Origin of the sequence: uncultured Clostridium sp., assembly GCF_910588715.1 — a bacterium.
Taxonomy (GTDB): domain Bacteria; phylum Bacillota; class Clostridia; order Clostridiales; family Clostridiaceae; genus Clostridium.
Genome location: NZ_CAJURG010000001.1, coordinates 115344 through 173014 on the forward strand (window position 1 = coordinate 115344; position 57671 = coordinate 173014).

At 27.2% G+C, this 57671-nt stretch carries 54 protein-coding genes (2 of these 54 cut by a window edge); 47 read left to right on the forward strand and 7 right to left on the reverse strand.

What is annotated here, in order from left to right; all coding sequences use genetic code 11:
- Positions 1 to 517 carry the end of a PolC-type DNA polymerase III gene (locus QZ321_RS00560; protein WP_291749675.1) on the forward strand. The gene continues 3830 nt to the left of window position 1, outside the view, so the window shows 517 of its 4347 coding nt (coding positions 3831-4347); its start codon lies beyond the left edge, outside the window; the stop codon is at positions 515 to 517.
- A 135-nt stretch (positions 518 to 652) separates the two neighbouring features.
- Positions 653 to 1456 (forward strand): class I SAM-dependent methyltransferase, encoded by an 804-nt coding sequence (locus QZ321_RS00565; RefSeq protein WP_291742585.1) that lies wholly within the window; start codon positions 653 to 655, stop codon positions 1454 to 1456.
- A 74-nt stretch (positions 1457 to 1530) separates the two neighbouring features.
- Here the strand turns inward: QZ321_RS00565 and QZ321_RS00570 are convergent, their stop codons facing one another.
- The gene (locus tag QZ321_RS00570; RefSeq protein ID WP_291742587.1) at positions 1531 to 1953 is read right to left on the reverse strand and encodes a hypothetical protein; all 423 of its coding nucleotides are present in this window, start codon (positions 1951 to 1953) and stop codon (positions 1531 to 1533) included.
- A 205-nt stretch (positions 1954 to 2158) separates the two neighbouring features.
- Here QZ321_RS00570 and QZ321_RS00575 point away from each other — a divergent pair, with 205 nt between their 5' ends.
- On the forward strand, positions 2159 to 2434 hold the full coding sequence (locus QZ321_RS00575; RefSeq protein ID WP_291749679.1) for a hypothetical protein: 276 nt from the start codon (positions 2159 to 2161) through the stop codon (positions 2432 to 2434).
- A 61-nt stretch (positions 2435 to 2495) separates the two neighbouring features.
- Here the strand turns inward: QZ321_RS00575 and plsY are convergent, their stop codons facing one another.
- A complete protein-coding gene (gene plsY, locus QZ321_RS00580; RefSeq protein WP_291742591.1) occupies positions 2496 to 3086 on the reverse strand; it encodes a glycerol-3-phosphate 1-O-acyltransferase PlsY in 591 nt (196 codons plus the stop codon).
- 599 nt (positions 3087 to 3685) lie between these two features.
- Here plsY and QZ321_RS00585 point away from each other — a divergent pair.
- The 26 genes from QZ321_RS00585 to QZ321_RS00710 all read left to right on the forward strand — a co-directional run bounded on the left by QZ321_RS00585 (position 3686) and on the right by QZ321_RS00710 (position 29228).
- Positions 3686 to 4729, forward strand: a complete 1044-nt coding sequence (locus QZ321_RS00585; protein ID WP_291749688.1) for an ABC transporter ATP-binding protein — start codon at positions 3686 to 3688, stop codon at positions 4727 to 4729.
- Complete coding sequence (locus QZ321_RS00590) at positions 4723 to 5595, forward strand: sugar ABC transporter permease (protein ID WP_291742597.1); 873 nt, start codon at positions 4723 to 4725, stop codon at positions 5593 to 5595. The genes QZ321_RS00585 and QZ321_RS00590 overlap by 7 nt, the downstream gene beginning before the upstream one ends.
- A gap of 12 nt (positions 5596 to 5607) precedes the next feature.
- Complete coding sequence (locus tag QZ321_RS00595) at positions 5608 to 6435, forward strand: carbohydrate ABC transporter permease (protein ID WP_291742599.1); 828 nt, start codon at positions 5608 to 5610, stop codon at positions 6433 to 6435.
- A 154-nt stretch (positions 6436 to 6589) separates the two neighbouring features.
- Positions 6590 to 7918, forward strand: coding sequence for an extracellular solute-binding protein (locus tag QZ321_RS00600; protein ID WP_291742601.1), 1329 nt, complete (start codon positions 6590 to 6592; stop codon positions 7916 to 7918).
- Positions 7919 to 8000: 82 nt separating this feature from the next.
- Complete coding sequence (locus tag QZ321_RS00605) at positions 8001 to 8960, forward strand: bifunctional oligoribonuclease/PAP phosphatase NrnA (RefSeq protein ID WP_291749691.1); 960 nt, start codon at positions 8001 to 8003, stop codon at positions 8958 to 8960.
- A 170-nt stretch (positions 8961 to 9130) separates the two neighbouring features.
- On the forward strand, positions 9131 to 10297 hold the full coding sequence (locus QZ321_RS00610; RefSeq protein WP_291749286.1) for an iron-containing alcohol dehydrogenase: 1167 nt from the start codon (positions 9131 to 9133) through the stop codon (positions 10295 to 10297).
- 122 nt (positions 10298 to 10419) lie between these two features.
- On the forward strand, positions 10420 to 11310 hold the full coding sequence (locus QZ321_RS00615; protein WP_291749289.1) for a sulfide/dihydroorotate dehydrogenase-like FAD/NAD-binding protein: 891 nt from the start codon (positions 10420 to 10422) through the stop codon (positions 11308 to 11310).
- On the forward strand, positions 11310 to 12707 hold the full coding sequence (gene gltA, locus QZ321_RS00620) for an NADPH-dependent glutamate synthase (protein ID WP_291749291.1): 1398 nt from the start codon (positions 11310 to 11312) through the stop codon (positions 12705 to 12707). The genes QZ321_RS00615 and gltA overlap by 1 nt, the downstream gene beginning before the upstream one ends.
- A 109-nt stretch (positions 12708 to 12816) precedes the next feature.
- A complete protein-coding gene (locus tag QZ321_RS00625) occupies positions 12817 to 14001 on the forward strand; it encodes a pyridoxal phosphate-dependent aminotransferase (protein ID WP_291749293.1) in 1185 nt (394 codons plus the stop codon).
- 260 nt (positions 14002 to 14261) lie between these two features.
- Positions 14262 to 14720 carry a ribosome maturation factor RimP gene (gene rimP, locus QZ321_RS00630; RefSeq protein WP_291749296.1) on the forward strand — a complete coding sequence of 153 codons (459 nt, stop codon included), beginning with the start codon at positions 14262 to 14264 and terminating at the stop codon, positions 14718 to 14720.
- Between the two features lie 17 nt (positions 14721 to 14737).
- On the forward strand, positions 14738 to 15796 hold the full coding sequence (gene nusA, locus QZ321_RS00635) for a transcription termination factor NusA (protein WP_291749299.1): 1059 nt from the start codon (positions 14738 to 14740) through the stop codon (positions 15794 to 15796).
- Between the two features lie 13 nt (positions 15797 to 15809).
- Positions 15810 to 16076, forward strand: a complete 267-nt coding sequence (locus QZ321_RS00640) for a YlxR family protein (RefSeq protein ID WP_291749302.1) — start codon at positions 15810 to 15812, stop codon at positions 16074 to 16076.
- Complete coding sequence (locus QZ321_RS00645; protein ID WP_291749305.1) at positions 16069 to 16383, forward strand: ribosomal L7Ae/L30e/S12e/Gadd45 family protein; 315 nt, start codon at positions 16069 to 16071, stop codon at positions 16381 to 16383. The genes QZ321_RS00640 and QZ321_RS00645 overlap by 8 nt, the downstream gene beginning before the upstream one ends.
- Positions 16384 to 16398: 15 nt before the next feature.
- On the forward strand, positions 16399 to 18459 hold the full coding sequence (gene infB / locus QZ321_RS00650) for a translation initiation factor IF-2 (RefSeq protein ID WP_291749307.1): 2061 nt from the start codon (positions 16399 to 16401) through the stop codon (positions 18457 to 18459).
- Between the two features lie 12 nt (positions 18460 to 18471).
- Positions 18472 to 18822 carry a 30S ribosome-binding factor RbfA gene (rbfA, locus tag QZ321_RS00655; protein ID WP_291749309.1) on the forward strand — a complete coding sequence of 117 codons (351 nt, stop codon included), beginning with the start codon at positions 18472 to 18474 and terminating at the stop codon, positions 18820 to 18822.
- Position 18823: 1 nt separating this feature from the next.
- Entirely contained in the window at positions 18824 to 19795 is a 972-nt protein-coding gene (locus QZ321_RS00660) for a bifunctional oligoribonuclease/PAP phosphatase NrnA (protein ID WP_291749311.1), read from the forward strand.
- A 3-nt stretch (positions 19796 to 19798) separates the two neighbouring features.
- Positions 19799 to 20677 (forward strand): tRNA pseudouridine(55) synthase TruB, encoded by an 879-nt coding sequence (gene truB / locus QZ321_RS00665; protein ID WP_291749313.1) that lies wholly within the window; start codon positions 19799 to 19801, stop codon positions 20675 to 20677.
- 10 nt (positions 20678 to 20687) lie between these two features.
- Positions 20688 to 21614, forward strand: coding sequence for a bifunctional riboflavin kinase/FAD synthetase (locus QZ321_RS00670; RefSeq protein ID WP_291749317.1), 927 nt, complete (start codon positions 20688 to 20690; stop codon positions 21612 to 21614).
- Between the two features lie 279 nt (positions 21615 to 21893).
- Positions 21894 to 22157, forward strand: coding sequence for a 30S ribosomal protein S15 (gene rpsO, locus QZ321_RS00675; protein ID WP_133014141.1), 264 nt, complete (start codon positions 21894 to 21896; stop codon positions 22155 to 22157).
- An 85-nt stretch (positions 22158 to 22242) separates the two neighbouring features.
- Positions 22243 to 24342, forward strand: coding sequence for a polyribonucleotide nucleotidyltransferase (locus QZ321_RS00680; protein ID WP_291749321.1), 2100 nt, complete (start codon positions 22243 to 22245; stop codon positions 24340 to 24342).
- Between the two features lie 109 nt (positions 24343 to 24451).
- On the forward strand, positions 24452 to 25756 hold the full coding sequence (locus tag QZ321_RS00685) for a pitrilysin family protein (RefSeq protein ID WP_291749324.1): 1305 nt from the start codon (positions 24452 to 24454) through the stop codon (positions 25754 to 25756).
- A gap of 125 nt (positions 25757 to 25881) precedes the next feature.
- Positions 25882 to 26187, forward strand: a complete 306-nt coding sequence (locus QZ321_RS00690; RefSeq protein WP_291749327.1) for a YlmC/YmxH family sporulation protein — start codon at positions 25882 to 25884, stop codon at positions 26185 to 26187.
- 21 nt (positions 26188 to 26208) lie between these two features.
- Positions 26209 to 27411 carry an aspartate kinase gene (dapG, locus tag QZ321_RS00695; protein WP_291749330.1) on the forward strand — a complete coding sequence of 401 codons (1203 nt, stop codon included), beginning with the start codon at positions 26209 to 26211 and terminating at the stop codon, positions 27409 to 27411.
- Positions 27412 to 27547: 136 nt separating this feature from the next.
- On the forward strand, positions 27548 to 27823 hold the full coding sequence (locus QZ321_RS00700) for a hypothetical protein (protein WP_291749333.1): 276 nt from the start codon (positions 27548 to 27550) through the stop codon (positions 27821 to 27823).
- 102 nt (positions 27824 to 27925) lie between these two features.
- Positions 27926 to 28375 (forward strand): DUF2383 domain-containing protein, encoded by a 450-nt coding sequence (locus QZ321_RS00705; RefSeq protein WP_291743939.1) that lies wholly within the window; start codon positions 27926 to 27928, stop codon positions 28373 to 28375.
- A 61-nt stretch (positions 28376 to 28436) separates the two neighbouring features.
- Entirely contained in the window at positions 28437 to 29228 is a 792-nt protein-coding gene (locus QZ321_RS00710; RefSeq protein ID WP_291749337.1) for a hypothetical protein, read from the forward strand.
- Positions 29229 to 29246: 18 nt separating this feature from the next.
- Here QZ321_RS00710 and QZ321_RS00715 read toward each other — a convergent pair whose 3' ends face one another.
- The 3 genes from QZ321_RS00715 to QZ321_RS00725 form a co-directional block, all read right to left on the reverse strand.
- A complete protein-coding gene (locus QZ321_RS00715) occupies positions 29247 to 30155 on the reverse strand; it encodes a DUF5685 family protein (RefSeq protein WP_291743943.1) in 909 nt (302 codons plus the stop codon).
- A gap of 40 nt (positions 30156 to 30195) precedes the next feature.
- Entirely contained in the window at positions 30196 to 31026 is an 831-nt protein-coding gene (locus tag QZ321_RS00720; RefSeq protein ID WP_291749340.1) for a J domain-containing protein, read from the reverse strand.
- A gap of 91 nt (positions 31027 to 31117) precedes the next feature.
- Positions 31118 to 31549, reverse strand: coding sequence for a molecular chaperone DnaJ (locus QZ321_RS00725; RefSeq protein ID WP_291743947.1), 432 nt, complete (start codon positions 31547 to 31549; stop codon positions 31118 to 31120).
- Between the two features lie 171 nt (positions 31550 to 31720).
- Here QZ321_RS00725 and QZ321_RS00730 point away from each other — a divergent pair, with 171 nt between their 5' ends.
- Complete coding sequence (locus tag QZ321_RS00730) at positions 31721 to 32074, forward strand: Spx/MgsR family RNA polymerase-binding regulatory protein (protein ID WP_291743949.1); 354 nt, start codon at positions 31721 to 31723, stop codon at positions 32072 to 32074.
- Between the two features lie 128 nt (positions 32075 to 32202).
- Positions 32203 to 35439: a DEAD/DEAH box helicase gene (locus QZ321_RS00735; RefSeq protein ID WP_291749344.1), complete on the forward strand. Its 3237-nt coding sequence runs from the start codon at positions 32203 to 32205 to the stop codon at positions 35437 to 35439.
- Between the two features lie 34 nt (positions 35440 to 35473).
- Here QZ321_RS00735 and glmS read toward each other — a convergent pair whose 3' ends face one another.
- Positions 35474 to 37297, reverse strand: a complete 1824-nt coding sequence (gene glmS / locus QZ321_RS00740; RefSeq protein ID WP_291749347.1) for a glutamine--fructose-6-phosphate transaminase (isomerizing) — start codon at positions 37295 to 37297, stop codon at positions 35474 to 35476.
- A 700-nt stretch (positions 37298 to 37997) separates the two neighbouring features.
- Here glmS and QZ321_RS00745 point away from each other — a divergent pair.
- The 8 genes from QZ321_RS00745 to QZ321_RS00780 all read left to right on the forward strand — a co-directional run bounded on the left by QZ321_RS00745 (position 37998) and on the right by QZ321_RS00780 (position 47044).
- Positions 37998 to 38603 carry a 50S ribosomal protein L25 gene (locus QZ321_RS00745; protein WP_291743238.1) on the forward strand — a complete coding sequence of 202 codons (606 nt, stop codon included), beginning with the start codon at positions 37998 to 38000 and terminating at the stop codon, positions 38601 to 38603.
- 131 nt (positions 38604 to 38734) lie between these two features.
- Positions 38735 to 40462 carry a phospho-sugar mutase gene (locus QZ321_RS00750; protein WP_291749351.1) on the forward strand — a complete coding sequence of 576 codons (1728 nt, stop codon included), beginning with the start codon at positions 38735 to 38737 and terminating at the stop codon, positions 40460 to 40462.
- A gap of 116 nt (positions 40463 to 40578) precedes the next feature.
- Complete coding sequence (locus tag QZ321_RS00755) at positions 40579 to 41667, forward strand: hypothetical protein (RefSeq protein ID WP_291749355.1); 1089 nt, start codon at positions 40579 to 40581, stop codon at positions 41665 to 41667.
- Between the two features lie 19 nt (positions 41668 to 41686).
- On the forward strand, positions 41687 to 42424 hold the full coding sequence (locus QZ321_RS00760) for a WecB/TagA/CpsF family glycosyltransferase (protein ID WP_291742938.1): 738 nt from the start codon (positions 41687 to 41689) through the stop codon (positions 42422 to 42424).
- Positions 42424 to 43959: a murein biosynthesis integral membrane protein MurJ gene (murJ, locus tag QZ321_RS00765; protein ID WP_291749357.1), complete on the forward strand. Its 1536-nt coding sequence runs from the start codon at positions 42424 to 42426 to the stop codon at positions 43957 to 43959. The genes QZ321_RS00760 and murJ overlap by 1 nt, the downstream gene beginning before the upstream one ends.
- A gap of 8 nt (positions 43960 to 43967) precedes the next feature.
- Positions 43968 to 45248 (forward strand): glycosyltransferase, encoded by a 1281-nt coding sequence (locus QZ321_RS00770; protein ID WP_291749360.1) that lies wholly within the window; start codon positions 43968 to 43970, stop codon positions 45246 to 45248.
- A gap of 5 nt (positions 45249 to 45253) precedes the next feature.
- On the forward strand, positions 45254 to 46399 hold the full coding sequence (locus QZ321_RS00775; protein ID WP_291749363.1) for a glycosyltransferase: 1146 nt from the start codon (positions 45254 to 45256) through the stop codon (positions 46397 to 46399).
- 12 nt (positions 46400 to 46411) lie between these two features.
- Entirely contained in the window at positions 46412 to 47044 is a 633-nt protein-coding gene (locus QZ321_RS00780) for a cyclodeaminase/cyclohydrolase family protein (RefSeq protein WP_291749367.1), read from the forward strand.
- 81 nt (positions 47045 to 47125) lie between these two features.
- Here QZ321_RS00780 and pdaA read toward each other — a convergent pair whose 3' ends face one another.
- Positions 47126 to 47926 carry a delta-lactam-biosynthetic de-N-acetylase gene (gene pdaA / locus QZ321_RS00785; RefSeq protein WP_294195954.1) on the reverse strand — a complete coding sequence of 267 codons (801 nt, stop codon included), beginning with the start codon at positions 47924 to 47926 and terminating at the stop codon, positions 47126 to 47128.
- A 118-nt stretch (positions 47927 to 48044) separates the two neighbouring features.
- On the opposite strand from pdaA, the gene QZ321_RS00790 reads away from it, so the two are divergent.
- The 8 genes from QZ321_RS00790 to spoVE all read left to right on the forward strand — a co-directional run.
- The gene (locus QZ321_RS00790) at positions 48045 to 48830 is read left to right on the forward strand and encodes an APH(3') family aminoglycoside O-phosphotransferase (protein ID WP_291748882.1); all 786 of its coding nucleotides are present in this window, start codon (positions 48045 to 48047) and stop codon (positions 48828 to 48830) included.
- Positions 48831 to 48952: 122 nt separating this feature from the next.
- Positions 48953 to 50050 (forward strand): redox-regulated ATPase YchF, encoded by a 1098-nt coding sequence (gene ychF, locus QZ321_RS00795; RefSeq protein WP_291748885.1) that lies wholly within the window; start codon positions 48953 to 48955, stop codon positions 50048 to 50050.
- A 425-nt stretch (positions 50051 to 50475) separates the two neighbouring features.
- On the forward strand, positions 50476 to 51408 hold the full coding sequence (gene rsmH / locus QZ321_RS00800) for a 16S rRNA (cytosine(1402)-N(4))-methyltransferase RsmH (protein WP_291748888.1): 933 nt from the start codon (positions 50476 to 50478) through the stop codon (positions 51406 to 51408).
- A gap of 39 nt (positions 51409 to 51447) precedes the next feature.
- Positions 51448 to 51924, forward strand: a complete 477-nt coding sequence (locus tag QZ321_RS00805; RefSeq protein WP_291748889.1) for a hypothetical protein — start codon at positions 51448 to 51450, stop codon at positions 51922 to 51924.
- A gap of 99 nt (positions 51925 to 52023) precedes the next feature.
- Entirely contained in the window at positions 52024 to 54222 is a 2199-nt protein-coding gene (locus tag QZ321_RS00810) for a stage V sporulation protein D (RefSeq protein ID WP_291748891.1), read from the forward strand.
- A gap of 158 nt (positions 54223 to 54380) precedes the next feature.
- A complete protein-coding gene (murF, locus tag QZ321_RS00815; protein WP_291748893.1) occupies positions 54381 to 55739 on the forward strand; it encodes a UDP-N-acetylmuramoyl-tripeptide--D-alanyl-D-alanine ligase in 1359 nt (452 codons plus the stop codon).
- Between the two features lie 61 nt (positions 55740 to 55800).
- Positions 55801 to 56766, forward strand: a complete 966-nt coding sequence (gene mraY, locus QZ321_RS00820) for a phospho-N-acetylmuramoyl-pentapeptide-transferase (RefSeq protein ID WP_291744216.1) — start codon at positions 55801 to 55803, stop codon at positions 56764 to 56766.
- Positions 56767 to 56788: 22 nt separating this feature from the next.
- Positions 56789 to 57671 carry the 5' portion of a stage V sporulation protein E gene (gene spoVE, locus QZ321_RS00825; RefSeq protein ID WP_291744212.1) on the forward strand. Its footprint extends 242 nt past the window's final position, so 883 of the gene's 1125 nt are visible here — the first part of the coding sequence; its start codon is at positions 56789 to 56791; the stop codon falls past the right edge of the window.

A 57671-nucleotide genomic window follows, 5' to 3' on the forward strand; every position in this document is an offset into this window, starting at 1 on the left:
TCATGCTGTTGCTTATGTTATGATGGCTGTTAGAGTTGCATATTATAAGGTATATTATCCTCTTGCATATTATGCAACATATTTTACAGTAAGAGGTGCTGATGATTTTGATGCAGATTTAATTTGCAAGGGAGAAATTGCAGTTCATGCAAAGCTTCAAGAATTATATGCACTAGGTAATCAAGCAACTGTAAAAGATAAGGGATTAATAACTGTTTTAGAACTTGCATTTGAAATGTACAAAAGAGGATTTAAAATGCTTAAAGTAGATTTATATAAATCGGATGCAACTAAATTTTTAATAGTAGATAATGCTCTAAGACCGCCTTTAAGTTCATTACAAGGGGTAGGAGTAAATGCAGCTAAATCCATTGAAGAGGCTAGAAAAGATGGTGAATTTATATCAAAAGAAGATTTAAGATTAAGATCAAAGGTATCTAAAACTGTAATTGAAACTTTAAGTAATCATGGTTGTTTAGAAGGAATGTCTGAAACTAATCAATTATCATTATTTTAAAATAATTAATGAAAATGGCTAATATTTAATGATTAGTCATTTTTATTAATCAAATTTTAAAAATATTTAAATATACGAACAATTATTATATAAATAACATAGGATATACATAAGTAAGTTTCAAAGGAGATTAATGTGAGTTATAATTCGATTTATAATATTGTTGGATTAAATAATGAAGTAAATAGACTTGAAACTCAAGCTAAGTTAGGATGGGAAAAGGAGTTTAGAACACTTAAATGGTTAGGCCTTAAAAATGGAATGAGAATATTAGATGTAGGTTCAGGGACAGGAGTATATACTGAACTATTATTAGAGAATTTACCAAATAGCTCTATAACTGCTTTAGAAGTTGATAAAAGATTATTTGATATATCTAAAGAACGTTTAAATAAATATGAAGGAAAAAGGTTAGATTTTAAATTTGGTTCAATAAAAGATAGTGGGCTTAAAGAAAATAGTTATGATTTTGTAGTTTGTAGATTTGTATTTCAACACTTAGAAAATCCTATTGAAGCAGCAAAAGAAATATATAGATTATTAAAACCAGGAGGTATAGTTGCAATTATAGATTCAGATAGGGGAATGCATGGGGTAAGTGATCCTGATATGCTATTTAAAAGTGGAAAGGGAGTTATTACACAAATAGAAAAAAGAGCAAGTTGGAATAGGGAAATTGGACGTAAACTTATAAAAATATTAAAGTATACTGGATTTGAAAGGTTAGACTTTGAAGCAGTAACTATTCATAGTGATTTAGTTGGAATAAAAAATATTCTTGGAAATAATAAGGTACCTCCAGAGATAATTAGAATGATTGGCAGAACAAATCCAAGATTAGCTAAAATTATGAGAATTTGTAGTGATAATACTGAAAGAGAAAAGTGTACAATAATATTTTTAAATGTAATAGCAAAGGGACAAAAACCTATTAATTAACATATAAAATAAAAGGGACATTAGAGTCCCTTTTATTTTTGTATAGTTTAAATTAGGTTTATATTTATTAATTACTATGTTCTAAAATCAAATTTAGTTAAACATTTTTTGCAAGTAACAACAATTTTTCCTTTACCTCTTGGAAGTCTAAGCTTTTGATTACAATTAGGACATTTAGTAATTTTGTAGTTACGATATTGATTATATTTAAATTTTATTTTTTCAAATATGTAAGATAAATTATTTAAATCATATATTGGTAGATTATAAGGTATAGATTTACCAAACTTATTTAAAAATTTATTTATATAAGTGTAGAAAATATTATATTCATTTTTTCTTTTATATATTTTTTTTGAAAATGCTCTATATATAGCATAAATTAAAATAAGTGTACCTAAAATTCTAGTGTAATCAAAGATATTAAGTATACAAGAAATTAAAACTAATATTATTGATAATAAATCAAAGCCATAGGTACCATTTAAAAAGTTCATTTAATTACCTCCTCAGTAAAAAAATATTAATATATTTAGTTTTTAGGATAATTATAATATAAATTAATAGGTTGTACAATATAGTTATATAATTCAATATAGAGTAATTTTTATCATTTTAAATTAATTTTTTAAAATAATTCATAAAAAAATAAATGTAGTGTTATACTGAGTTTATAAAAAGGAGTTAAAGGAGTAAAAGGATTTGATACCAATAGAAAATTTTATAGAAGATGTATTTAAAAAGTTGAAAAAGATGAAACCTTTAAATTGTCTTGATATAAGAACCTATAAAAGAGATAGAAGTATTATTATTGAAAAACTTGAAAATGGATATAATTTATATGAAGATGGATTTGAAAAGAAAGAGTTTAAAAACTTATCTCAAATAGAGCTTAAAAAACTTTTAAAGGTGCTTCAAAAAAAGGAATTTCCAAGAAGTAATATAGTTAGATTTTATGTTCTTGATAAAAGACAATAGTTATTAAAATAATTAAATAAAAAAACACTGAATTAAATCTTTTATCAGTGTTTGTTTAAAATTATTTCTCTTGACCTTTAATTAATCTAGCAATATTACTTTTGTGTCTCCAGAATACTAAAAGACAAGCAAAAAGTGTTGCATATACATAATACTTATTATAGCCTAGAAAAAGTGTAGATAAAAAAAGTGTAGTACCTGCAGCTAAAGAACGTATTGAAACAATTTTTGTTACTAATTTTAATCCAAAGAACACTACAGCTGTAATTAAAAATGATTTAGGAACAACTATCATGAAAGCAGCTGCAGAAGTAGCTACTCCTTTACCACCCTTAAATTTTAAAAATATAGTATAATTATGACCTAATATTGCTGCAATAGCAACTAAGGATAAGCTTAAATATGGATTACTTTTTAAAATATCATTCCAAATTAATATACGTGTTAGAAGTACTGGAATAATTGCTTTTAACATATCACAAAGGGCTGTTATTTTTGAAAGTTTTTCTCCTGCTACTCTCTTAACATTTGTAGCACCAATATTTCCACTCCCATATTCTCTGACATCTTTATTTAGTTTCTTCTTTACTAAGATATATCCAGTAGGGATTGAACCCATAAGATATGAAAAAATAATTAATAATGGTAACATATATACCTCCTTATATAACTTTACATAAATATAATATTTAAGAAAATTAAAATATGCAAGGAGTATTTATAAATAAACCTTAATTAAATATAAGGTTAATAACAATACTATTAATCTTAGCATATAATATAACATTAATTAAATTGAAAGGAAAATTTATATGGATAGCTGGGATAAGTTTGCCATTATAACTTTTATTACTTGTGATGTTATATTAGAAAATATTTATGAAATAAGAAATTTTTATAATTATTATTATAAAAATATAAAGAAAAGACTAAAAATTAAAGACTAAACTTTATATACTTGATTAAGAAAATATTAAAAATATCTTCAGATATAAAATGGTAAACATAAAAAAAATAATTTAGGAAAATATAAATAATATAGAGTATATAGAAATTTTAATTAATTATATATTCAAAAAAATATAAAAAAATTAAATATTTTAATTAAAAAATTTAAAATGTAAAAATGGAAAGAACGGAAAAATATTGACAAGTACAAATAAATTGTCGTATTCTGTAATAGCGCGAAAATTTAGAGATTTTTGTATTTACATAGTAGATGTATTAAAAAAAGCATGAGGTGAATTATCAATGGGAATAAGACTAGACAAACTAGTTGTAAAATTTGGAGATTTTAAGGCACTTAATGAAGTAACATTACAAATTCCAAAAGGAAAGTTAGTTTCATTATTAGGTCCTTCAGGATCAGGAAAATCAACAACATTATTTACTATCTCAGGAATTCATAAGCCACATAGTGGAAAAATTTATTTTGGAGATAGAGATGTAACTGGACTAGAGCCAGAAGAATTAGGAATCGGATTAGTATTCCAAAACTATGCATTATATCCACACATGACAGTAAAAGAAAATATATTATTTCCTTTAAAAAATTTAAAGTGGGATAAGGTTGAAGCTGAAAAAAGAGCTATAGAGGTTGCTAAAATTGTAAAAATTGAAAGTCAACTAGACAAAAAGCCATCTCAATTATCAGGGGGTCAACAACAAAGAGTTGCTATTGCAAGAGCATTGGCAAAAAAACCTGATATTTTACTTCTTGATGAGCCGTTATCAAACTTAGATACAAAGCTAAGAGTGGAAACAAGGCAAGAAATTAGAAGAATACAAAAAGAAACAGGGGTTACAGCTATATTTGTAACTCACGATCAAGAAGAAGCTATGTGTATCTCAGATGAAATTGTTCTAATGAAAGATGGAGCAATTCAACAAGTTTCATCACCTAGTGATATATACATGAATCCAGTAAACAAATTTGTTGCATCTTTTATAGGAAGTCCAGAAATGAACTTTATAAATTTAGATTGCAAAGATGGAGTTTCAAGTGTTGACTCACTAGTGATAGAAAATTTACCTAAAAATAAATCAAAAGTTATCTTAGGGGTAAGAGCAGAAGATTTTGAAGTAGCAGACAAGGGATTAAAAACTAAAGTTGTTACAGTAGAAATATTAGGTAGAGAAAGACTGTTAACTTTAGATCATAATGGTTCTATATATAAAATGTTAGTTGATAAAGAGTTTTTTATTGATGAAGGTGCTGAATTAATAATTAAGCCAAAGACAGGTAAGAGTTATGTATTTGATGCTGAAAGTGAGGAGTTCATAACAAAATGCTAAAGAGTAAAAATAAATTTAAGGGATATATATATTTATTGCCAGCACTTATAATACTTGCTGTTTTTGTATTTTATCCTATAATAAATACGATAATTTTTAGTTTTGATGAGACTAAGGCTAGTGGATTTGTTTTTGGATTTGGATCGTATAAATATCTTTTCCAAGATAAAAGATTTATACAATCTTTAATTAATACTGTAATTTATGCTGCTATAGTTCCAGCATTATCAGTATTTATATCTTTATTAATAGCTAATGCTTTAGCTAATATAAAAAATGAAAAGGTAAGGGGAATATTCCAAAGTATATACTTTTTACCTTATGTAACTTCATTAGTTGCTATAGGAATTGTATGGTCATGGCTATTTAATTCTGAATATGGAATTATTAATTTCTTATTAGGTAAAATTGGAATAAGCCCAATAAATTGGCTCAATGATCCTAAATTTGCAATGATAGCATTGATAATATTTGCAGTTTGGAAGAGTTTAGCTTTTAATACTTTAATATTAACTACAGGTATTGCATCAATAAATCCGCAATATTATCAAGCAGCTAAAATTGACCAAGCGACAAGTGGAACTATCTTTAGAAAGATAACTGTAAAATTAGTTTCTCCTATGATTGCTTATACATATGTTATTAGTTTAATAGCTTCATTTAAAGTTTACACAGAAGTTTATGTTCTGTTTGGAGGACGTACATTAGATGGTGCAGTTTCAACTGTTGTTAGATATATAATTGATAGATTTTATGGAGATCAAGACTTTCCACTAGCATTTGCAGCTTCTGTTGTTCTATTAATTATAATATTAACTGTTACTTTAGTACAAAAAACAGTTGCTCGTAATAAGATTCATTACTAAGAGGTGTAAGTTATGAAAAATAAAAATAATTTTAAAGCATTCATTAAATACTTCTTATTAGTAGTCTTTGCTATTATAACGCTTTTCCCTTTTTATTGGATGATAGCGTCTTCTTTAAAATCAAGTTTTGAAGTTATTCAAACGCCACCAACACTTGTTCCAGAAAAGTTTATGTGGGGTAACTTTAGCACTGCATTAGCAATGGCTCCTTTTGGAAGATATTTTATAAATACATTAATAGTTACTGCTTTAAGTATTGTTAGTACAGTTGTAATTTCAATATTATCAGCATTTGCTTTTTCTCATCTTGAATTCAAAGGAAGAGATTTAATATTTGCTATTTTCTTAGCATCTATGATGATTCCAGGAGAAGTATTAATAGTAACTAATTTTAAAACAATTTCAGCATTAAACTTAATTGATACATATACATCATTATTTGTACCTTATATGGCAAATGTATTATATATTTATATGCTTAGAGAGTTTTTCTTAAAGATTCCAAAGCAATTATATTATGCTGCAAAAGTAGATGGTGCAAGTGATTGGAAATTCTTATGGAAAATAGTTGTACCTATGGCTAAACCATCAATTATTACAATTTGTATATTAGTTGGAATAAACTCATGGAATGCATTCTTATGGCCATTACTTGTTACAAATAGTGATAACATGAGATTACTTGCAAATGGATTAACTGCATTCCAATCAGATGTAGGAAATAGATATGAATTATTAATGGCAGCATCTACAATAATTACAATGCCAATAGTTGTAATTTATATGTTCTTACACAAAAAGATAATGAATGGTATATCAATGGGTGGAATAAAGGGATAATATAAATTAAAGATATATAGGAAAAGTATGAATTAAAAGATTAATGCTTAATAATTATAATAAGTTATTATAACTACTTTGATTTTTAAATTAATATTTATCTTTTAATCATCTTTTCTTAAATATATAAAATTAGGTTTTAGAGGTGAAATGAATGAAAAGAAGATTATTAGCATCTTTAATGACTGCAATACTTGCAGTTACAGCCTTAACAGGTTGTTCAAAAGATAATTCATCAAACGATAATATCGTTACAGAATTAAAAGAGCCAGTTACAATTGAAATGTGGCATTACATGAATGGAAAGCAAGCCGAAGTGTTACAAAGCATAGTTGATGACTTTAATAACTCAAACACTCAAGGAATAACAGTTAAAGCTTTAGCACAAGGTAGTATTCCAGACTTAAACAAAAAGGTTATAGCTGCTTCTCAATCAAATACATTACCAGCTATAGTTAATGTTTATCCAGATGCTGCAACAGGACTTATTAACGACAATAAAGTAGCAGATTTAACACCATATGTTAATAATGAAACAGTTGGTATGAAAGATGCTATCAAAGATGATTTTATTCCAGATTTTATTAAAGAATTATCACAATGGGGAGAAAATAAAATTTATGGTCTTCCAATGACTAAATCTACAGAAGTTTTATATGTAAATAAAAACTTATTAGAACAATTAGGATATACAGTTGAAGATTTAAAGGATTTAGACTTTAAAAAGTTAGCAGAAATATCAGAAAAGTGTCAATCTCAATTAGGAATACCGGGATTTGGATTTGATTCTCCTTCAAATGCTTTTATTTCTAGCTTAAAAGAAGACGGAAAAGATTTTGTTCAATTAGATGGAAAAATTAATGTTGTGAATGATTGGTCTAAAGAATTTATGCAATTCTTTAGAAATGAAACTCAAAAGGGTGCATTTAGAGTACCAGGTGAAGATAAATTCTTATCAGGACCATTTTCAAATCAAAAGCTTTTAGCTTATCAAGGTTCTTCAGCTGGATTTGCACATATAAACACTAATGGTGCTTTTGAAGTTGCAATAGTAGAAGTTCCTCATTTTGAAGGAAAAAGTAAAGCAGTTATTCAACAAGGTGCATCTTTATTTGTAACAAAAGATGTTCCAGCAGAAGCTCAATATGCAGCTTATGAATTTATTAAATTTGCAACTAATACTGAAAATACAGCTAAGTTCTCAACAGCTACTGGATATTTACCAGTTAGAAAATCAGCACAAGATTCTACTTTAGTTCAAGAATTAGTATCTGATAGTAATTCTTTATATGGAAAAATCTATGAAGTAGCTAAAGATTCATTAAGCTTTGCTTACTTTACTCCAGCAGTAAATAATGCTCAATCAGCAAGAACTGTTGCAGATGAAAAGTTTTCAGCTTATGTTACTGGAAACTCAGATGATGTTGACGCTATGTTAGAAGAAATGAAAGTACAAGTTGAAACTTCAATAAGCCGTCAATAAAAAATACATATCTTTATTTATGCCCCGCTTAGTTTATACTAAGTAGGGGATTTTTTTATTAAATTTTTAGGAGTGATAATTAATGAAAGAATTAATGAAAGATATAATAAATAAAATTGAGGAATATGATACTATAGCTATATATCGTCATGTATTTCCAGATCCTGATTCTTATAGCTCACAAACAGCTTTAAAAAGTATAATAGAAAATACCTATCCAAACAAAAAAGTAGTATTATTAGGTGAACATTCAAAAAAATTAGAATATATAAATACTATGGATAAAGAAATTAAATTAGATAAAAATTGCTTAGCATTTATTTTAGATGTAGCTAATAAGGAAAGAGTAGATAATCAAACGTTTAATAATTGTGGATATATAATAAAAATTGACCATCATAAACCTTTTGATGAACCTTTTGAAGATTTAACATGGGTAGATACTAATTATTCTTCATGTAGTGAAATGATTTTAGATTTATATTTAGCTTATGAAAATAAGCTTAAAATAGATAAAGAAGGAAGGAGAGCTTTATTTACAGGAATAATAGGGGATACAGGTAGATTTTTATATGTAGACAATCCAACGAATTTATTTGAAAAGCTATCTAAAATAACTTTTGATTTAGAAACAAAAGAAATTTATGCAAATATGTATAAAAGAGAAGAGAGTGAATTAAAATTTTTAGGTTATATTTATAGTAATTATGTAACTACGGAAAATGGAGTAGCTTATTTAAAAGTAAAAAATGAAATAGCTAAAAAATATGGATTACAACCAATTAATGCTGCAAGAATGGTAAATGCTCTTCAAGATACAGAAGGAATAAATAACTGGAATTTTTTTGTTGAAAAAGAAGATGGTTCAATTTTCTGTGAATTTAGATCTAATGGTCCTATAGTTAATAATATAGCATCTGAATTTGGTGGGGGTGGCCATATGTTAGCAGCTGGTGCATCACTTGAGAGCTGGGAAAAGGTTGATAAAATAATAAAAGCTTTTGATGAAAATTCTAAAAAATATAAAGAATTAAATAAATAATATATTAAAAATACTCAAATCCTAACTTTTATAAAAGTTAGGATTTGGGTATTTTTTCTTATAAAGGATATTTTAATTTAAAGATTTTATGATATAATTTAGATGTATCACTACTTGGGAATATATGTAAATTAAGTGATGTAGAATAATTTATTTTGGGAGGAGAAAATATGGCAAGATTTACATTACCACGAGATATTTATCATGGTAAAGGTTCATTAGAGGTATTAAAAACTTTAAAAGGAAAAAAAGCCGTAGTAGTTGTTGGTGGCGGTTCAATGAAAAGGTTTGGATTTTTAGATAAAGTAGAAAGTTATTTAAAAGAAGCTGGTTTAGAAGTTAAATTAATAGAAGGAGTAGAACCTGATCCATCAGTTGAAACAGTTATGAATGGTGCTGCTGTAATGAGAGATTTTGAACCAGATTGGATAATAGCGATGGGTGGAGGATCACCAATAGATGCAGCAAAAGCAATGTGGATTTTCTATGAATATCCTGATTTTACTTTTGAAGAAGCAGTTGTGCCTTTTGCTTTACCTGAATTAAGACAGAAGGCTAAGTTTGTTGCAATACCATCTACTTCAGGAACAGCTACAGAAGTAACTGCATTTTCTGTAATTACTGATTATAAAGCTAAAATTAAATATCCTTTAGCTGATTTTAATATAACTCCAGATATTGCAATAGTTGATCCAGAACTAGCACAAACAATGCCTCCTAAGCTTGTTGCTCATACAGGAATGGATGCATTAACACATGCAATAGAAGCATATACAGCTTCATTAAGATCAAATTTTTCAGATCCGTTAGCTTTAAAGGCTATTGAAATGGTTAATGAATACTTAGTTAATTCTTTTAATGGTGATGTAGAATCAAGAAACTTAATGCATGAGGCACAATGTTTAGCTGGTATGGCATTTAGTAATGCTTTATTAGGTATAGTACACTCAATGGCTCATAAGGTTGGAGCTGTATTCCATATTCCACATGGATGTGCTAATGCAATATTTTTACCATATGTAATTCAATATAATAGGTCAAAATGTGAAGATAGATATGCTGATATAGCAAGATTATTAAAACTAGATGGAAATACAGATTCGGAATTAACAGATTCGTTAATTAAAAAAATAAATGAATTTAATGTAGCTTTAAATATTCCATCATCAATGAAAGAATATGGAGTAACAGAAGAGGATTTCTTAAATAATGTTAAACACATAGCTCATAATGCTGTTTTAGATGCATGTACAGGCTCTAATCCAAGAACAATTGATGATGAGACTATGGAAAAACTTCTTTCATGTACATTCTATGGAAATAAGGTTAACTTTTAGAAAATAGTTTATTAATTTTAAAATGCATTTTTAAGTAGAAATTTAAAAGTGCATTTTTAATTACAAAAGGCAGTATTGATTAGTTAAATTTAACATAAGAAAATTATGGGGGGAAGATTAAGATGTATAAGATAGTAGATAAAAGATTATTAACAGAAAATATATATTTAATGGATATTGAAGTTGAAAGAGTTGCTAAATCAGCTCAGCCTGGGCAATTTATTATTATAAAAAATGATGATAAGGGAGAGAGAATTCCATTAACTATTGCAGATTACAATAGAAAAAAAGGAACAGTTACAATAGTTTTTCAAACTGTTGGATATAGTACAAAGAAGTTAGCTGAGTTTGAAGTTGGTGATTATGTACAAGATTTTGTTGGACCTTTAGGAAGAGCAAGTGAATTTGTTTATGAGGATTTAAGTGAACTAAGAAACAAAAATATTTTATTTGTAGCTGGAGGAGTAGGAGCTGCACCAGTTTATCCGCAGGTAAAATGGTTCTTTGATAATAATATTGATGTTGATGTTATTATTGGAGCAAGAAATAAAGAGTTAATAATATTAGAAGATGAAATGAGAAAAGTAGCAAAAAACTTATATATATGTACTGATGATGGTTCTTATGGATTTAATGGTAGAGTCACAGACTGTTTACTTGACTTAGTAAATAATCAAGGGGAAAAATATGATCATGCTGTTGTTATAGGGCCTATGATAATGATGAAGTTTATGTCTATGCTTACTAAAGAGCTTGGAATAAAAACTACTGTAAGTTTAAATCCTATTATGGTTGATGGAACAGGAATGTGTGGTGCTTGTAGAGTTACGGTAGGAAATGAAGTTAAGTTTGCTTGTGTTGATGGACCAGAATTTGATGGTCATCTTGTAAATTTTGATGAAAGTATGAGAAGGCAATCACTTTATAAAACCGAAGAGGGAAGAGCTATGCTTAAATTAGAAGAGGGCGAAACTCATCATAGAAAAGGTTGTGGATGTGGAGGACATAAATAATGAGTAAAGTTGTAGATAGAATGAAACGAACACCTGTAATGGAACAAGAGGCTAGTGTAAGAGCTAAAAATTTTGATGAAGTTTGTTTAGGATATGATGATGAAAGAGCGTTAAGTGAGGCTAGTAGATGTTTAGGATGTAAAAATCCTAAGTGTGTAAGTGGATGTCCAGTATCAATAAATATTCCAGAATTTATATCACATATTAAAATTGGAGATTTTGAAGGCGCTGCAAAGGAAATTGCAAAATATAGTGCATTACCAGCAGTATGTGGAAGAGTATGTCCACAAGAATCTCAATGTGAGGGAAAATGTGTATTAGGAATAAAAGGTGAAGCAGTTGCTATTGGTAAATTAGAGAAGTTTACAGCAGATTGGGCGAGAAATAATAATATTGATCTTTCTTTTAAAGAAGAATCAAAAGGCAAGAGGATTGCTGTAATAGGTTCAGGTCCAGCAGGTCTTACTTGTGCAGGAGATTTAGCTAAGAAAGGATATGATGTTACTATATTTGAAGCTTTACATGAAGCAGGAGGGGTTTTGGTTTATGGTATACCAGAATTTAGATTACCTAAGGAAGAAGTAGTAAAAGCTGAAATTGATAATATTAGAAAATTAGGTGTTAAAATTGAAACTAACGTAGTAATAGGAAGAACAGTTACAATAGATTCATTAATTGAAGAAGGTTTTGATGCTGTGTTTATAGGATCAGGTGCAGGGCTTCCTAAGTTTATGGGGATACCTGGTGAAAATTCTAATGGGGTATTTTCTGCCAATGAGTTTTTAACAAGGGTAAACTTAATGAAGGCTTTTAAGGAAGAATATCATACACCAGTTAAAATTGGAAGAAAAGTAGCTGTAGTTGGTGGAGGAAATGTTGCTATGGATGCAGCTAGAACAGCTCTAAGACTTGGTGCACAAACTCATATTGTATATAGAAGAAGTGAATCTGAACTTCCAGCAAGACTTGAGGAAGTTCATCATGCAAAAGAGGAAGGCGTAATATTTGATGTATTAACTAATCCTATAGAAATTCTAACAGATGAAAATGGATGGGTTACAGGAATGAAATGTGTAAAAATGGAGCTTGGTGAGCCAGATTCATCTGGAAGAAGAAGACCAATAGTTAAAGAAGATTCAGAGTTTATTATGGATGTAGATACTGTAATAATGTCTCTTGGAACATCTCCAAATCCATTAATTTCTTCAACAACAAGTGGTTTAGATATTAATAAATGGAAATGCATAGTTGCTGACGAAGAAACAGGACTTACAACAAAAGAAGGAGTTTATGCAGGTGGGGATGCAGTTACAGGTGCTGCTACTGTTATTTTAGCAATGGGAGCAGGTAAAAAGGCAGCTGCTGCAATAGATGAATATTTAAAAAGTAAAAAATAATTAATGTATAACCCCAAAGTTAACTGTTTCTTTGGGGTTTTTATTTAAAGGAAAAATTAATGATTTTAATTAAATAAATTTAAATATTATTTTCATTAGGAGGCTTAACATGATTTCGAGTAAAATGAGAACCATGATATTAAATAATTCTACCATTAGGGAAATGTTTGAAGAGGGTAAAAGATTAGCTAGTATATATGGAGAAGAAAATGTTTTTGATTTTAGTATAGGAAATCCTAATGTAGAACCACCAGAAGAAATTAAAGCTATAATAAAAAGAATTGTTGATGAAGAAAGACCAAATCTTATTCATGGATATATGAATAATTCTGGATATGAAGATGTTAGGGAAGCTATAGCACATAATTTATCTAAAGAGTACAAACTTAAATTAAAATATGAAAATATAATTATGACTTGTGGTGCTGCTGGAGGTTTAAATATAATTTTAAAAAGTATTTTAGAGCCAGAAGATGAGGTTATTGTTTTTGCGCCTTTTTTTGGTGAATATATTAATTATGTTAATAATTTTAATGGTATAGTAAAAGTTATTTCAGCAAATACAACTAATTTTCAATTAAATTTAGAAGAATTAAAAAATCAAATATCTAAAAAAACTAAGGCTGTGATTATTAATTCTCCTAATAATCCTAGTGGAGTTATATATAGTGAAGAAACTATAAAAAAATTATCAAAGATATTGAGAGAAAAACAATTAGAATTTAATAAAGATATTTATATAATTTCAGACGAACCTTATAGAGAAATTATATACGATAAAAATAAAGTACCTTGCATATTAAATTATTATGAGAATTCTTTTATAGTATACTCCTATAGTAAATCATTATCCTTGCCTGGTGAAAGAATAGGATATGTTGTAGTTAATAAGAATATGAATACTTTTAAAGATGTAATAGCTAGTTTAAATATAGCAAATAGAATTTTAGGTTTTGTTAATGCACCTTCACTTTTTCAAAGAGTAATAAAAGAAAGTTTAAATTTAGAAGTTGATACTAATATTTATAAAAAAAATAGAGATTTATTATACAACCATTTAATTTCTATAGGATTTAAGTGCTTAAAACCGGATGGAGCGTTTTATCTTTTTCCAAAATCTCCAATAGAAGATGATGTTAAGTTTTGTGAAGATGCTAAAAGGTTTAATATATTAGCAGTACCAGGAAAAACATTTGGGTGCAAGGGATATTTTAGATTATCTTATTGTATATCTTATGATAAAATAAAAAAATCATTAAAAGCTTTTGATGAACTTATAAGCTTATATAAATAATATATAAAAGTATTTTATATTAAATAAAAAATATAAATTAGGGCAAACTTTAAATGAGGAACTTAAATGTTGCTATAGCCCCTTGTATTTATTAGTAAAGTATGATAAAATATATAATAAGTAATTTACTAATAGCTAGGAAATGAAGAGTGGGGCTTGTTCCCGCTCTTTCTATTTGAACGCAACTACTTTTTAGTTGCGTTTTTACATATCTATTTTTTAAATTACCTAAAAACTGAATATTGAAAAGGAGGATAATTATGAAAAATGATGCCTTAGTAACTCAAATTTATGAAATGGTTAAACCCATAGCAGATGAACTTAACTATGAAATATATCATATTGAATATGTTAAGGAAAATGGAGAATATTATTTAAGAATATATATAGAAAAAGAAGGCGGAATCACTTTAAATGATTGTGAGGCTCTTTCAAGAAGAGTAAGTGATATTATGGATGAAAAAGATCCAATAGAAGAAGCTTATTTCTTAGAAGTTTCATCGCCAGGTTTAAATAGAAATTTATTTACTGAATCTCATTATAAGAGATTTGTAGGTAGAGAAATAATGGTTAAACTTACAAAAGCTATTGATGGAAAGAAAAATATTAAAGGTATTTTAAAAGAAGTTAATGAAGAAAATATAATAGTTGAAGCAGACACTTTAATAAGCATACCAAAAGAAAAGATTAAAGGTGCAAATATTGAAGGGGAAATATAGTAAGGAGGGTATTTAAGATGAACCAAGAGTTTATAGGTGCTCTTAAAGAAATAGTAAAAGATAAAGGTATTAGTGAAGATTTATTATTTACAACAATTGAAGATGCTTTAGTTGCGGCATATAAAAAAAATTATGCAGGACCAACATCTTCAGCACATAATGTAAAAGTAACAATTGATAGAGAAACTGGAGAAATACATGTTTATTCTCAAAAGACAGTTGTTGAAGAAGTTTTTGATAATATTACTGAAATAGGATTAGAAGAAGCACAAGAGATAAAACCTACATATGATTTAGATGATGTGGTAGACTTTGAAGTTACTCCAAAGGATTTTGGTAGAGTTGCAGCTCAACTTGCAAAAGGTGTTGTTACTCAAAGAATTAGAGAAGCTGAAAGAAGTATCATATACAATGAATATAAAGAAAAAGAATATGATATTATAACAGGAACAGTTTTAAGAGAAGATAAAGGAAATGTTTTTGTAAATATCGGAAAATTAGAAACAGCTATTGGGCCAAATGAACAAATCCCAAGAGAAAGATATAAATTTAATGAAAAAATTAAGTTATATGTTGTAGAAGTTAAAAATACTTCTAAAGGTGCTCAAATAATTGTATCTAGAACACATCCAGGCTTAGTTAAAAGATTATTTGAATTAGAAGTGCCAGAAATATATGAAGGTGTAGTTGAAATAAAGAGTATTTCAAGAGAAGCAGGATCAAGAAGTAAAATTGCCGTAGTATCTCATGATGAAAATGTTGATCCTATGGGAGCTTGTGTTGGTCCTAAGGGTGCAAGAGTACAAAATATTGTAAATGAGCTTAAAGGTGAAAAGATTGATATAATTAAATGGAGTAAAAACCCAGAAGAATTTATAGCAAGTTCTTTAAGCCCTGCTAAAGTTTTAAGTGTAACAGTTGATGAAGAATTAAAATCAGCTAAAGTTGTTGTTGATGATAATCAATTATCACTTGCAATTGGTAAAGAAGGTCAAAATGTAAGATTAGCAGCTAAGTTAACTAATTGGAAGATTGACATAAAGAGTAAATCACAAGCTGAAGCAATAGAGGAATAAGGGGGATTTTTTTATGAAAGTAAAGAAAATACCTTTAAGAATGTGCACAGGTTGTATGGAAATGAAGCCTAAAAAAGAACTTATTAGAGTTGTAAAAAGTCAAGAAGGTGAAGTTTCTGTGGATTTAACAGGCAAAAAAGCAGGAAGAGGCGCTTATATTTGTAAGAGTATTGAGTGCTTAGAAAAAGCATTTAAAGCAAAAAGATTAAGTAGAAACCTTGATGTTGCAATAAATGAAGAAATATACAACAGATTAAGGGAAGAGATAGTTAATGAATAAGTTTTTTAATTTTTTAGGTCTTGCTAAAAGATCAGGGAATTTAATAGAAGGATATAGCAAATGTGATGAACAACGTAATAGACGTAGTTTTTATCTTGTAATTTTAAGTAATGATGCATCTAATAGTACAAAAAAGAAGTTTAAAAATCATTGCACTGAAAAAGGAATTCCTATTATAGAAGACTTTTCAAAAGAACAACTAGGATGCCCGATTGGAAGAGAGGAATTAAAAGTTTTAGCTGTAGTAGATAAAAATATGGCTGAAAAGTTAATATCCTTGTATGAAAATGAAAATTTTAAAAATTAACCGGGGGTGATTTTATTGTCAAAGATTAGAGTGTATGAATTGGCAAAAGAGCTTAATGTTAGCTCAAAGGATTTAATAAATTTATTAATGGAAGAGTTTGGTGTTGAAGTAAAAAATCATATGAGCGTAATAGAAGATGAAGATGCAACACTAATTAAGGAATTATTAGGTGATAATAGCGATAATGAAGGTAAAAAGAGTTTAGTGGAAGAATATGAAGATGAACTTGCTGAATCACTTAATAAGGGTGTAAGAAAAAAGAAAAAAACTAAAAAAGAATTAGAACAAGAAGAAACAGAAAAAAATGCTGAAGCTGCTTGTGGAGTAATTGAAATTGGTGAAACAATAACAGTTAAAGAATTATGTGAAAAGTTAGGAAAGCCAACAAATGATGTTATTAAGAATTTAATATTTTTAGGTGTTATGGCTGGTGTTAACCAAGAAATAGATTTTTCTACAGCTGAAAAACTTTGTGAAAAATATGAAGTTTTAGTTGAAAAGAAAGAAGAAGAAACAGAATTAGAAGCTTTTGAAGAAGAAACTGATATAGTTGAAGAAAATTTAGTAAAAAGACCTCCAATAGTAACAATTATGGGGCATGTTGACCATGGTAAAACATCACTTTTAGATGCTATAAGACATGCAAAGGTTACTGCAAGTGAAGCTGGTGGAATAACTCAACATATTGGTGCTTATACAGTTTCTTTGAATGGAGAAAAAATTACATTCTTAGATACTCCAGGACATGAAGCCTTTACAGCAATGAGAGCTAGAGGAGCACAAGTTACTGATATAGTTATATTAGTTGTTGCTGCAGATGATGGTATAATGCCACAAACAAAAGAAGCTATAAATCACTGTAAGGCAGCAGAAGTTCCTATGATTGTTGCAATAAATAAAATTGACAGACCAGGTGCAAATGTTGATAGAGTTAAGCAAGAATTAACTGAACATGGATTAGTTTCAGAAGACTGGGGTGGAGATACTATTTGTGTTCCGGTTTCAGCTAAAACTGGTGAAAACTTAGAAAGCTTATTGGAAATGGTATTATTAACTGCTGAAATGCAAGAATTACAAGCAGATCCAAATAGAAAAGCTAAGGGTACTGTAATTGAAGCTAAGTTAGATAAAGGTAGAGGTTCAGTTGCATCATTACTTATTCAAAATGGTACTTTAAATGTTGGTGATTCTATTTTAGTTGGTTCTACTTATGGTAGAATAAGAGCTATGTTTGATGATAGAGGAAAGAAAATAAAGAGTGCTGGACCATCTATTCCAGTTGAAATCTTAGGCCTTTCTGAAGTTCCTGCTGCAGGAGATAGATTTATAGTTTGCAAAGATGAAAAGACTGCAAGAAATATGGCTGATATTAGAAAGCAAAAAATTAAGGCTGATAGTCATCAAGCATCAAATAGAGTATCTTTAGAAGATTTATATAGCCAAATTAAAGAAGGAAAAGTTAAGGAATTATCTATAGTTGTTAAAGCTGATGTTCAAGGTTCTGTAGAAGCAATAAGACAATCTTTAGAAAAATTATCTACTGATGATGTTAAAGTTAGAGTAATACATGGTGCTGTTGGTGCAATTACAGAAACAGACGTTACACTTGCAGCAGCTTCAAATGCTTTAGTTATTGGATTTAACGTAAGACCAGATTCCAATGCAACAGTTCAATCAGAAAAAGAAAATATTGAAATAAAAACATATAGAATAATATATGATGCAATTGAAGATGTTAAATCTGCTATGATTGGTATGCTTGAACCAGAATATAAAGAAGTTATAAATGGTAAGGCAGAAGTAAGAATGACATATAAAATTTCAAATGTAGGAACTATAGCAGGGTGTTATGTTATTGATGGTAAGATTGTAAGAAATTCTGAAGTTAGAGTAATTAGAGATGGTATAGTAATATTTGAATCAACTTTAGCATCTTTAAAGAGATTTAAAGATGATGCTAAAGAAGTAGCTAAGGGATATGAATGTGGTTTAAGCGTTGAAAAATTCAACGATCTTAAAGAAGGCGATATTATAGAATCATTTACAATGGAAGCTATTAAGAGAAAAGAGCTTTAAGAGGTGTTTTAAATGGCTAACTATAGAGGCGGAAGAATAAACGAAGAAGTAAAAAGAGAAATTAGTACTATTATAAGAAGTGAAATAAAAGACCCAAGACTTACTGCAATGGTATCAGTTACAGATGTAAAAGTAACTAAAGATTTAAGATATGCAAAAGTATTTGTAAGTATATTTGGTAAAGATGATGAAGAAAAGAACAATACATTTGTTGCTTTAAAAAATGCTAGTGGATATATTAGAAAAGAAATAGGTCAAAGAATTAATTTAAGATATAATCCTCAAATAATATTTGAACTTGATGATTCAATTAATTATGGAATGCATATTGAAGAATTAATTCAAAAGGTAAAAGAAAAGTAATATGACTTTAAGTCAAATTGCAAAGTTTATATTAGATAGCAAGAAAATAGGCATTACCTACCATGTATCACCTGATGGTGATGCAGTAGGTAGTGTTCTTGCACTTTTTAATGCTCTTCAAAGTTTAAATAAGGATTGTTATATAATATCAAAGGATACTTTATCAGAAAACTTAAAGTTTTTAAAAGGATCATCTGAAATCACTGGAGAAATTATAGAACCTTTAGATGAAACAGATATTGTAGTAGTAATTGATTGTGGAAACTTAGATAGAGTAAGTGCAAATTTAGAGGAATTCACTGGCACAATAATAAATATTGATCATCATCTTTCAAATGATAAATATGGTGATATAAACTATATAGATTCAAATGCAGCTGCAACAGCAGAAATAATATTTGAATTATTAAATTTAATGGGTATAAGCTTTGAAGAGGAAAATAGTACTATAAAGGATATAGGCACTTGTATGTATACTTCAATAGTAACAGATACAGGGGGATATAGACATTCTAACGTAACAGAAAGAACACATAAAATATCATCAGTATTAAAAAAAATAGGTGTAGATAATACTTCGATTTATCAAAATCTTTTTGATAATAAGGATTTTAGTAGAATAAAGTTAATTGGAAAAGCATTAACTAATATGCAACTTATTTTAAATGGTAAAGTTGCTTTATTAGAATTAGATAAAAATTTTACATCAGATTTAGGAATTGATATAGGAGATACATCAGATATAATTTCTTACGGACTTCAAATTAAAGGTGTTGAAGTAACTTTATTATTAAAAGAAGTTGAAGATGGTGTTAAAGCAAGTCTTAGAGCTAAGAGTTATGTTGATGTAAGAAAAATAGCAGAAGTTTTTGGTGGTGGTGGCCATATAAGAGCTTCAGGTATAAAAATTAAAAATATATCAATGGAAGAAGCTAAATATGAAATATTAAATGAAATACAGAAAGAGTTGTAAGATATGAATGGAATTTTAAATATCTTTAAACCAATGGGAATGTCATCTTTTGATGTTGTTAGAGTTGTTAAAAAAGTAGCTAAGACAGGAAAGGTTGGACATACTGGAACATTAGATCCAGAAGCAACAGGGGTGTTACCTATATGTATTGGTAGAGCAACTAAAATAATAGATTATATTATGGATTCTGAAAAAGTATATGAAGTTACTTTTAAGCTAGGAATTAGGACAACTACTTATGATTTAGAAGGTGAAGTTTTAGAAGAAAGAGATACTTCTAATTTAAGTGATAATGATATACTAAATGTAATTAAGGAGTTTATAGGAGAATATACTCAAGTTCCACCTATGTATTCTGCTTTAAAGCAAAATGGAGTTAGACTTTATGAGTTAGCTAGAAAAGGAATAGAAGTGGAAAGAGAAGGTAGATTAATAAATATCTATAATATTGAAGATATTAATATAGATAATCCTTATGTTTCTATGAAGGTTACATGTTCTAAGGGTACTTATATAAGAAGTTTATGTTATGATATAGGAGAAAAATTAGGAGTTTTTGCAACTATGACAAAATTAAATAGATCAAAAACTTCTGTATTTTCACAAGAAAATTCAATTAATATTAATGATTTAACAGAAGAAAATATAGAAAACTATGTTATAACTATGGAAGAAGCTTTAAATAAATATGAATCAATTACTGTATATGGAAAATATACAAAACTTCTTATAAATGGAGTAAGAGTTGCTGATAATAGATTTACTAAAGACAAAGTTATAAATAGTGTATTATATAGAGTTTATGATGAAAATAAAAACTTTATAGGATTAGGTAAAAGAAATAACTTTGGATTTAAAATAGAAAAGCTACTAATAATATAGGAGAAAAGCAATGCTAATATATGATAATAAAGCTTTTAATGAAGAAAGCAAAAATAATTATATAGCTCTTGGTAGCTTTGATGGATTACACTTAGGACACTTATCGTTAATTGAAAAGGCTAAAGATTTAGCTGTAAAAAATAATGGCAAATCAATTATTTTTACTTTTAAAAATCATCCTAGAAAGTTTTTAAATACCACGAATAAAATACAGTTAATTATGACAAATGAAGAAAAAATTGATATTTTACAAAATGAAGAAGTAGATATAATTGCATTTAAGGATTTTGATGAAAAAATCATGAAGATGATGCCTGATGAATTTATAAGATGGCTATGTAAAAGCTATAATGTAAAGGGAATTATTGTAGGATTTAATTTTAAGTTTGGTTATAAAAATTTAGGGGATGTTGAAACTTTAGAAAAGTTTCAAAAAGAATATAAGTATAAATTATATGTAATGAAACCTTATACCATGCAAGATGAAATAATAAGTTCTACATCTATTAGAAAAGAATTATTAGATGGAAACGTGAAAAAAGCATTTAATATGTTATCTAGACCTTATATGCTTTCAGGAAAAGTTATAGATGGGAAAAAGCTTGGAAGAACTATAGGTTTTCCAACAGCTAATTTAGAAATTAATAAAGAAAAAGTTATTCCTAAAAAAGGTGTTTATTATACTAATGTAAAAATAGATGAAAAAACATTTAAGGGAATTACTTCTGTTGGGAATAATCCTACTGTAAATGGGCAAGAATTAACTTTAGAAACCTATATATTAAATTTTAATGAAGATATATATGGAAAAGAAATTAAGGTTTACTTCATTGATAGAATTAGAGATGAGATAAAGTTTAATAATATTAATGAATTAGTTGCACAATTAAAAAAAGATAAAAAGTTTGCAGAAGAAAAAGGTGAAATGTATTTTTAATTTTCTTTTATAGATAAAGATAAAAGAAGATAAAACTTAACAACTATATAATAATATATATAAATTTAAATTTTAAGTTATATTAAAGTAATTTTAGTATTTTAGCGATTAAGTTTAATCAATATTAGATAATAAAATACAAATAAATTTAAAATAATAAATTATATTTACAAGATAGACTTACTTTGATATAATATCTCATGAAGAACCTACTTCTAAGATTTGAGGGTGATTTCTCTTTTCCTGGAAATAGGGGATAAATTAACTGGAGGTGTCATTATGGACGCAATAAGAAAGCAAGAATTAATCAAACAATACGGAAGACATGAAGGAGACACTGGTTCACCAGAAGTTCAAATCGCTCTTTTAACTGAAAGAATCAACTCATTAACTGGACACTTAAAAGTTCACAAGAAAGACCACCACTCAAGAAGAGGTCTTTTAATGATGGTTGGACAAAGAAGAGGTCTTTTAAATTACTTAGCTGAACAAGATATCGAAAGATACAGAGCTATAATAGCACAATTAGGCTTAAGAAGATAGTCTTTATAGAGCGGGTTTTATCCGCTCTATTATTTTAAAAAAATTAAATTAATAAAACCCGTAAAACCTGAAGGGAGGTTATTAAATGACTAATATATTAGAAAGAAATATAGCCGGTAGAAATATGAAAGTTGAATTTGGTAGAGTTGGAATGTTATCAAATGCAGCTATTTTTATGAGCTATGGAGATACAGTAATATTAACAAATGTTAATGCTTCAGAAAAACCAAGAGATGGAATAGACTTTTTTCCATTAAGCGTTGAATATGAAGAAAGATTATATGCAGTTGGTAAAATACCAGGTGGATTTATAAAAAGAGAAGGTAGACCTTCAGAAAATGCAATTCTTTTTGGAAGAGCTGTAGATAGACCATTAAGACCATTATTCCCTAAGGGATATAGAAATGATGTTCAAGTGGTTTGCACAGTTGTATCTGTAGAACAAGATAACTTACCAGAAATTCTAGCAATCAATGCAGCATCAATGGCATTATCCCTATCAAGTATTCCTTTTACAACTCCAGTTGCAGCAGTGCAAGTTGGTCTTATAGATGGAAATTTTGTTTTAAATCCTACTTCAAAAGAAAGAGAAGAAAGTATTCTTCAATTAACTGTTTGTGCAACTAAAGAAAGAGTTATGATGATTGAAGCTGGTGGAAATGAAATTCCAGAAGATACAATGATTAAAGCAATTGAATATGGATTTGAAAAGTGTCAAGATATAGTTGCATTCCAAGAAGAAGCGATGGCTAAATTCGGAAAGAAAAAGGATGAACCTGTTCTTTATAAGCCAGATGAAGAACTTTCAAAAGACATTAAAGATTTTGCAAGTGAAATGATAAAAGAAGCTATGTGGATCACTGATAAAGATGAAAGAAATGCTGCGATGGACATAGTAAACGATAAAATAAGTGAAGCGTTTGCAGAAAAATATCCAGACACATTTGCAGATTCTAAAGAAATAGTTTATAACATGCAAAAAGAAGTGGTTAGAGATATGCTTTTAAATCATTCTAGAAGACCTGATGGAAGAGCTTTTGATGAAATAAGAAAAATTTCATGTGAAGTAGATTTACTTCCAAGAACTCATGGAACAGGATTATTTACAAGAGGATTAACTCAAGTTATGACTGTTGCTACTTTAGGGGCTGTTGGAGATATTCAAATTATAGATGGTATAGGAGAAACAGAATCTAAGAGATATATGCACCACTATAATTTCCCAGCTTATTCTGTTGGGGAAGTAAAGCCATTAAGAGGACCAGGTAGAAGAGAAATAGGTCATGGAGCTTTAGCAGAAAGAGCTTTAGAACCACTTATTCCTTCAGAAGAAGAGTTCCCATATACAATTAGATTAGTTTCAGAAGTATTAAGTTCAAATGGTTCTACTTCTCAAGCTTCTGTTTGTGGATCTACATTAGCATTATTAGATGCAGGTGTTCCAATTAAGAGGCCAGCAGCAGGTATTGCAATGGGGCTTATAACATCAGAAGATTTAAGCGAAGAAGAAGTTTTAACTGATATTCAAGGAATAGAAGATTTCTTTGGAGATATGGACTTTAAAGTAGCAGGAACAACAGAAGGTATAACTTCAATTCAAGTTGATACAAAAATTAAGGGATTAAGCTTTAATGTAATTGAAACAGCAATTAAAAACGCAAGAAAAGCTAGATTACACATTTTAGATAAAATAAATGAATGTATACCAAATCCAAAATCAGAAGTATCTAAATTTGCTCCAAAAACATCAACTATTTCTATAGATCCAGAAAAAATAAGAGATGTTATTGGTGCAGGTGGTAAAGTTATTAATAAGATAATAGCTGATACAGGTGTTAAGATAGATATTAAAGAAGATGGTACAGTATTTGTTTCTTCACCAGACCATGATGGAGTAAATGAAGCTATCAGAATTATTGAAGGATTGACTAAAGAAGTTCAAGCAGGTGAGGTTTATTTAGGAAAAGTAACTAAAATAGCTGCCTTTGGTGCATTTATTGAAATTTTACCTAACAAAGAAGGGCTTTGTCATATTTCTAAATTAGATAAAAAGAGAGTAGAAAAGGTTGAAGATGTTGTATCTGTTGGAGATGAAATTTTAGTTAAAGTAACTGAAATAGATTCTCAAGGAAGAATTAACCTTTCAAGAAAAGATGCTCTTCCACAAGATGAGCCAACTGAATAATAAAAATGTTAAAAGAGAATTTAAAATAATTCTCTTTTTTTTACTATATAGAATAAATATGATAAGATTAAAATAAACTAAAAGCAAATCTATAAAAATGGAGGTAAGTATGTTTAATTTATATACATTAGATAATGGTTTGAGAGTTGTAACAGAATATATTGAGCATGTTAATTCTATAAGTGTAGGAATAATGGTTCAAAATGGTTCAAGAAATGAAAGTAAAGATGTTAATGGTATTTCACATTTTATAGAGCATATGTTTTTTAAAGGTACTGATAAAAGAAGTGCAAAAGAAATAGTGCAAGAAATAGAAAATATAGGTGGTCAAATTAATGCCTATACAAGCAAGGAAACTACTTGTTATTATATAAAAGCATTAAATACTCATGTTGATTTATGTTTAGATGTAATTTCTGATATGATATTAAATGCAAAGTTTGATGAAGAAGAAATAGAAAAAGAAAAGGGGGTAGTTATAGAAGAAATAAATATGAGTCAAGATAATCCAGAAGATGTATTAGACGAAATACATTCAGAAGCTATTTTTGGAGATAACTCTTTAGCTTATCCTATTTTAGGTACACCTGATAAAATAAAATCATTTACTAGAAAAAAAATTAAAGATTATATTAAAAATCATTATACACCATATAATTCTGTACTTAGTATTTGTGGTAAGTTTGATGAAAAGGAATTAAGAAAGCTTATTGAAGAATATTTTGGTAAATGGAGCAAAGATAATATATATAATCCAAGTTATGAAGCTATTACATTAAAACATGATAGCAAATATACTGAAAAACAAATAGAACAAGTTCATATAAATTTAGGTTTAAATGGACTACCATATGCTGATGATAAATCGTATTCATTAGTTTTATTGAATAATATATTTGGTGGCGGTGCATCATCAATACTTTTCCAAAAGGTTAGAGAAGAGTTAGGATTATGTTACAGTGTTTATTCTTACATGCAACCTTATTTAGGGGTTGGAACTATGAATATATATACAGGGTTGAGTAATAAGTATTGTGATAAAGCAATAAGTGTTATTAATGAACATTTATATGATTTTGCCAATAAGGGTATAAGTAAAGAATTACTAGAAATTAATAAAGAAAAAATTAAGGCAAGTTATATATTAGGTCTAGAAAGCACTTCATCTAGAATGTTTGCAAATGCAAAATGCTTCTTATTACAAAATAAAATTAAAACACAAGAAGATGTAATTAAGAGAATTAACAAAATAGATAATGATGACATAAACTATGTATTGGAGAGATGCTTTAAACCAGGAATAATAAGTACTGCTTTTGTTGGTCAGGGTGTGGAAGCAGATAAATTAAACTCAATTATAAATAACTCTAAAGTTGCATATAAGAGTTGTAGTGATGAAAAATTTCTATTGTAAGTTTGTCTTATAGTTGATATATTATTTAAGGAGAGTAAATTGCTAATTGGATTTTAATCGTATATCTAAAGTAATATATTATTTTTTGTTTGCATAATATTATGTATAACGAGGAGGTAATTATTATGAAGGATTTTGAATATTACGAAAAAAAGCCAGAAAGTCAGCTTAGAAATTTAAGCGAGTTAGAAAGATATGAAATTTTTAACTTAGAGTGTGCAGAAAAATATGATAGTACTCAAAATATTGACTTTATAATTGATGAAGAAGGATATATTAAATTTCTAGTGGTTGGTATTAGTTCAAGTAAGTTTAGTTTTTTTGGTAGTAAGGAATATGTTGAAATACCATGGGAATGTGTAACAAAGGTTGGAACTAATGTTATAGTAATCTCTGCTGAGGAAGGAAAGATAAAAAGAGCGAGAGCTTAAAAAACTTAAGGGGGAGATTCCTTGGATATAATAGTGCAAAAGTTCGGAGGAACATCTGTATCTACAGAGGAAAGAAGAAAACAAGTAATAAAAAAAATAGGGAAGGCAATTGAAAGTGGATTAAAACCAGTAGTAGTAGTTTCTGCTATGGGAAGAAAGGGAGAAGCTTATGCAACAGATACCCTATTATCACTTGTAGATGATAATTTTAAAAATAATAATAAAAGTGCTCAAGATTTATTAATGTGTTGTGGAGAAATAATAAGTTCGGTAGTTTTATGTAATGATTTATATAAGCATGGAATAACTGCAGTTCCATTAACTGGAGGTCAAGCAGGAATTATAACAAATGATGTTCACACTAATGCACAGGCTATAGATGTTGATACTAGTAATATAATGAAAATTTTAGAATCTGGAAAAGTGCCAGTAGTAACAGGTTTTCAAGGAGTTACTAAAGAAGGATTTTTTACAACTTTAGGAAGAGGTGGAAGTGATACTTCAGCATGTATATTAGGAGTTGCATTAAATGCAAAAGAAATAGATATATATACTGATGTAGATGGTATAATGACCGCTGATCCAAGAATGGTAGAGGATGCATCTCTTATAAATGAAATGACATATAATGAGGGATTTCAACTAGCAGATCAAGGTGCAAAGGTTATTCATCCAAATGCTGTTGCCTTAGCTAAAAAGGGAAATGTGCCATTAGTAATTAAAAATACTATGAATGATTCAAAAGGAACAATGATTAAAAGTGATATTTCAGAAGAAGAAAAAAGACTTATTTCTGGGATAACTCATTTAAATAATAGAATTCAAGTAAGGGTAAGATTGTCAGATAATAGAGAAAGAAGATCATATAGAAATCTTTTAGAATTATTAGCTAAAAATCATATAAGCTTAGACTTAATAAATATTTTTCCAGAACATCAAATGTTTACAATTGATGCAAGTGAAAAAGATAAGCTTTCAGAAATAATGAGCAAGGCTGAAATTAAATACTCAATTATTGAAAATTGTAGTACAATAGCTATTGTTGGTGCTGGAATGAATGGTGTACCTGGAGTTATGGCAAGAATAATAAATACTTTAACTAGAAATGAAATTGAAGTATTACAAACAACAGATTCAAATATGACTATTTGGTGTTTAATTGATAGCAAAAAGGTTCCTGAAGCAATAAGATTGCTTCATACTGAATTTAATTTAGGCAAATAGTAAAAATAAAAAAACTCTTTAGTAAAAATATATTGCTAAAGAGTTTTTAGTTTTATATATACATATATATTTTAATATACATTAAATTTGTTTATAATAGAATATATATCTATTTTATGAAAGGCAGGAATTATTAATGAAATTAAAATTTGATAACAAAGCAAAAGAAGCTTTAAATAATTTACTAAATGAAAGTTCAGAAAATTATATAAGAATAAAAGTATTTTATGGTTGTGGTAGACCAGCTTATGAATTATATTGTGATTTTAAGACAGAAGAAGATGTTGAAGAAGTAATAGAAGGAATTAATTTTATTGTAAATAAAAAAGATAGCAGAGCTTGTAATAATATTGAAATTAAGTATGATAAAGAAGTTTATAATAAGGGATTTTATATTAAAGATTTAGATTAGTTTAAAAGCTATACAAAAATATTTTTGTATAGCTTTTAATTTTTTATAAATATTATTTTAAAAAATGGAAAAAATAATTAAAAAAGATTAGAGGTGACAATAATGAGTGAAAAAATAGTTAAAGATTTAAATAAGTTTTTAACAGGAATTCATATGGGAGGGGCTACATTTAAGGATTATTTAGATAAAGCTCAAAATTTAGAGCTTAAAGCTAAGTTAAAAGAAATTATAGAATCATTTAAAAGACATGAAGAAGCAATAACTCATAGAATAGAATATCTTGGAGGAAATGCAAGTGATTCATTAGGTATAATAGGGAATATTGCTGAGGCTTTTGAAAAAATAAAACTTATATCTGTTGATACTGATGCTGAAGTATGTGAACATGCAATAAAAGCTATGAATATGGGAATAAAAAATGCTAATAAGTTTATTGAGGAAAATAAAGATATGGAAGAAAGTATTATGAATGATATAAAAGGTGTAGTAAAAGATTATGATAATCATTTAGAAGTTTTAAACAATCTAAAAAGTAAGTTATGTAAATATTGATGAAATTTATAAAATATGTTATATATTTATTAAGAGAAAATATAGATTGTGAGGAAATTTTATGAAAAAGGTCTTAAAAATATATGGGATATTAAGTATTTTATCAATTTTTGTTTTTTTATCCCTAGGATGTAGTAAGAAAGTTGAAATGATTAGAGGAAATACAGCAGAAGAGGCAATTAATTTATTTAATACATATAACCTAGAAAATAATGTAGAAAATATGGTTAAATTATATTCAGATGAATACGTAAAATATGTAGGATATGATTTAAATCAAATAATAAAAGTAATGAAAAAGAATAGAAAAAATTTAAATATAACATCTTCAAACATTAAGAGTATAGAAGAAATAAATGAAAATTTAAAAAAGGCAGTAATAACTATCTCAGCTGTAGTAAATAATGAAAATACTACAGGAGATTATGTATATGCCATAATAAAAGAAGATGGTGGTTGGTCAGTTTCTCCAGATTCTATTATAGAATGTATAGGATTTGATGTTCCAATGGATAAGAAAAAAGAATTAAACTTAAGTTTAGTTAAAGAGGCAGTACAATTTGATGGTGCATTAATAAGAGTTAATTTATATAATGACACTAATGATGCTTATGTATTTGGAACAGAAGATGAAAAAACTTCAATTGTAGTTGAAACAACAGAAGGAACTTTTACAAGCAGAGTAGAGCAGCCTCAAAAGATAGATAAAAAGGTGAGAAATTATTTTATAGCAAAAATAGAAAATTTAAAGGGTGATATAAAAAAGGTTACAGTAACATCAGTATTTAACCTTGATAAGGATGGAAATGCAATTTTAGATACTAAGAGAGATATAGTAGTATATAATAAATAAAATAAATACCAGTAGTTATTAGCTACTGGTATTTATTTTATTATTTTCTGATTTTGGTATTTTATTTAAAACTTCATAATATTTATTTATCATTCCTAAGTTTATTACATTATCAATAATGCTATAATGCTTTTTAAAAGGAATATTTTTTAAAAGCTCACTACAATTTACAAGGCAATTTGAAATATAAAAGTCAATTTCATTAATACATGATAAAATTAATTTATTAAAATCTAATGAATTTGAATTATATAAAACGTTATAAGGATTGAAATTATTATTATCCATATCCTCTTTTAAATCATCAAGAGCATCTATTAAATAAATCCATTTTCCAATAAAATATCCAAGACTATATAAGTTTTTGCGTAATATTTCTGAATCATCTTCAAATTTGTATGGAAAATTTAATAAAATGCTACCCATTATATCACTAAAGGGATGTGTAATCTCATCTAAAGAAGAAATTTGTTTTGAGTTTTCTAAATTTGATAATATAGTTATATTATTTGATATTTTATCAGAAAGACTTTCTAATTTAAGCAAACTTTTCTTTGAAGAAGAAGAAAGTAAAAATTTGAAAATTTTACTTTTTATACTTTTGTCATCCTTTATGTTATCTGTTAGTTTATAATCAAAAAGAAGTATACTTAAATTAGCACAATAATTTAAGGCGTTTGTTTGTTTTGTTATTATAATTTTTTTATTAGGATGTCTTAAACATTTAATAGAATCAAGGTTTAGAGGTGTACTATAAAGTCCATCTAGTAAAAAGCCTATAAAAGTTAAATCATAATTTAAACAAAACCTTGGAATATTACCATATTCTCTTTTAATTTCATTACACAAACCACAATAATAGCTTCTAAAGTATTCAAATTCTTTAAACTTTAGTTCGCTTTTAAGAGGTGTAACATAGCCAAACATTAAATTTCTCCTTTATTTAAGATAAAAGTATTAAAGAATTTTAGCACATTCCACCGCCACCAGAGTTACCACACATGTTCATTCCGTTTCCGCCACTCATTAAACTTTGCATAAGCATATTTTGCATTGGGTTTCCACCACCCATTCCGCCCATACTGTTCATCATGTTTGCAATATTACCCATAGGATTAGCGTTATTAGCGGCATTCATTGCATCTGCAGGATTAGCACCAGGCATAGGGCTTGCACCATTCATAGGATTAGCACCACCCATAGGGTTACCTCCATTTGCACTCATAAACATATTTAAAATATTAGGATCTATGCCACCGCCGCCATTTCCAGCACCACCACACATGTTATTTGTTTGACTTCCACCATTTCCGCCACACATATTGTTGTTATTATTAGCACTATTATATTGCATTGCTCTAGCATAATTTGCTTTCATTGCTCTAACTTTTTTTACAAGCACCATTAGGGCTTGTTGATATTCTTCATTATTAGGATTTAATTCAGCAGCTGTTTTTAAATGATTTACTCCAGCTTGAAACCAACCTTTTTTTAATAATACAAAACCTTGCAAGTAATTCCATTCAGGTGAGTTTTTATCTGAAATTAAATTTAGTTCTGTTTCTGCTGTTAAAAATTGTTTGTTTTCTATTAAACTTCTTATGTCTTGATACTTAAAGTTGTTAGTTAAAGATTTATAAGCTTCATTTATTTCTGAAAGTTTATCCTCTGCCAAGGGCTCTTCTAAAGAACCATCAAAATTATTTATATTATAGGTGTTTGCTAATGATTCATAAGCATCTTTAATTTCATCTAATGAAGCATTTGGTCTTACGCCAAGGACTTTATAAGGGTTCATAAATAAATCTCCTAAAAAAGATTATTGAATTATTATAATATATTCATCTTAATCTAAATAAGTGATTCATATAAAATAATTGAAAGCTATATTAAATACATTCAATTAAATCTCCACCCATACACTCACAACATTGATCTAAGCATATTAAATCACAGCAACTAAAGTGACCACAATCACAACAGCAATCATCACAGCAACAACAAGCACAGCCACGATTATGTCTTCTATAACAATTATTATAGTAGTCATCTGAATAATGTCTATGCCTTCCCATTAAATTAATAAATTTTTCTTTGTATAAAGTATTATTTGGAGAAAGGCTAATCGCAATTTTTAAATGATTTAAAGATTCTTCAAACCAAGCCTTTTTTTCTAATAATATGCTATAAAGATAATGATAATCAGCATTTTTATCTAAATGAGAATTTAATAAATTTTCAGCTAAAGAAAACTCTCTTTTATTAATTAAGTTGTTAATAGTATTAAATGAATTATTATTGATATAATATGAATTGTCCATAATATTCACTTCCTTAATATATAATATAAAAATAATTATTATATTTATTATATACAATTTAAAAAAATAAATCATTATTTAGAAAAAACAAAGAAAATTTTTAAATAGTATGTTTACTGCTTCGTAATTGTTATGATAAAATTATAAAAAATAATTTAAAAGGAGATAATTATGAAAAAGTTATTTTTACAATATCCTAAGTGTACTACTTGCAAAAAGGCTAAAAAGTTTTTACAAGAAAATAATATAGAATTTAATGATAGAGATATAACTATAGAAAATCCTACAATAGAAGAATTAGAAGAATGGATAAATTTAAGTGGGTTAGAAGTTAAAAAATTCTTCAATACCTCTGGTGTTTTATATAGAGAAATGAAGTTAAAAGATAAGATTAAAGATATGTCTAAAGAAGAAATGATAAAATTACTTGCTACAGATGGAAAGCTTGTTAAAAGACCACTTTTAATTTGCAAAGATAAAGTATTAGTAGGATTTAAGGAAGAACAATATAAAGAGATATTGTAAATTTAAAAATATAGATAAAAATAATCTATTGGGTAATATTAATTCAATAGATTATTTTTTGTTTTAAAATATTTATTAGTATTTTTTAAAAGATAAAACAAATAGTTTCATTTAATGAGGTGAAGGAATTGGATGTAACACAATTAAATGCTTTAGTAATAAAAAATGATATTAATAATCGTTTAAATAAAGCTCTTAAATATTTTAGGGAAGGTTTAGTATTAGATATTAAGTCTATAGTGGATAAAGAATATGATGCTTTAGATATTTATGGAAAAGTAATGTCTGAAAGTGATATTAGTATTTATAATACAAATTTATCCTTTGATATAAAAAAGGGTGATTTAATTTATACTGAATGTAGTTGCAGTGATTTTAAAAAAAATTGTGATTTTAACTCTACATATATATGTAAGCATATTGGAGCTACATTTTATAAATTTGAAGAAGCTGTAATAGATAAGAAAAAAGTAAAAAATGAATTAGAAAACATTGATGATAAAGAAATAGATTATTCCGAAGTTATTTTAAATGAAGTAGAAAAAATAACTACAAATAAAAAAGAAAAAGTTAATCTAAAAATTAACCTTAGTAAAAAGGCAATAAGCAAAAATAATTTTTATTATGAATTAGATTTGAAAATAGGAATTAAAAAATTTTATGTTGTTAAAAGTATAGTTGATTTAATAAATGCTAAAAAAAATAATGTAATAGTATCTTATGGAAAAGAATTTAAATATAATCCTGTAATTCATTATTTTTCAGAGGAAGATGAAAAAATATTAGATTTTATTGAAGAATATGTATCTTTAAACGAACCATTTAAGGGGGTATATGCAGCTGAAAAGATTACTAATAATATTTTTGGTGGAAATAAAACATTATTTATTCCTCAAAGTTCATTAAGAAGATTTTTAGAAAATATAAAAGATGATAATATTTTATTAACTGAAAATGAGAAAAGTAAGGAAGTTATTATATTAAAGGAAGATTTACCTATAAAATTTAATATAAAAGAAGAAAATAATGAAATTAAAATATCTTCTAATGAGGACATTCCAAAATCCATGACATATAAAGGTGATGTTTATTTATATAAAGATAAGTTATATCTTCCTAACTTTAAGCAAATAAAATATTACAAAGCAATAAATGATATATTAAGTAAAGAAAAGATTATCTCCTTTAAAAATTCTAATAAACAAAAGGTAATAAATAAATTAATACCAATATTAGAGCTTATAAGTAATGAAATATGTATTGATGAAGATTTAAATAAGAATATAGTTAAAGAAGAAGCAAAATTAGAAGTTTATTTTGATAAAGAAAAAAATGAGACTTTAGCAGAAGTTAAAGCAAATTATGGGGATATAAGCTTTAATATTTTAATAGGACCTAAAGATAATGAATATGTAATTAGAAATATAAATAAGGAAGAAAAAATTGAAAATTTATTAAATTCATTATCATTTTATAGAAGTAATGAAAAGTTTATTTTTAATGGAAATGATGAAAAGCTTTTTAAACTACTAGCTGAAGATTTAACAAAATTAAAAGAAGAGGCAACTATATTTTATTCAGATAGATTTAAAGAAAGAAAAATTTATGGAGCTAAATCAATTAATGCAAAAGTGTCAGAGGGAACTGGAAATTATTTAGAGTTTACTTTCAATATTGATAATGTAGATAAGAATGAATATAAGAAAATAATTGAAGCTTTTAAAGAAAATAGAAAGTTTTTTAAATTAAAAGATGAAAGTTTTATAAATTTTGAGGAAGAAGAAGTTAAAAGTTTATTTAATCTTATTGATACTTTAAATGGTGACATAAATTTAGAATCTAATGAAATAAAAGTACATAAAAGTAAATCAATATTTTTTAATGAATACTTGAAGGATAATAATTTGATTTTTCTTGAAGGAAAAGATATTGTTAGCCACATAGCAAATAAAATAGAAAATTTAGAATGTGTAGATTATAAGATTCCAAAAGAATTAAAAGCAACTTTAAGAGATTATCAAATAACTGGATTTAAATGGTTCAAAACATTAAGTCATTATGAATTTGGAGGAATATTAGCTGATGAAATGGGGTTAGGAAAAACAATTCAAACCATTGCATTTTTATTATCAGAAAAAAATAAAAAAAGTATCATAATTACTCCAACTTCATTAATTTATAATTGGAAAAGTGAATTTGAAAAATTTGCTCCTACAATGAACATAAAAATTATTCATGGAAATAAAGATAATCGAATATTTTCTAAAGAGAAAATAAAAGATATAGATGTACTTATAACTACTTATGGAACTTTAAGGAATGATTATAATTTATATAAAGATATAAATTTTGATTTTTGTATAATAGACGAAGGACAAAATATTAAAAATCCTTTATCACAAAGTTGTGAAGTTGTTAAATCATTAAATGCAAAAGTAAAATTTGCTTTAACTGGTACACCAATAGAAAATAATTTAATTGAATTGTGGTCATTATTTGATTATATTTTGCCAGGATATCTGTATTCTAAGAAAAAGTTTCAAGAAAAATTTATGAGTATTGAAAAAGGTTCTAAAGAATTAAAGAAACTTATCAAACCATTTATATTAAGAAGATTAAAAAAAGATGTGATGAATGAATTACCAGATAAAATTGAAAAGAAATTTTTAATTGAAATGACAGAAAATCAAAAAAAGGTGTATAAAGCATATGTAGATGATGTAAAGGTAAAAATGAAAGAAAAAGATTTTGTAAAAGATAAAATAACTATTTTCTCATACTTGACTAAATTAAGACAACTTGCATTAGATCCTTCAATAATAATGGATGAATATACTGGAGGAAGTGGCAAAATAGATATAACCATAGAGCTTATACAAGACTTTATTAAAGAAAATCATAAAATACTTTTATTTTCACAATTTACATCAGTACTTGATAGTATAAAAAAAGCATTAGAAGTGGAAAATATACAATATCTTTATTTAGATGGTACAACTAAAGCATCAAAAAGAGTAGAATTAGTAAATGAATTTAATAAATCAAATAAGTTAAAAGTATTTTTAATTTCATTAAAGGCAGGGGGAACAGGGCTTAATTTAACATCAGCTGATGTAGTGATTCACTTTGATCCATGGTGGAATCCTGCAATTGAAGAACAAGCAACAGATAGAGCTCATAGAATAGGACAAAAAAATATTGTAGAAGTAATTAAGCTTATTGCAAAGGGAAGCATAGAAGAAAAAATAATAAACCTTCAAGAAAGTAAAAAAGAAATAATAAATGAAATAATGGATGGAAACTATACAAATGGTGGATTTTTAAGTTCATTAAGTGCTGATGAAATTAAAGATTTGTTTAATTAAAAAATAGGATATACCAAATGGTATATCCTATTTTTTATTCAACAGTTACTGATTTTGCAAGATTTCTTGGTTTATCAACATCGCAACCTTTTTGCTTTGCAATATAATAAGAAATTAATTGTAGAGGAACAACACTTACAAGTGGAGTTAGTATATCAATAGTTTTTGGAATATAAACTATTGAATCTGCAACTTCGTGTGAAGTAGTATCTCCTTCATTTACAACTGCAAATATATTTCCACCTCTTGTAGAAACTTCTCTTACATTACTAATCATCTTATCTTTTAAAGCTTCTTGAGTTAAAAGAGTAACTACAGCTGTATTATTTTCTATTAAAGCAATAGGGCCATGTTTTAATTCTCCACCAGCATAAGCATCACAATGAATATAAGATATTTCTTTAAGTTTTAAAGAACCTTCCATAGCAACTGCATAATCAAGTCCTCTTCCTAAGAAATACATGTCCTTATGATTATAGTGAGAAGAAGCAAATTTTTGAAGCTCATCCTTCATTCCTAAAGCTTTTTCAATTTTATTTGGTATTTCTAATAATTCAGCTTTAACTGATTCAATTTCATCTTTTGACATAGTTTTCTTTAATGAAGCAAAGTATAATCCTAAAATGTAAAATGCAGCTAATTGAGTAACATATGCTTTTGTTGAAGCAACTGCAATTTCAGGTCCTGCTAAAGTATAAAATACATCATCAGCTTCTCTTGAAACTGAAGACCCAACAACATTAGTTATAGCTAAAACTCTAGTACCTTGACTTTTAGCATCTCTAAGAACAGCTAAAGTATCAGCAGTTTCTCCAGATTGAGATACAACTATTAATAAAGTTTTATTTGTTATCATAGGATCTCTATATCTAAATTCAGATGCAATATCAATTTCTACTGGAATTTTAGCAAACTTTTCGATTACTGTTTTACCAACAACTCCAGCATGGTAAGCAGTACCACAAGCTACAATATATATTTTATCAAAGTTTTCTAATTGTTCTTTAGTAAATGAAATATTATCAATTGTTATTTCTTTACCTAGTATTATTTTACCAGCTAGGGTATCTTTAACAGCTTTTGGTTGTTCATGAATTTCTTTCAACATAAAATCTTCAAATCCACCTTTTTCAGCTGCATCTATATTCCAAGTAACATGGTAAATTTCTTTTTCTATTTTTTCGCCTTCTTCATTTCTAAGTTCAACACCATCTTTAGTAAGAATTACAAATTCTTTATCTTCTAAAAGATATACATCTCTAGTATGGTTTAAAACAGCAGGGATATCAGAAGCTATAAAGCTTTCATCTTTTCCAAGTCCAACAATAAGAGGACTATCTTTTCTAACAGCAATTATTTTATCAGGTTCATTTTTAGCAACAACACCAATAGCAAAGCTTCCTTCAAGTTTAGAAGTTGCTTTAACTACTGCATCAAATAAATCACCTTCATAATAAAAATCAACTAAATTAGGAATAACTTCTGTATCAGTTTCAGAGAAAAATGTATAACCTTTTGAAGTTAACCATTCTCTTAATTTCATATAATTTTCTATAATACCATTATGAACAACACTAATAGTAGCATTTTCTGTAGTATGAGGATGTGAATTAATATCAGATGGTTCACCGTGAGTAGCCCATCTAGTATGACCTATTCCTATATGACCATTAATAGGATTTTCCTTTAAGCTTTTAGCTAAATTATTTAAACGACCTTTAAATTTTCTAACATTTATTCCATTATTAAAAATTGCAACTCCAGCAGAGTCGTAACCTCTATATTCTAATTTTGATAAACCTTCAACTAATAAATCAGATGCTTGTCTTTTTCCAACATAACCAACTATTCCGCACATAATAAATCTTCCTTCCAATTTTAAATTATTTTTTCATTTTATTTTTTTTAATATTGCCATTAGATATTCTAGATTTTAAAAAAGTATACTAACACACTAGAAAAATCAAACATGCAATGGAGGTTTTAACACCTGACTAGGATTGTCCTATAAATCACTTTATAGTTTTACTAGTCGTTAACGGTAGTGCGATACCGTGGGGCACCCGCCGAAGAATTCGATTCTCCCCATCCTCGTCAACTTAAGTGAGACCCCAAATCTTTGATTTGGTTGGTCGAACTTACTCCTACGTCCGGTAGGAGTTTCTTTTTACCAATGATCTTTGATTTGGTTTAACTTAAGTTCTGGCGCTTTTATGAAATTTTTATTTTGTATTTTACTATAAAAATCACTTCCTTTATCGATTTTTTAGTATACCAATATAAACATTTTATCATAAATATAGAATTTGTCTATATTCGTGGATTAGAATTAAGTTTAACAGTTAATTTGTAATATTAAGGTAATATTATTATATGCAAAATTGAAATAAAGTAGATAAAAATAATAAAAGTGTGAATTTTGATATAAGTATTACATTTAAAGAAGTATTTGAAAAAATAATATTTTTATGGATAAGGTGTAAATTAGATGTATAAATTCAATAATATCTGTCAAAAATACATAAGAGAATTTTAAAAATCATAGGAGGTAATGTGAAGTGTCAAATTTAGAAATGAATAAAAGACCTATAGATGTTCCAAATAGTGCAAAAAAGGCAAGGAGAAATGGAAAGGTTCCAGGTGTATTATATGGTAAAAAAATTAATAATTTATTATTTGAAGTTGGAGAATTAGAATTATGCCATGAAATAGGTGTTAATGGAGAACATGGTGTATTAGAATTTAGTTTAGATGGAGAAACTCATAAAGGATTAATAAAAGAAGTACAAAGGGATCCTGTTACTAATAAGATAATTCATTTAGATTTAGAAGAATTAAAAGGAAAAAATAAAATAGTTTCATCAGTTCCGATTCATTATGTAGGAGAAGAATATTTAAATAAAAAAGGAATAGTTCTACAAAAGGAAAAAGATAGTGTAAAGGTAGAATGTTCAGTAGAAGCACTACCTAAATATATTGACTTTAATATTGGAACAGGAAGTGTTGGATCAGTTTATAAATTTGGTGATTTAGAAGTTGCATCTGAAATATCAGTCTTAGATGATTTAAATTCTGTTATTGCTTCAGTAAGTTATGAACGTAAAACTGTTGAAGAAAATAATGAGTTAGCTCAAGAAAATGATGCAAAAGAATTAGCCGAATAATAGAAAAAATAAACTAAAAATAATAGATATAGATAAATTTTCCTATATCTATTATTTTTTTGTTTAAATTTTTTTAAATTTGGTATATAATAACTAAGTAAAGATTATTGAAAATTTTTAGGAGGAATAATATGGATTATAAAGAGAAGTACAATGAGTGGTTAAACTCTACTGTAATATCAGAGGAAATAAAGGAAGAGTTAAGAAGCATTAACGATGAAAAAGAAATAGAAGATAGATTTTATAAGGAATTAGATTTCGGTACTGGTGGATTAAGAGGGGTAATAGGTGCTGGAACTAATAGAATGAATGTATATACAGTTTCAAAAGCAACACAAGGGTTTGCAAACTATTTAAATAAATCTTTTGAATCACCAAAGGTAGCTATTGCATACGATTCAAGAAATATGTCAAAGGAGTTTGCAGAAGCTGCTGCATTAACTCTTTGTGCAAATAATATAAAGGTATTTTTATTTGAAAGCTTAAGACCAACTCCGATGCTTTCGTTTACATCTAGACATTTAAACTGTCAAGGTGGAATAGTAATAACTGCTTCACATAATCCAAAGATATATAATGGCTATAAGGTTTATGATGAATTTGGTGGACAAGTTACAGATGAAAAAGCTGGAATTATTATAGGTGAAGTTAATAGTATAGTAAATTATGAAGATATAAAAACTACTTCATTAGAAGATGCTTTAAATGATAACCTTTTAGAGTACATTGGAGAAGAAGTAGATAAGGCTTATATTGAAGAAGTTAAAGCGCTTACAATAAGAACTGAATTAGTAAAAGAAAAAGCTAAAGATTTAAAGGTTATATACACTCCAATACATGGAAGTGGAAATGTTCCTGTAAGAAGAGTTTTAGCTGAATTAGGATATGAAAATGTAGAAGTAGTTAAAGAACAAGAAATGCCAGATGGTAATTTCCCAACAGCTTCTTATCCAAATCCAGAAAATCCACAAGTTTTTGAATTAGCCCTTGATATGGCTAAAACGAGCAATCCAGATATTATATTTGGTACAGATCCAGACTGTGACAGAATTGGTGTTGTAGTTAAGGAAAATGATGATCAATATAAAGTTTTAACTGGTAATCAAACAGGACTATTATTAACAGATTATATATTATCAGCTCTTAAAGAAGAAGGAAAATTACCTTCAAATGGAGTTGTAATTAAGACTATAGTAACAACAGAAGGTGCTAGAGCAGTTGCAAATTACTATGGTGTTGAAATAATGGATGTATTAACTGGATTTAAATATATTGCAGAAAAAATTAGACAATTCCAAGAAAATGGAGATAAGAAATATTTATTTGGATTTGAAGAAAGCTATGGTTACTTAGCTGGAGAATTCGTTAGAGATAAGGATGCTGTAATAGCTTCAATGTTAATAGCCGAAATGACTCTTTATTATAAAGAACAAGGTAAGAGCCTTTATGAAGCATTAATTGAGCTTTACAACAGAATTGGATTCTTTAAAGAAGATTTAATTTCAATTGAATTACAAGGAAAAGAAGGTCAAGAAAAGATTGCTAAGTGTTTAGATTCTTTAAGAACTACTACATTAACAGAAGTTGATGGAGTTAAAATTGCAACAAAACTTGATTATAAGTTAAGCAAAGAAGAAAACTTAATAAGTAATACAGAAAGTGTTATTAACTTACCTAAGTCTAATGTATTAAAATATATATTAGAAGATGGATCTTCATTTGTTGTTAGACCGTCAGGTACTGAACCAAAAATGAAAATTTACTCAGCTGTTAAAGGTGAAAGCTTAGTAAATGCTGAAGAAAAGTTAGTAAGATTCAATGAAAAAGTTATGGAAATAATTAACGAAAAGTTAGCATAAAACAATAAAAGCTATCGGGAAACCGGTAGCTTTTATTATTTCAGTATTTAGTTTGAAAGTTTTATGTTAATACTGTATTATGAATAATGAAATAATTTACTAAAGGAGTGTAATTTATGGATTATAAGGTAAAAATAAAAGAAAAATTAGGTAAGTTATTATTTTTAGAAATGAATAAAGATGGATTTAAAGAAAATATAGGAATACCATCCTATGTAACTTTTAAAAATAATGATTTATATTTACCAATAAGTTCTGAGTATATTAGTTCTAATATAAATAATGAAATAAAAATTAAAAATCTTCCTATATATTATTTTATAGAAGGTATGTTTATTGCAATTGGTAGTGATGAAAATTTAAGATTTAATGATGATTATGAACTTATATTAGATTATATAAAAGATACTGAAAGTTGTATTAAATCACTTATAAGTAAGAGAATAGATGAGAAAAGATATTTAGATGCCTATCTTTTATTAAAAGGATATTATACATATTCTAAAGATTTAGAAGTTATGAAAAAAATATTACTTGTAGGAGAAGCTATTAGGGAGGAAGAAAAAGGCTTTAAGGATATATTGCTTGAAGATATAGATTATTGTATATCAAATAAGTTAAAAATAGCTGAAGCCTATTTATATAAAGCTATAATTTTAAAGGACGATGGAGATTTTAAAGGAGCTAAGGTTTTAATAAATGAGTATTTTAATAATGGTGGAAAAGTAACTAAAGAAGTTGAGATAATAAATAATGATATAAATAATATATCAGATTATGAAAATGCTGTAGAACTATTAGAAGAAAATCCAGCTAAAAGTATAGAAATATTACTTAGATTAGGTGAAGAGTTTAAAGAAAATCCACTTATTTATTATTACTTAGGAATTGCATTTAGAAAATTAGAAAATTACCATAAAGCTATTTATTATTTAAAAGAAAGTATAAAAAGAGAAAGTGGAATACTTGAAGTTATAGTAGAACTAGGATTAAATTATGCATGTATAGGTGAATTTGAAGAAGCAATTAAATATTTTAAAAAGGCATTTGAAGCATCAAGAGATGTTGAAATATGTACTAATATAATAATGTGTTATTTAAATATAAATGACTTAGAAAATGCTAAATTACATTTAGAAATAGCAAAAAACTTAAATCCAGAAGATGAAATAGTTAAACAATTAGATGCTATGATAAATAAATAATAATAAAGGATGAGATTATATGGGGAAAAAAGATAACTTTAAAAGTATAAATATATTAGGATATAAAATTTTCTCTGAGGATATAGGAAAATGTGTAGATACAGCTTTTTCTTATGATAAAGTTCATATAGTATCTGGAAATCCAGAAGTTTTATATGCGGGATTAAACGATAGAAAATTATTTGATAATTTTACCTCTAAATATTCTTTAATAATACCTGATGGTGTTGGAACACAAATAAGTGGTAAAATTTTAAAAACCCCTGTAAAAGAAAAAATTGCTGGAATTGAGCTTATGAAAAGGATAATTTCTAAGTGTGAAAAGGATGGAGATGGAATTTATTTGTTAGGAGCAAATGAAGAAAATTTAAAAACTTGTGTTGCTAATATAATAAGAGACTATCCTAAAATTAATATTGTTGGATATCATAATGGATTTTTTGATTTAGATAATCCAAAGGAAATTTTAGAGGATATAAAAAATAAAAAACCATTAGTATTGTTTGTTGCAATGGGATGTCCAAGACAGGAAAAATTTATTATTAATTATATGGATAAACTTCCGTGTAAGATATATATGGGAGTTGGAGGAAGCTTTGATGTAATAGCTGAAAAGGTAAATAGAGCTCCAAGATGGATGATTAATATAGGAATGGAATGGGCTTATAGAGTTTTTAAAGAACCTTGGAGAATAAAGAGGCTTGGAAGTATACCTAAATTTATTTGGATTGTAGCAAAAAGCAGAGGTAATAAATAATGAGAGGTAATAAAATATTTAAAGCAGCTTTTTTAGTTATGATAATTGGTATATTAAGCAGGTTTTTAGGATTATTTAGAGATATACTAGTTGGATATCAATTTGGTGTTAGTATTTATACTGATGCTTATAAAGCTGCTGTATCTGTGCCAGAAACAATTTTTACAATTGTAGGGCTTGCTATATCTACAGTATTTATTCCAATGCTTAGTAAAGTTAAATATGAAAAAAGCAAAGATGAGATGTTTAAGTTTTCTAATAATATTATTTCTATATTATTAGTTATTTCAATAATCGTATTTAGTTTAGGATTTTTATTTACAGATAAAATTGTTGGCTTTATGTTTGATGGATTTACTAAAGATAAGTTTATACTTACAGTTTTCTTAACAAGAATAACATTATTTAATCTTTTATTTTTATCAATAAATGCATGTTATACGGCAATGCTACAGGTATGTGAAGATTTTGTTATTCCTTCTATTTTAGGTATGTTTTTTAATGCTCCAATGATAATTTATTTATTATTTTTTAATGATATTAATATTATAGGATTAACTATTGCAAATGTTATAGGAAACTTTTTAAGAGTAGTAGTTCAAGTACCTGTTTTATATAAACATGGATATAAATTTAAATTATTTATTAATATAAAAGATGAAAGAATAAAGAAAATATTAATGTTAATTATCCCAGTAATAATAGGATCAGGTGCAAATTCATTAAATATGATAGTTGATATGAAGGTTGCATCATCTTTAGGAGATGGTGCAGTAAGTGCGTTAGATTTTGCACAAAAGATAATAGTTTTTGCAAATACAGCCATAACAACATCTATAGTATCTGTTATGTATCCTCTTATGGCAAATAAATTAAATGAAGGTGATAATGAGGGATTTTCTATATACTTAACAAAATCAATTTCTATAATTGCTTTATTATTAGTTCCTATTTCTATTGGATTTATATTATTAAACAAAGAGCTTATAAGTGCTTTTTATGAAAGAGGCAAGTTTAATGATATAGCTGTAGGAATTACAGCAAGTGCATTTTTAGGATATTCGTTAGTATTGCCATTTACAGGAATAAGGGATATTTTAAATTCATCATTATTTTCAATGCAAAAAACCAAAGTAACAACAATTAATGGAGTTATTGGAGTAGTTGTAAATATTATTTTAAGCATTAGTTTATCAAAGATATTTGGTATATTTGGTGTAGCCCTAGCATCTACAATAGCATCAATTATAACAGCAATATTATTATTTATATCTACTAGAAAGTTTGTTGGAAATTTTAATGTTATTCCAATGATAATAAAGTTATTAAAAATATTATTATCAGCAATAATTATGTTTTTTGTTTTAGTAATGTTAAATAATATTTTGGTTTTAAATAATTCAATATTAACTATTTTATTTAACTTTATAATAGGAGTTATTGTTTATTTTATAGTTTGTAAGATATTAAAAATTGAAGAAGTTAATGAAGCAATATACATGATAAGAAATAAGGTATCTAAAAAAGGCAATTAGGAGGAAATATGAAAATACTATTTATAGCATGCTATTCACCATTAATTAACAATTCAGCATCTATTGAAACTTTACAATATTTAAATAATTTATCTAAGATTTATGGAAACGAAGTTCATCTTTTAACTGTGAATTTTCCTAAAAATTCAATTTATTATGATGAATATATATTAAGTATGCTAGATAAAAATGTTAAGATGCATATAATTTCAGGTGGAAAAATATTTGAGAAAATAATGCCTAAGAAATCTTCTAAAATAGAAATAAAAGACTCTATTAAAAACAATAAAAATTTTGTAAAGAATTTACTTAAAAAGGGTAAATCAATTATAGCAGTGCCAGATATGTATTTTAACTGGGCTAGATCTGCAAGTAAATACGGGATTGAACTACATGAAAAAGAAAAATTTGATGTAATGTTTTCAATGCATGAGCCACCATCAAGCCATATTTGTGCTTTAAAAATTAAAGAAAGATTTAATGATTTACCATGGGTTACTTATTGGAGTGATCCTTGGCTTAAAGATTCAACTAGAGATAATATAAGTATAGCAAGAAGGAAATTTGAAGAATCATTTGAAAGAAAAATAGTTAAGCTTAGTGATAGATTTATATTTGTAACTAAAGCTAATAGAGATGATTATGTAAATTCCTATAATATTCCTATTGAGAAAACTTTTATAGTAACAAGAGGATATGATGAAAATCAATATAATGAAATAAAAAGAACCTCTAATCCAAAGCTTATAAATAAAAATAAAATTAATTTTGTTTATGCTGGAGAAATTTTTTCAAAGCTTAGAGATGTTAATCCTTTTATAGAAGCATTAGATAATATTAAAAAAAATGATATTGAATTATATAATAAGTTAAACATTCTGTTTTTTGGTAATATAGATGACATAAATATAAAAAATAAATTAATTAATGTTGAAAATGTTAATGTTTCACCTAGAATTCCTTATGATGAAGCATTAGGATATATGCTTAATAGTGAGATTTTACTGTTATTTGGAAATAAAAATTCAAAGCAAATCCCTGCTAAAATATATGATTACTTTGGTGCAGATGGTCTAATTTTTATTATTCTTGGAGATGAAAATGACCCGATAAAGGATGTAATAGAAAATAAAAAGAAATGTATTGTGGTAAATAATAATTCTTGTGAGATTATAAATGGAATTAAAGAATTAGTTTCTATGGTTGAAAACAAAAAAAAGTATGGACCTATTGAAGAATATAAGTGGCAATATATTTCTAAAAGACTTAATGATATTTTAAAGGGGTAATTATTATGCATGTAATGTTTATACCTTCTTGGTATGATAATGATAGAAATAAGGTTCATGGAAGCTTCTTTAGAGAACAAGCAACAAAGCTTCAAGAAGCTGGAGTAAAAATTACTGTTGCATATAATGAAATTTGGCCATTAACCTTGATAGGGAAAATAAAAGAAAAAAGTGGTTTATATTTCAATATTGAAAAAGGATTAAGAACTTATAGGTATAAAAACTATAATTTTATACCTAAGCATCCATTAATGTTTAATATTTTTGATAAAAGAATGGAAAAACTATATAAAGAAATTGTAAAAAAAGAAGGTAAGGTTGATATTATCCATGCACAATCATCTTTATGGGGTGGAATAAGTGCTTCTTATATAGCAAAAAAATACAATATTCCTTTAGTTATAACAGAGCATTCTTCAATAAAGAGGGGAAAGTATGTAAGGGAAAGTTATTACAAAAGAATAGTTGATTCTTATAAAAGTGCAGATGCTATAATAGCAGTTGGAAATGGACTTAAAAATGAAATAGAAGAATTAACAAATAGAAGAGATATAAAGGTTATAGGAAATTTAGTTGACTTATCGCTTTTTGATATAAGAGATATTAAAGATAATAAAGATGAATTTATATTTTTTTCATTAGCATTTCTTGAGGGAGAAAAGGGGTTTGACACCTTAATTAAATCTTTTTCAAGGAAATTTAAAAATAAAAAGGCAAGATTAATTATTGGTGGTGATGGAAGTCAAAGAGAATGGCTAGAAGGCATAGCTAAGAGTGAAAATATAGAAAGTCAAGTTACTTTTGTAGGTGCTTTATCTAGAGAAGAGGTATCAAAATATATGAATAAGTGTGATGCTTTTGTTTTAGCTTCCAGGTATGAAACATTTGGAGTAGTATACATTGAAGCACTAGCAAGTGGAAAACCTGTAATAGGAACCTTTAATGGTGGAGCAGAAGGTATAATAAATGAAAATGTTGGAATATTAACTGAAATAGATAATGTAGATAAATTAAGTGATGCTATGGAATATATAGAAAAAAATTATAAAAAATATAACAAAGAAAGCTTAAGAAAATATTGTACTCAGAAATTTAGTTCTAATGTAATAATAAATAAAATAATAAATGTTTATAAAGAATTAATGAAATAAGGGGAGTTTAAAATGTATTTTAAAGATTATTCAATAGAAAAATTTTTATATGAATTAAAAACAGACTTACCATCACCAGGCGGTGGTAGTACTGCAGCTTTAGTATCAGCTTTAGCAGGTGCATTAAACACTATGGTGTATTCATTTACTATTGATAAAAAAGCCTTTGAAAAGTTAGATAACAATAACAAAGAAAAAATGATAAATTTAAAAGAAAAATGTGAAGAATTTATAAAAAAAAGTATTGCTTATATGGAAGCAGATAGAAGTACCTTTACTGATTTAATGAATACATTTAAGTTAAAAAAGGATACTGATGAAGAAAAAGTATATAGATTAAAAATGATAAAAGAAAAAACAATTGCAGCTATGGAATCACCTTTAAATTTAGCAAAAGATTCTTTAGAGTTTTATGAAAATATAGAATTTGCAGTTGAGTTTGGAAATAAAAATTTGACTTCAGATGCTGTAGTTGCAGCTGTGCTTTTACATAGTGCTATAGAAAGTGCTATAGTTAATGTATTTGTTAATTTTAATAGTTTAGGAGATAAAGATGGATATGAAAACATTCCAAATGAGTGTTCAGATATAATAAGTTCATCACTTAATAAAAAAACAAAGATATTAAAATCTTTTGGAATATAATTAAAATAAGTCATAATAAATTTTATTTATTATGACTTATTTTAATTTGAAATACTTAGGAAAAATTTTTATTAAAATAAATTATTGATATTCAGGAAGTTCATTAAGAGATTTAAATTCATAACCATCAGCTCTAATTTGTTCTATTACAGTTTTTAAAACAGCTGTATTAGTTTTAGAAACTGCATGTATAAGCATTATACATCCAGGATGAACACCATTTGTAATTTTCTTGATTGCTTCTTCTTCACTAGGTTGATTATCAATAATCCAATCTTTATATGCAAAACTCCAAAAGATTGTTTTATAACCTAATTCTTTAGTTTTCTTTAGAGAGTTTACTGAATATTTTCCCATAGGTGGTCTAAAGAACTTAGGCATATCTGATCCAACAATTTCTTTATAAGCTGCTTCAACATCAGTAAATTCTGCTTTGAATTTTTCTGGATCAGTTATAGTAGCCATTGATGGATGGTGATTTGAATGATTACATACTAAATGACCTTCATCAGCCATTCTTTTTATAATCTCTGGGTTTTGAGTTATGTAAGGTTTAACTACAAAAAAAGCAGCAGGAACCTTTTCTTCTTTTAAGATATCTAATATTTTAGGTGTATAGCCATTTTCATAACCTTCATCGAAAGTCAAATAAATAACCTTTTCATTAGTATTACCTAAATAATATGCATCATACTTAGATAAAAGTTCAGTAGCTTCTTTTGGAGATTCAGGAAGTGTATCTTTACCTCTGTTTACAAAATACCAATTTAATTCTGAATCGTCTGAAGTTAAGGAAATAGAATGACTAAAGGTAATAGTAGAAAAACAGCTTATTGATAAAATTAAAGCTAAAATAAAAATAAATAATTTATTTTTTTTCATTATAAATCCTTCCTTTCATAAGTTATATTAATATGTTTTGTATATGAAAAGATATTACACGTGGAAAAAGGAGGAATTTAAATAAAAATTAAATATTGACAATTTAGGGGGAGTTTAATTGTATATACCAAATAATATAAAAAGAATTATAGGAAAAAGAAATTTTAGTATTGATAGAATTGGAATGTCAGAGGCAAGTGTGATTTGTTGTGAAGATATGGTTCTTAAAGTAGAGAAAAGTTGTCTAGAATCAGATAATGAAAATAAAATGATGGAGTGGCTTTGGGATAAAATACCTGTTCCGAAAATTATATATTTAGAAAAATCAAAAAATAAAAATTATCTGCTTATGAGTAAAATAAATGGAAGAATGTCTTGTGAACCAGAGTTTTTAGAAAATCCTGAAGTGTTAGTGGATATATTAGTAGAAGGCTTAAGAATGCTTTGGTCAATAGATATATCTAATTGTCCCTGTAATAATTCAATAGAAAATAAACTTAAACTAGCTGAAGAACGTATTAAAAGCAAGCTTTGCTTTATGGAAAATGTAGATAAAGATACTTATGGTGAAAATGGATTTAATTCTCCAAATCAATTGTTAGAATGGTTAAAGAATAATAAACCAATTGAAAGTTATGTATTATCCCATGGTGATTATTGCTTACCTAATATACTTATAGATAATAATAAAATAAGTGGATTTATTGATTTAGGAAGAGCAGGTATAGCTGATAAATATCAAGATATTGCAATATGTTATAGGAGCTTAGTTAATAACTTTAGTGGAAAATATGGTGGAAAAGTTTATGAAAATTTTAATACAAATATACTATTTGAAAAATTAGGAATTAATCCGGATTGGAATAAAATTAAATATTATATGCTTTTAGATGAATTATTTTAATGATTTATTTTGTTATATTTTTAAATACTATGAAGAATAAACAAATATTTTATCGTTGAAATTAAATTAGTTCTAGAGTATAATCTTAGAAGTATTAGTAAGGTCGAAAGGATGTTATATAGATGAGATTAGGGATTGTAGGACTACCAAACGTAGGAAAAAGTACATTATTTAATGCTATAACAAAAGCAGGAGCAGAATCAGCAAACTATCCATTTTGTACAATAGAGCCAAATGTTGGTGTTGTTAGTGTACCAGATAAAAGATTAGATGTATTAGAAAAAATGTATGGTACAAGAAGAAAGGTTTATACTGCTGTAGAATTTTATGATATTGCAGGATTAGTTAAAGGAGCTTCAAAGGGAGAAGGATTAGGAAATAAATTCTTATCACATATAAGAGAAGTTGAAGCTATAGTACATGCAGTGAGATGTTTTGAAGATGAAAATGTAGTTCACGTTGAAGGTTCAGTAGATCCAATTAGAGATATAGAAACAATTAACTTAGAGCTTATATTTGCAGATTTAGAAGTTTTAGAAAGAAGAATGGAAAAAGGAGTAAAGCTTGCTAGATCCGGTGATAAAAAAGCTAAAGCTGAATATGAAATAATGGAAAAAGTTAAAGCTCATTTAGAGGCTAATAAGCCAATTAGAACATTAGAACTAAATGAAGAGGAAGAAGTTTTTGTTAAGTCTTTATTTATGATAACTTCTAAACCAGTATTATATTCTTGTAATATATCAGAAGATGATATGATGAGTGGAAACCTTGAAAACAAGTATGTAAAAATGGTTAGAGAATATGCAGAAAATGAAAATTCAGGTGTAGTTATTGTATGTGCTAAGCTTGAAGAAGAGTTATCAGGATTAGAAGAAGAAGAAAAGGCTGAAATGTTAGAAGAGTATGGTATAGAGGAATCAGGATTAGATAAATTAATAAGAGAATCTTATAAATTATTAGGATTAATAAGTTATTTAACAGCTGGTGTTCAAGAAGTTAGAGCTTGGACTATAAAAGAAGGTACTAAGGCACCAGCGGCAGCAGGTAAAATTCACTCTGATATAGAAAGAGGATTTATAAGAGCTGAAGTTGTAGCTTATGATGATTTAGTAGAATGTGGTTCTGAAGCAGCAGCAAAAGAAAAAGGTTTATACAGACTTGAAGGTAAAGAATACGTAATGAAAGATGGAGATGTAGTAAACTTTAGATTTAACGTATAAACGTATAATAGATATTTTAAGTAGGAACTGTTTTATCAGTTCCTATTTTTATGAAAAATATTCAACAAATAATAATAAAAAAAGACTAATATCGCAAGTGATTTCAAAAAAATGTAATAAATATACCCCTTGCTATAGTTATACTTTAAAATAGGCAAAAGTATTGATTTTTCTAGGTTTAGTAAAAGAAAAAAATACTATTTTAAGTAAATATATCTTGAAGGAAAGAGAATAATTCTATAGAATATAATATAAGAAGATGATTAATTCCATTAAACCTAAAAGAATATGCATAAATAGAAAGGGATATAGTAAGTATATAATCTTTAATTAAATTATTGTTACAAAGTTTAAGTAATTATCTTAAAATATCTTTAATTTAATTTATTCAAAAAATGCGATTTTAAAATTAAGGAGTTAGAAAAATGGAGTTTAATCACGTATCAGTTTTACTTAATGAATGTTTAGAAGCACTTAATATTAAAGAAAATGGAATTTATGTTGATGGTACATTAGGAGGTGCAGGTCATTCCTCTGAAATTTTAAAAAGATTATCAACTAAAGGACGACTTATAGGAATTGACCAGGATAAGGATGCATTAAAAGCAGCAGGGAAAAGGCTACAAAATTATTCAAATGTTACATTTGTACATAACAATTTTCATAATATAGGAGCAATCTTAGATGAGCTTGAAATTGAAAAGGTAGATGGAATTTTAATGGATTTAGGAGTTTCTTCTTATCAATTAGATGAAGGTGAAAGAGGCTTTAGTTATATGAAAGATGCGCCGTTAGATATGAGAATGAATAGAGAAAATAGTTTCTCAGCCTATGATGTTGTTAATGACTATAGTGAGGAGGAGCTATATAGAATCATAAGAGATTATGGTGAAGAAAAATTTGCTAAGAGAATAGCTAATTTTATTGTAACTAGGAGAAGTGAAAAAAATATAGAAACTACTTTAGAGCTAGTTGACATAATAAAAGATGCAATTCCGGCAAAGGCAAGAAGAGAAGGACCTCACCCAGCAAAAAGAACTTTCCAAGCTATTAGAATTGAAGTAAACAGTGAATTATCAATTCTAAATAAGGCAATAGAAGATGGTGTTAATAAACTAAATAAAGGTGGAAGAATGGCTATAATTACATTCCATTCACTAGAAGATCGAATAGTTAAAAATAAATTTAGAGATTTAGCCATATCTTGTAGATGTCCAAAAGAGTTTCCAATTTGTGTTTGTGGAGAAAAAGCTAAGGTAAAAGTTATAACAAGAAAAGCAATAGATCCTACAAGGGAAGAAGTTGAAATTAATCCAAGAAGTAGAAGTGCAAAACTAAGAGTAATTGAAAAAATATAATATATAAATATTATGAAAATTAGCAGGGATGTGAATAAAATGGGAGTTAGGGAATATGATTATATAAGGGGAAATACAGCTTTAGCACCAGAGAGAAAAGTTAATACATTAGATGAAAAAAGAAATAAGAAGTTAAAAGATAGAGATAAGAAGGCTCATGAAAAAAGAAAATATCTTTTAGTTAGTGGTTTAAAAATTGCTACAATTATTTTTGCTTTAGGAGCTACAACATTATTTCTAGATGGAAAAGTACATGATCTTCAAAAGCAATTATTAATTTTAGAAGGTAATATGAAAGAGGAAGAAGATGTAAATGCAGCAATTAATGTAGATATGTTAAAATTTGCATCATTTGATAAAATAAAAAGCACAGCAGAAAATGAATTAGGAATGGTTTATCCAAATTCTGAAAGCACTATAAGAATTGATATGTCAAAAGAATACTTTTCACATTTAAAAAATGAGGAAAGCAAAAAGAGTGGTTTACTACAAAAAATTATAGCAGCATTTAGTTAATGAATAATTTGTAGAAGTATGGCACTAAGGTATATCTTAAGTAGTAGTATTTCAGACTCTAGTTATTCATTAATAAAATGCTCCTTGGAGGAGTTTAGTATGAATAATAAGAGAAGCTTTAAAGATAGAGCCGTTATGCGTAAAAGAATGGTTTTAGCTTTATGGTGTATTACTTCTGTGTTTGCCTTGTTAATTATTAGATTGTCTTATATTATGCTTGTTAAAAGATATGATTATTCTAGTAGAGCTGAAGAACAGTGGACAAGTGAAGTTAGAATAGATTCAAGAAGAGGTAGAATTTTAGATAGAAATGGTAATGAGTTAGCTGTATCAGCGAATGTTTACAGAATAGATTTTGACTTAAATTCAATTAGGCAATATTTAAAAAAGAATCAAAAAACTACAGATGATATTGCTCCTTTAATTGCACAAGCAGTAGAAATGGATACAAATGCTGTTAAAGAAAAGCTTGAAACTAAACTTGCAAATGGTAAAGATGCAGGTTCTGCTACTTTAGTTAGAAGAATAAACAAAGAATTGTCTGATAAGGTTAAAGAGTTAAATATTCAAGGGGTTATAGTATCTCCAGATACTCAAAGGTATTATCCAGAAGGTCAATTTTTATCACATGTATTAGGAAGTACTAATAGTGATGGACAAGGATTGACAGGTGTAGAGCTTCAATATAATGAATACCTTTCAGGGGTTCCAGGAATAAGAATAGCTGAATTAGATAGAAATAGTGAATCTTTAGATTATACAATATCAAACTTTACAGCACCTATTGATGGTAAGGATGTTGAATTAACTATAGATAAAAATTTACAAGCTATAGCAGAAAAGGTAGCAGAAAAAGGTCTTGTTGAAAACAAAGCAAAAAGGGTTTCTATACTTATAATGAATCCTCAAAATGGTGAAATATTGGCAATGGTTAACAAGCCAGATTTTGATCCTAATAATCCATTTGATGGATTTGAAGACTTTATAGGTGAAACGGATTCTGAAAAGCTTCAAAAAATGTGGAGAAATAGCTTAGTTAATGATACGTTTGAACCAGGATCAATATTTAAGGTAATTACAATGTCAACAGCTATAGAAGAAGGATTAGTTTCAGAATCTGATACATTTCAATGTGGAGGAAGTTTGCAAGTTGGTCCACATACTATACATTGTTGGAAGAGATCAGGACATGGAAGCCAAATTTTACCTGAAATACTTCAAAATTCATGCAACGTTGGATTTATGAAATTAGGAGAGAAAATTGGTGCAGAAAAGCTTGTTGAATATATTAAAAAGTTTGGATTTGGGCAAATTTCAGGTGTGGATTTACCAGGAGAGGCAAGAGGTATAATAAAATCTGCTAAAAATATGAATGATGCTGACCTTGCAACAATATCTTTCGGTCAAACTAATACAGTTAATGCTGTTCAATATATGACAGCGTATAATGCAATAGTTAATGGTGGAACATTAATACAACCACACATAATGAAATCTATTAGTCATGTTGATAGTAATGGAAATACAGTAGTGGATGAAGTTTTTGATCCAAAGACAATAAAAAATGTAATTTCAAAGGAAACAGCAGCAACCTTAAGAGATTACTTAGAAAGAACAGTAAATCAAGGTGGATCTAATAAAACTTATATAGAAGGATACCATATTGGAGCAAAAACAGGTACTGCTCAAAAGGTTAATCCTTTAACAGGTTCTTATGAATCAGGAAAGTATATATCATCTATGGCAGGATTTGCAACAATTGAAAATCCTCAAATAACTGTATTTTTAAGTATAGATGAGCCAAGCAATGGGGCATATTACGCAGGTACAGTAACAGCTCCTTTAGGAAAGGTATTGCTAGAAGATATATTTAATTATTTAGATAATGAATTTTCTCAAGATGAAAATTTAATTTTAAAAGATATAGTTATTCCAGAGATAAGGGGATTATCTGTTTCAGATGCTAAAAAGTTATTAAAGGAATATAATTTAGAATGCACTATAGAGGGAAATGGTGAAGTAATAACTAATATGAAGCCTTATCCTGGATATACAATAAAGGAAAATTCTGTAATTAATCTTTACACAGATGAAAATGCAACTTATAATAAAGATGTTGTTATGCCTGATGTAAGGGGTTACTCAAAGGAATCAGCTATAGAACTTTTAGAGAGTTTAGGAATACAATATACTCTGCAAGGCGATGGAGTAGTAATAAATCAAAACATTCCTAATGGTGAATTAATTTCAAAGGGTACTACTGTAAAGTTAACATTAAGTGCTGAGTATGGAGATTAAGATTTTTATTTTAGCATGTGGGTTGATTCACATGCTAAATTTATGTAAAAATAAAGAATTTTTTATGTTTGTATATGCAATTATATGATTGTCTATAATTAAAGGAAAAGTACTTAGCAAAGAAAATAATATTTTAAGATGAAGGTAGGGTAATTATTATGGAAATGACTTTTAATGAAATGCTAAATGCTATAGACGGAGAAGTTATTATAAAAAGTGAAGATGTTAGTTTTAACAAATTATGTATTGATACTAGAAAAATAGAAAAAAACAATGTCTTTTTAGCAATTAAAGGCGCTAATTTCAATGGAAATGATTTTGCATTGAAAGCTTTAGAAGCTTGTGCATCTATTGTTATAATAGATGAAGTTAAATTTAATTTAAATGAAATAGAAAATAAGGGAACTATAGTTAAGGTAAAAAATACTAGAGAAGCATTATTAAATTTAGCTAAATTTTATAGAAAAAAATTAGGTCTTAAAGTTGTTGGGGTTACTGGATCAACGGGAAAGACATCAACTAAGGATTTAATAGCTGCTCTTTTAAGTCATAAGTATAAAGTATTTAAGACAAAAGGAAATTTTAATAATGATATAGGATTACCACTTATGATATTAGAGTTAACTTCAAAAGATGATGTTGCAGTATTAGAAATGGGAATGAGCTCCTTAGGAGAAATTGAATTGCTTGCAGATGTTGCTAGACCAGATATAGCCGTTATAACCAATATTGGATTATCTCATATAGAAAACTTAAAAACTCAAGAAAATATTTTAAAAGCTAAAATGGAAATTTCAACTTTCTTTAATAAAGAAAATACATTAATTATTAATGCAGAAGATAAACTATTGAAAAATGTTTACTCAAATAGATTTAAAGTTGAAAAAATTGGTTATAATCATGAATATGATGTTTATGCATCTAATATTATATTAAAGGAAGAAGAAACAGAGTTTTTAGCACATGCTTTTGGTGAAGAAGCTGTATTTAATTTACCAATGGCAGGTAAGCATAATGTATTAAATACAATGCTTGCTATTGAAGTTGCAAATTGTTTAAATGTTTCTTTTGAAGAAATGATTAAGGGACTAGAAAATTTAGAGGCTACTTCAATGAGGTTACAAGTGATAAAAAAGGAAGGTCTTATAATAATAAATGACTGTTATAATGCAAGTCCTGATTCAATGAAGTCTTCTTTAGATGTACTCTCAGCTTATAAAGATTATAGAAAAGTTGCAATTTTAGGTGATATGTACGAATTAGGAGAAGAATCAGAAAAAGCTCACTTTGAAGTAGGAGAATATGCAAAAGATAAGCTTGATATCTTAATAGTTATAGGAAGATATATTAAAAACTTTAAAGATGGATTTAATAATGATAATATAATCATGTATAAAACTAAAGAGGAATGCATAAAGGAATTGAAAAATATTGTGAAACTGAATGACGTAGTATTAATTAAGGCATCTAGAGGTGTTAAGCTAGAGGATGTTGTAAAAAAATTAGAAGAGATATAATTCAACGAAGGAGATGAACTGTTAGTTATAGCAGTCAAAAATGGGGGATGGTATTATGAATATGTTAACAGGAAATTTAACAAAAATATTAATATTAACGTTTGTAATAGGGGTTATTGTAACTTTAATACTTGGCCCAATTACAATACCACTTTTAAGAAGATTAAAGTTTGGTCAAAATATTAGAGAAGAAGGACCTAAAAGTCATTTAAAGAAAGCAGGAACTCCTACAATGGGAGGAATAATGTTTATTCTCTCAACAACGATTGTAATGATTATTATGAGTGATAGTTTTACTGAAAAAGGGGTAATAGCATTATATTCACTTATTGCATTTGGATTTATTGGGTTTTTAGATGATCTTTTAAAGATATTAAAAAAGCAAAGTGAAGGATTAAAAGCATGGCAAAAGATGATTTTATTATTAATTGTTTCAGGAGCATTTGGTTATTATAGTTATGTTAATTTGCCACATGATATTGTAATACCTTTCACTGACTTTAAGCTTCCTTTAGGTGTATTATATGTTCCATTTGTTATATTTGTTTATGCAGCTATGACAAATGCAGTTAATTTAACAGATGGTTTAGATGGATTAGCATCAACAGTATCAGTTTTAGTTTTAACATTCTTTGGAGTTCTAACATTCTTAATTAAAGATTATTCATTAACTATGTTTTCAGTTGCATTAATTGCAGGATTAGTTGGATTTTTAAGATTTAATGCATATCCTGCAAAGGTGTTTATGGGAGATACAGGTTCTCTAGCAATTGGTGGAGCTATTACTACAATAGCAATAATAAGTGGATATCCTTTACTTATAGTAATAGTTGGAGGAATATATGTTGTAGAAGCTTTATCAGTAATAATACAAGTTACTTCATTTAAATTAACTGGAAAAAGAGTATTTAAAATGGCTCCAATTCACCATCACTTTGAACAATGTGGATGGAATGAAGTAAAAGTAGTTACAGTATTTTCAATAATAACAGTAGTTTTATGTATAATAGGGTTTTTTGCAATTTAGTAATTAAATTGGAGGAATGTCTATGAGTTTTTATAAGCCCAAAGAAAAAAAAGAAGTAGGGCAAATTGATTATGGTATATTTTATACTTTATGTATACTATTATCAATAGGAGTTGTTATGGTATATTCAACAAGTTCTTTTTATGCCATGTTTCATAATAATGACAGTATGTATTTCTTTAAAAGACAATTAGCTTGGGCAATAATAGGTGTAATATCTATGTCTGTAATGATGTCTATAGATTATCATAAACTAAAGAAAATAACACCTAAATTACTTTTATTAACAATACCATTACTTATTGCTGTATTTTTCTTTCCAGCAATAAATGGTGCAAAAAGATGGATTTCTTTAGGTCCATTATCTTTTCAACCATCAGAATTAACAAAATATGCAGTTGTAATGTTTTTAGCTCTTAGCATAGATATTAAGGGAGATAAAGTTAAGGAGTTCTGGAGTGGATTAATACCTTACTTATGTATATCTGGTTTCTTTGCTGCTCTTATTTTAGCAGAGCATAATATGAGTATAGCTTCTATTATTATGATAGTTACTTTTATAATGCTTTTTGTGGCAGGGGGGAAAATTAAGCATCTGTTTGGTATAATTATGCCAGCAATGTTAACACTTGCAATATTCTTTATTTTTAGTTCTGATTATAGAAGAGAAAGAATGTTAAACTTTATAGACCCATGGAAAGATGCAGCAGATGCTGGATATCAATTGATACAATCTTTCTTAGCACTGGGTTCTGGTGGACTTACAGGATTAGGCCTTGGGCAATCGAGACAAAAGACATTATACATGCCTGAACCTCACAATGACTTTATTTTCTCTATAATAGGAGAAGAGGTTGGGTTAATTGGATGTTTAGTTATTATAAGTTTATTTTTAATATTTATAT

What these genes read in the sequence shown, in the direction of transcription:
- QZ321_RS00750 (WP_291749351.1), top strand. Translation starts at nt 38,735, where the DNA reads ATGGATTATAAAGAGAAGTACAATGAGTGGTTAAACTCTACTGTAATA.
- QZ321_RS00805 (WP_291748889.1), top strand. Translation starts at nt 51,448, where the DNA reads ATGGGAGTTAGGGAATATGATTATATAAGGGGAAATACAGCTTTAGCA.
- murF (WP_291748893.1), top strand. Translation starts at nt 54,381, where the DNA reads ATGGAAATGACTTTTAATGAAATGCTAAATGCTATAGACGGAGAAGTT.
- rbfA (WP_291749309.1), top strand. Translation starts at nt 18,472, where the DNA reads ATGGCTAACTATAGAGGCGGAAGAATAAACGAAGAAGTAAAAAGAGAA.
- mraY (WP_291744216.1), top strand. Translation starts at nt 55,801, where the DNA reads ATGTTAACAGGAAATTTAACAAAAATATTAATATTAACGTTTGTAATA.
- QZ321_RS00690 (WP_291749327.1), top strand. Translation starts at nt 25,882, where the DNA reads ATGAAGGATTTTGAATATTACGAAAAAAAGCCAGAAAGTCAGCTTAGA.
- murJ (WP_291749357.1), top strand. Translation starts at nt 42,424, where the DNA reads ATGAGAGGTAATAAAATATTTAAAGCAGCTTTTTTAGTTATGATAATT.
- QZ321_RS00615 (WP_291749289.1), top strand. Translation starts at nt 10,420, where the DNA reads ATGTATAAGATAGTAGATAAAAGATTATTAACAGAAAATATATATTTA.
- QZ321_RS00680 (WP_291749321.1), top strand. Translation starts at nt 22,243, where the DNA reads ATGACTAATATATTAGAAAGAAATATAGCCGGTAGAAATATGAAAGTT.
- QZ321_RS00720 (WP_291749340.1), bottom strand. Translation starts at nt 31,026, where the DNA reads ATGAACCCTTATAAAGTCCTTGGCGTAAGACCAAATGCTTCATTAGAT.
- QZ321_RS00640 (WP_291749302.1), top strand. Translation starts at nt 15,810, where the DNA reads ATGAAAGTAAAGAAAATACCTTTAAGAATGTGCACAGGTTGTATGGAA.
- QZ321_RS00610 (WP_291749286.1), top strand. Translation starts at nt 9,131, where the DNA reads ATGGCAAGATTTACATTACCACGAGATATTTATCATGGTAAAGGTTCA.
- QZ321_RS00570 (WP_291742587.1), bottom strand. Translation starts at nt 1,953, where the DNA reads ATGAACTTTTTAAATGGTACCTATGGCTTTGATTTATTATCAATAATA.
- QZ321_RS00810 (WP_291748891.1), top strand. Translation starts at nt 52,024, where the DNA reads ATGAATAATAAGAGAAGCTTTAAAGATAGAGCCGTTATGCGTAAAAGA.
- glmS (WP_291749347.1), bottom strand. Translation starts at nt 37,297, where the DNA reads ATGTGCGGAATAGTTGGTTATGTTGGAAAAAGACAAGCATCTGATTTA.
- QZ321_RS00685 (WP_291749324.1), top strand. Translation starts at nt 24,452, where the DNA reads ATGTTTAATTTATATACATTAGATAATGGTTTGAGAGTTGTAACAGAA.
- QZ321_RS00775 (WP_291749363.1), top strand. Translation starts at nt 45,254, where the DNA reads ATGCATGTAATGTTTATACCTTCTTGGTATGATAATGATAGAAATAAG.
- QZ321_RS00585 (WP_291749688.1), top strand. Translation starts at nt 3,686, where the DNA reads ATGGGAATAAGACTAGACAAACTAGTTGTAAAATTTGGAGATTTTAAG.
- QZ321_RS00770 (WP_291749360.1), top strand. Translation starts at nt 43,968, where the DNA reads ATGAAAATACTATTTATAGCATGCTATTCACCATTAATTAACAATTCA.
- QZ321_RS00725 (WP_291743947.1), bottom strand. Translation starts at nt 31,549, where the DNA reads ATGGACAATTCATATTATATCAATAATAATTCATTTAATACTATTAAC.
- QZ321_RS00780 (WP_291749367.1), top strand. Translation starts at nt 46,412, where the DNA reads ATGTATTTTAAAGATTATTCAATAGAAAAATTTTTATATGAATTAAAA.
- QZ321_RS00670 (WP_291749317.1), top strand. Translation starts at nt 20,688, where the DNA reads ATGCTAATATATGATAATAAAGCTTTTAATGAAGAAAGCAAAAATAAT.
- truB (WP_291749313.1), top strand. Translation starts at nt 19,799, where the DNA reads ATGAATGGAATTTTAAATATCTTTAAACCAATGGGAATGTCATCTTTT.
- QZ321_RS00595 (WP_291742599.1), top strand. Translation starts at nt 5,608, where the DNA reads ATGAAAAATAAAAATAATTTTAAAGCATTCATTAAATACTTCTTATTA.
- QZ321_RS00715 (WP_291743943.1), bottom strand. Translation starts at nt 30,155, where the DNA reads ATGTTTGGCTATGTTACACCTCTTAAAAGCGAACTAAAGTTTAAAGAA.
- QZ321_RS00605 (WP_291749691.1), top strand. Translation starts at nt 8,001, where the DNA reads ATGAAAGAATTAATGAAAGATATAATAAATAAAATTGAGGAATATGAT.
- QZ321_RS00760 (WP_291742938.1), top strand. Translation starts at nt 41,687, where the DNA reads ATGGGGAAAAAAGATAACTTTAAAAGTATAAATATATTAGGATATAAA.
- QZ321_RS00590 (WP_291742597.1), top strand. Translation starts at nt 4,723, where the DNA reads ATGCTAAAGAGTAAAAATAAATTTAAGGGATATATATATTTATTGCCA.
- QZ321_RS00645 (WP_291749305.1), top strand. Translation starts at nt 16,069, where the DNA reads ATGAATAAGTTTTTTAATTTTTTAGGTCTTGCTAAAAGATCAGGGAAT.
- QZ321_RS00705 (WP_291743939.1), top strand. Translation starts at nt 27,926, where the DNA reads ATGAGTGAAAAAATAGTTAAAGATTTAAATAAGTTTTTAACAGGAATT.
- gltA (WP_291749291.1), top strand. Translation starts at nt 11,310, where the DNA reads ATGAGTAAAGTTGTAGATAGAATGAAACGAACACCTGTAATGGAACAA.
- QZ321_RS00755 (WP_291749355.1), top strand. Translation starts at nt 40,579, where the DNA reads ATGGATTATAAGGTAAAAATAAAAGAAAAATTAGGTAAGTTATTATTT.
- QZ321_RS00730 (WP_291743949.1), top strand. Translation starts at nt 31,721, where the DNA reads ATGAAAAAGTTATTTTTACAATATCCTAAGTGTACTACTTGCAAAAAG.
- rimP (WP_291749296.1), top strand. Translation starts at nt 14,262, where the DNA reads ATGAAAAATGATGCCTTAGTAACTCAAATTTATGAAATGGTTAAACCC.
- QZ321_RS00625 (WP_291749293.1), top strand. Translation starts at nt 12,817, where the DNA reads ATGATTTCGAGTAAAATGAGAACCATGATATTAAATAATTCTACCATT.
- QZ321_RS00700 (WP_291749333.1), top strand. Translation starts at nt 27,548, where the DNA reads ATGAAATTAAAATTTGATAACAAAGCAAAAGAAGCTTTAAATAATTTA.
- QZ321_RS00600 (WP_291742601.1), top strand. Translation starts at nt 6,590, where the DNA reads ATGAAAAGAAGATTATTAGCATCTTTAATGACTGCAATACTTGCAGTT.
- nusA (WP_291749299.1), top strand. Translation starts at nt 14,738, where the DNA reads ATGAACCAAGAGTTTATAGGTGCTCTTAAAGAAATAGTAAAAGATAAA.
- pdaA (WP_294195954.1), bottom strand. Translation starts at nt 47,926, where the DNA reads ATGAAAAAAAATAAATTATTTATTTTTATTTTAGCTTTAATTTTATCA.
- rpsO (WP_133014141.1), top strand. Translation starts at nt 21,894, where the DNA reads ATGGACGCAATAAGAAAGCAAGAATTAATCAAACAATACGGAAGACAT.
- QZ321_RS00660 (WP_291749311.1), top strand. Translation starts at nt 18,824, where the DNA reads ATGACTTTAAGTCAAATTGCAAAGTTTATATTAGATAGCAAGAAAATA.
- ychF (WP_291748885.1), top strand. Translation starts at nt 48,953, where the DNA reads ATGAGATTAGGGATTGTAGGACTACCAAACGTAGGAAAAAGTACATTA.
- rsmH (WP_291748888.1), top strand. Translation starts at nt 50,476, where the DNA reads ATGGAGTTTAATCACGTATCAGTTTTACTTAATGAATGTTTAGAAGCA.
- plsY (WP_291742591.1), bottom strand. Translation starts at nt 3,086, where the DNA reads ATGTTACCATTATTAATTATTTTTTCATATCTTATGGGTTCAATCCCT.
- QZ321_RS00710 (WP_291749337.1), top strand. Translation starts at nt 28,437, where the DNA reads ATGAAAAAGGTCTTAAAAATATATGGGATATTAAGTATTTTATCAATT.